Raw genomic sequence first — 44,486 nt, forward strand, 5'->3', positions numbered from 1 at the left:
ATCTCCAGCGGCACGGTCAGGTCGCAGGCGCCGCCGCGTACCTGTAAGGTATAGAACCCTCCTTCGGTCAGGCCCGTCGCCGTGATCGTGCCCCCGGCGACGGCGCCCGGATCGTCGCCCCCCACCACGCCTTCGCTGCAGTAGACGCGGGCGCCGGCTTCGGCCCCGGTGTAGGGTAGGCTGAGCCGCAGCAGGTCGGGCCCGTCGGTAAATTCGCTGCAGTGCAGGACGGGTTTGCCGAGGCGGATGCCGCACACGGGCCGGCAGTTGCCATCGTCGCCGGTGGCCAGCAACTGCACGTCGTCGACGCCCGCTACGTCATCGCCGTTCTGCTCGAAGAAGAGCGAGAGCCGGGCCGTCTCGGCGGTACCGGGGATGGCCACGGTATCGTACACCCACCCCGACGTGGAGACCCCGCCTCCGTTCTTGCCATCTATAAGGATAACCTCTTCCGTGGGGAAACCGTCGAGGTACAATACGTACCCGAAGTCGTCTCCGCCATCGTAGCCCTGCACGTTGTAGGCAAAGACAAAACGGGCGCTGGTCAGGTGGCAGATCGTATCGGCGCTGAAGTCGAGCGTACTGCGCGACGTACCGGACATCGCGTTCTCCACGTCGCGGGCCACCCAAAAGTGGGTGCCGTGGGCCGCCGTATCGATACCGCCGCAGCGTTCTACGACGTTCCAGGTGGGCAGACCGCCGCCGCCGTAGGGCGCGGTCGTCGATGCATAGGGCAGCGAGGCGTCGGTCGTGGATTCAAAGCTCTGACGGGGCGGCGTGCCCTGGGCGCGGGCGCAGGTGCCGTGCAAAAGGGTGAGGAGCAGGGCCAAGAGGCTGGCGTAAATGGAAGTTTGCATTACTTTTTTCCGCATAGGTAGCGGGTGCCAGTCCACGTGGGGTGGACTGGTGTTAAATCTTATCTTTGCGCGTTGATATGATATTTCAGATCCGGGAAGACGAGCGTAAGATTTTCGAAGTGATCGGCCGGTCGGCCGCCGATCTGGGCTACCCCACCTATGTGGTCGGGGGCTACGTCCGCGACCGGCTGCTGGCGCGCCCCAGTAAGGACCTCGACATTGTCTGCGTGGGCAGCGGCATCGACCTGGCCCGCCGCGTGGGCGAGAACCTACACCCCCGCAGCCGGGTCACCGTCTACAAGCGCTTCGGCACCGCCGCCCTGAAGCACCGCGACCTGGAAATAGAGTTCGTGGGGGCCCGCAAGGAGAGCTACCGCTCCGATAGCCGCAAGCCCACCGTCGAGTCCGGCTCCCTGGCCGACGACCAGAACCGCCGCGACTTTACCATCAACGCCCTGGCGATCAGCCTCAACGAGCACGACTACGGCTCCATCATCGATCCCTTCAACGGGCTGGAGGACTTGGAGGCCAAGCGGATCGTGACCCCGCTCGAGCCCGGCAAGACCTTCAGTGACGATCCCCTGCGAATGCTGCGGGCCATCCGCTTCGCTACCCAACTGGGCTTCCGGATCGACCCCATCACCTTCCGCGCCATCAAGGAGCACCGCGAGCGCATCAAGATCATCAGCTGGGAACGCATCGCGACGGAGCTCAACAAGATCCTCCTAGCGTCCCAGCCAAGCGTCGGCCTCCGGTTGCTGGACGAAAGCGGATTGTTGCAGTACATCCTGCCCGAGCTGGCGGCCCTGCGGGGCGTGGAGAGCCGCAACGGCCGCAAGCACAAGGACAACTTTATCCATACCACCAAAGTGGTAGATAACCTGGCCGACCGCAGCCCGGATTTGTGGCTGCGCTGGGCCGCCCTGCTGCACGATATCGGTAAGGCGAAAACCAAGCGTTGGGAAGAGGGGGTCGGCTGGACCTTCCACGCCCACGACGCCGTCGGGGAACGCATGGTACCGAAGATCTTCCGCCGCCTCCGTCTGCCCAACGACCGGCTGAAGTACGTGCAGAAACTCGTAGCCCTGCACCAGCGCCCCATCTCCCTCACCCAGGAAGAGATCAGCGACTCGGCCGTACGCCGTATTCTTTACGATGCGGGCGACGACATCGACGACCTGATGACCCTTTGCGAAAGCGACATCACCAGCAAGAACCCCCAAAAGGTGCGTCGTTACCTGACCAACTACGAAGGGCTGCGCGAGCGCATGAAGGAGATCGAGGAAAAGGACCACCTCCGCAACTGGCAGCCTCCCATTTCCGGCGAACTGATCATGGAAACGTTCGGCATTCCGCCGAGCCGCGAGGTGGGTACTATAAAGGATGCGGTCCGCGAAGCGATCCTCGACGGAGACATTCCGAACGAGTACGAAGCCGCCTACCGCAAGATGGTAGAGGCCGCCGCAAAACTGTCCCTGCAACCCGTCGCCGGATAGCGCTCATTAAGCCGATTTTAACTAAAATTATGCCCCCCACCCCACGATCGTGGGGTGCTGCCCCCTCCCCCCTCCCCCTATCTTTGACTTATCGAAAGGGACGGTGCAACGTCCTATCGAGTTTTTCCAAAAAGCGTGTTCACTTTTCTGGCGCCCGGGATTGTTGGTTTTCCCACCGCCACGTTTTGAAGGTTTGTATTATAATCCCTGCGGCTCGGCCGCACTAAATTCCAGTTATTTCGGTAGTCTGAAAGCTACACTTGAGGTCCGTACGAAAGTACGGACCTTTCTTTTTTTATCCACCCCCGCTCCAGCAAAAAATACACGCCTACCAGCGCGTATTCCGCGCCGACCAGCCAGAGGTTCTCAGTATAGGGCACCACAGTATAGCTGGTGTAGGTCAGCATGATCAGGTACGACCACAGCAGGGGGAACCGCCAGGGGGTGAAGCAACACAGCACCACCGGCACCGTCAGGTACCAGGGATGGACGGTGGTGGCGCAGAGCAAATACAGCACAAAGGCCGCCAGCCAGCCCCCCGGCAGCGAACGCCAGTCGGTACGGCGGTCCGCCAGGGCGACGATAAAGATCACGCCCGCCGCCAGACGGGCGAGCAGCGGGCCGAAACGGGCGATCTGGTTCCACCCCAGCTCGTGGTAGCCGTAGCTTCGCAGCAGGTAGTAGAGGCTGGCGTTAAATTCAAATTTCCGGAAGTACAGGTCCAGGCTGTTGCCGAAGCCGCTCAGAAAGCCGCTCCCGATCAGCAGCGGTACGAACAGTAGCCCCAACCCCGCCCCCAGATATAGGAAAAAGGTCCAGAAGGGCCTCCCCCACAATCGCCGTAACAGAAACGGCAGCAACATGAGTGGCAACAACTTGCTCCCGACCGAGAGAGCCATCGCACCCGCGGCCCCGCCGTACCGGCTGCGCGTGAGCAGGTACAGGGACAGGAGCAGAAAGGCCACCATCGCCCCCTCGAAGTGCAGGTTGCCCACGATCTCCACCAGGATGAGGGGATTGAGATAGTACAGCAACAGTCGCCCGCGCGGCAGGCCGAAGCCCGCCAGTAATCGCAGCAATAGCCACAGGGTAGCCAGTTCGGTCAGCAGCAGGAACAGCTTCATGACCACCGCCGCCCCGTACCAGCTGTGGGGGCTCACCATTACCGCCACCGCGAATACCGCCTGGGCGACCGGGGGATACACGGAATGGTACGCCTGCGAATTCAGCCGCTCGAATAACCGGGCGTCGTTGCCCCCGGGGCCCGTGCCGGTGGCGGAGTAATAAGCAGGCGGATGCACAAATGGGTTTTCTCCGGCCGCCACCAGGTGGCCGTCCCAGACAAAGCGGTATACGTCGTCGCTGAGGCGCGGAAACGCAAAGACCAGTACGATCCGCAACAGGACGCCCAGGCCGATCCAGTACCGGAGCCCGCGAAGCGTCGGGCGGTAGACGCACAGCAGGTAGCCGGCGAAGGCGGTGGTGAAGGCGGCAAACAGCGGCCAGAAGCCGGTACGATCTACCGCAAAGCCCAGGTAGAGCACGCCGGCCGAGAGCAGGAGCCCGCCGGCTGCACCGCGGGCCAGGCTCACTTTTGGAGCACCTTGGCGGCTACGGCCCGCGCCACGTTCTGCCCGTCCATGGCGGCGCTGAGGATGCCACCCGCGAAGCCGGCCCCCTCCCCGCAGGGAAAGAGCGAAGCCGCCTGGGGGTGCTGGAGGGACTTGCGGTCGCGGGGAATGCGCACGGGCGAGGAGGTACGGCTTTCGGTACCGATCACGTTGGCCTCCTCCGTATAGTATCCCTTCATCTTGCGGCCGAACACCCGGACCCCCTCCTGCAGCCGGCTGTAGATACCTGCGGGCAGCAGCTCGTGCAGAGGGGCGGCGTGCAGCCCCGGAATGTAGCTCGTGGCGGGAAGGTCACGCGATACCTTGCCACTGGCAAAATCGGGCAGGCGCTGGGCCGGTGCCCGTTGGCTGCCGTCGCCGCTGGCAAACATGGCCCGCTCGACTGCCTGCTGGAAGGCAAGGCCGGCAAATACCCCGTGCTCGGCGTAGGGGGCCAGGTCCTCGGTCTCCACGGCGACTACGGTACCGGAATTGGCGTACGGGCTGTCGCGGCGTGAGAGGCTCATTCCGTTGACTACAATCTCGCCCGGAGCGGTAGCGGCGGGCACTACGAGCCCCCCCGGACACATGCAAAAACTGAAGACCCCCCGCTCGGCCACCTGGGCTACCAGCTTGTAGCTGCTGGCGGGCAGGTTCTCTTCCCGCTCCGCCCGTCCGTACTGGATACGGTCGATCAGGGGCTGGGGGTGTTCGATGCGTACCCCGAGGGCGAAGGGTTTGGCCTCGATGCGCAGGCCCCGTTCGTGCAGCAGGTAGTAGATGTCCCGGGCGGAGTGTCCGGTGGCCAGTACGTAGGCTGCGGCGGGCAATCGGTACGTACTTCCCTCGGGATCCGTGATGATGAGCGCCTCCAGGTCCTCACCGTATTCCAGGTCGGTTACGCGATGGCCGAAGCGGATCTCCCCACCGTGGTCGAGGATCGTCTGTCGCAGGTTGGCCACTACACCCGGTAGTTTGTTGGAGCCGATGTGCGGGTGGGCGTCGATGAGGATGTCCGGCTGCGCCCCGTGGGCCACCAGTGCCTGGAGCGCCTTGAGGTAGTTGCCGCGCTTGAGGCTGCGGGTGTAGAGCTTGCCGTCGCTGTAGGTGCCGGCCCCGCCCTCGCCGAAGCAGTAGTTGCTGTCGGGGTCCACTTCACCGAACTGCTGGATTGCCCGTAGGCTCCGGCGCCGGGCCCGGACGTCACGGCCTCGCTCGATAATGATGGGTCGCAGGCCGAGCTCGATCAGCTCCAGGGCGGCGAACATGCCCGCCGGCCCACATCCCACAACGACAACGGCGGGAGCGTCGGCCACGTCGCGCAATTGGAAGGAAGGGGGAGACTCCGGCGTCGGGTCTTCCCCGGGGCCGGTTACGTCGACCCGCAGGCGGTAGACGGGTCGGGCGCCGCGGGCGTCGATGCTCCGGCGGTTGACCACGATATCGGCAACGGCGGCATCGGTGAGGTTACCCTGTCGCAGCACGGCCCGTCGCAGGGCGTTCGCGTCGTTCAGGTCGGCGGGGGCAAGCTTGATCTCCAGGGTGGTCGGCATCGGGGCAAAGGTACGCCGCCCCGCCGGTCCGGATTATTTGTGGGCGCGCGTATACTGTCGGTCGCCCGCGGGGCTGAAGTCCTCGGGCAGGTACACCACGATGGTGACCTCTTCGAAGGCACTGCCCTCGGTACCCTTGACCACCCGCCGGTTCTTGTCGAAACTGACGAGCTGCATCTGGTCACCGCTTACGGTGGGCTTGAGCACGTACCGCTTTTGCCGCAGGTAGAAGTCGAGGATGTCTTGCTTGACGTTCTTGATCTGTACGCTGGTCTCGATGAGCAGGTCGTCGCCGGGCCAGGAGCGGAACTCCAGCTGGTCCTTCGCATATACGTCGAAGGTGATCTCGTTGACGTCGTCAACGTCAACCGTCTTGTGGAAGATGTCCGCGGGATCCTGTGCAAAGGATACCGTGGTGCAGCCCAATAGGGCTAGCAGGAGAAGGTATTGCATAAGGTAGTATTCCAGTACAGTAACTAAAGCAAAAACGGCCGCAGGAGCTGGTTTGGTCTATCCCGAAAGGCCGATATAAAAGAAAATTCTATACGCGTTCCCGTAAAGATAGGGGATCATACGCTCTGTTTGCTCTCAGGAATTTGTCGGTGCGACTTCACATCCGGCAGTTTGACGCCCAGGTACACCAGCTGGTACCCCCCGTCGTCCACGTCGAGGCTTTCGGCATCGTAGGGTACGACCTGCAGGCTGCCATCCGGAGATTTGATGAACAGGGGGATGGAATATTTTTCCTCTCCGGCCATCAGCAGCAGATCGAGCAACTCCCGCTGGCTGTACAGTTCGCGCTCGTGGATCACCGATGCCTCCCGGTGCGCCTCGCTGAAGTTGATGAAGTCGTCGTTGTGGCTGAAAATGTGTTCCTCGTCCTGCGTTTTCCCGGCGCTCTTCATTTCCTCGGCACTGATAAGCCGGTACGCCCCGCGCTCTCCGAAGATGTCCTCGTAGCGGTTGATGGCGTAGGTGTTCACGTCGTTGCTGCCGGTGAGGGCCAGCATGTAACCCACGTCCAGTAGGTCGTATTCCTCGCTGAGGTCGGAGTTGTAGATGTTGGCCACGATGCCCCGCAGCCCTTTCTCCCGCGCCCGGCGAATATTGCTGCTGTTGCTGTCTACCAGAAATACCTCCCGTCCCTGCTCCTTCAGGTACTGGCCGATGCTGATCGTAAAATCGTTGGCCCCCAGCACCAGGACGCCACTGGACGTATCCTGTATCACGCCGAGGAGGCGGGCGACCAGGCGGGCGGTAGTAGCGTTGATGAGCACCGTGCCGAGTACGATCATGAAGACCAGCGGGGTGATGTACTGGGCGCCGGGTACGCCTTCGGCGGCCAGATTGAGGCCGAACAGCGAGGCGATGCCCGCCGCTACGATCCCCCGGGGGCCCACCCAGCTGATGAAGAGTTTCTCCCGAAAGTTCAGGCTACCCCGTGCCGTGCTGATGAATACACTGAGGGGTCGGAGCACCAGGATAACGAAGCCGAACAGGGCAAGTGGCCGCCAGTCCTCGGTCAGGAGCCGCAGCTCCGACATGTTCATGTTGGCGGCGAGCAAAATGAAGAGGATCGAGATCAGCAAAACGCTGAGCGATTCCTTGAAACTCAGGATCTCCTTGATGCGCGGCACGTCCTTGTTGGCCAGAACAAGTCCCATGACCACCACCGCCAGCAGGCCGGATTCGTGGGCTAATTGGTCGCTGATCACGAAAATGAACAGGACGTAAGCCAGGATGAACACGTTGAGCAGGTAGTGCGGGACCAGCTCCCGCTTGATAATGTGGAACAGGGCGTACCCCATCAGGAAACCGAGGGTACCCCCGTAAATGATGATCTGCACGAAGGTGCGCAGGGCCTCCCCCGTAAAGCCGAACCCGTGGTCGGTCGAGCGGACAAACTCGAATACCAGTACCGCTACCAGCGCCCCCAGCGGGTCGATCAGAATACCCTCCCACTTAAGTACCGTACTCACGTTGCGGTTAAGCGGGATATTCTGCAGGATGGGAGCGATGACCGTCGGACCAGTCACGATGATGAGCGCTGCAAAGAGAAAGCTGATGCTCCAGCTCAGCTCCATAATGTAGTGGGCGGCCAGGCCGGCACCGATAAAGGTGATCGCGCTGCCGATGGAGATAAGCCGCAGGATAGAGCGCTGGGTTTCCCGTACTTCCCGGAATTGGAGGGTAAGCCCACCCTCAAAGAGAATGACGCCGATGGCCAGGCTGACGAAGAAAAAAAGCGATTCTCCCGGGAAAAGACCGGTTCCGCGGTCCGTGTCTCCGATGAGGTGATAGATGGGGTCAATGAGCTTCTCACCGTCAGCGGTAAGCAGGGTAGATACCGGTCCGACGAGCAGGCCGATCACGATAAGCGGCAGGATCGCGGGAATCTTTACGCGCCAGGCCAGCCACTGGGCGAAAATTCCGAGAATGATAATACCCGCGAGTTCTTCCATGAATCCAAGGCTGGCCGGTAGGCCGTAAGGTTAAGATTTATCCGCCAAGCAGGCTTCCGAGTCCGCCGGGAAGCATATTGTCCATCATACCGCCGGCCTGTTTGGCCTCGTACTCTGCGGCCTGCTCCAGGGCCCGGTTGGTGGCCACGACGATCAGGTCCTCGAGTTCCTCGGTGTCGGACAGGTCGATCTGCTCCGCGTCAATGCTCACGTTATGAATCTTGCGGGTACCGTCACAGGTCACGCGGACACCGCCGGTTTCTGCCTCGAAGGTCTGCTGGGCCAGCTGCTCCTGCATTTTGGCCTGCATCTCTTCCATCTGCTTCATCATATCTCCGAACATGGCTGAGTCTTTAGTGAGTTAGTAAAAGGCCCCGGCAGGAGGTTAAGTTTACCCTACCTTTGGCGGTCACCAAAAAAAAGATCCCCCCCTATGAGCTTACTTGACGGAAAAGTAGCCCTCATTACCGGCGGTTCCCGCGGCATCGGCGCCTCCCTAGTCCGGGCCCTCCACGCCGCCGGTGCCAAAGTCGCCTTCACGTACCGCAGCTCGGCCGGACCCGCCGACGCCCTGGTAGCGGAACTGGGCGACGACGTGAAGGCCTTCCAGAGTGACGCCAGCGACTACGCCCAGGCCGAGGAACTCGTCAAGGCCGTCGTCAGCGAGCTGGGCGGCCTCCACATCCTGATCAATAATGCCGGTGTCACCCGCGACACCCTCATGCTCCGGATGAACGAGGAGCAGTGGGACACCGTCATGGACAACAACCTGAAGTCGGTCTTCAACCTGACCAAGCACGCCATGCGGACCATGATGCGCGGCGGCGGCAGCATCATCAATATGTCGAGCATCGTCGGCATCCAGGGCAACGCCGGACAGGCCAACTACGCCGCCAGTAAGGCCGGCATCATCGGCTTCAGCAAGTCCATCGCCAAGGAAATGGGCAGCCGTAACCTGCGCTGCAACGTCGTGGCCCCGGGCTTCATCGAGACCGACATGACCGACGAGCTGCCCGAGAAGGTCCGCGACAGCTACCTCGCCAACATCCCCCTGAAGCGCTTCGGCAAGCCGGAGGAGATCGCGAACGTCTGCATCTGGCTCGGCTCCGATATGAGCAGCTACGTTACCGGACAGGTGATCAGCGTCGACGGAGGCCTGAGCTAGGGCCCGCCGCCGACAAACCGGGCCGGGGCCGACGGCGTATCTTTGTGTAAAGAACCGAGTTGCCGACCGCCCGTCCCGTTATTGATGTCATCATTCCCGCCTTTAACGAAGAGGCAAGCATTGGCAAAGTGGTGGCGGAGCTTCCCCGGGCACGGTTGCGCGAAGTCATCGTCTGCGACAACAACAGCTCCGACCGTACCGCCGAGGCAGGCGCGGCCGCGGGTGCAACGGTGGTGAGGGAAACGCGGTCCGGCTATGGCTCCGCCTGCCTGCGCGGCATGGCCCACATCGCGGCCCGCCCCCCCGCCGAGTGGCCCGATATCGTGGTATTCGTCGATGGCGACTACAGCGACTACCCGGCCGAACTGCCGTCGCTGGTGGCTCCCATTATCACGGAAGGCTACGACCTCGTCATCGGTTCCCGGGCGCTCGGGAGAGCGGAGGCCGGTAGCATGACCTTTCCGCAACGCTTCGGCAACTGGCTCGCTACTAATCTGATCCGTTTGTTTTACGCTGTCCCCTTTACCGACCTGGGGCCCTTCCGGGCCATTCGCTATCCCGCCCTCCGCGCGCTGGGGATGCGGGATCCGGATTTTGGCTGGACGGTAGAGATGCAGGTCCGCGCCGCTAAGGCGGGGCTTCGCTGTACGGAGGTGCCCGTCCGCTACCGACGCCGGATCGGGCACTCCAAGATCTCGGGTACCGTACGCGGAACATTGCTGGCCGGCCACAAGATTCTCTGGACCATCTTCAAGCTGTTGTAGCATGACCGTACTCGCCTTCGTAGTACTGGCCATATATACTGTCAGTCTGCTCTACATCACTGCTTACTGCCTGCTGCAGTTCAACCTGCTGTACCACTATCAGCACAATCCGGCACCCGCGCCGCCGGCCGCCCCGCCGCAGGATGCCCCCGTGCGGGAAGATCAGCGCCAGTGCTACGCCAGTCCGGCCGGGGGCGGATCGGCCCGCGTCGCTTACCCCCCGGAAACCGACGTTGCACCCGCGGACGCGCCCGCCCTGCCCTTCGTGACCGTACAGCTGCCCATCTTTAACGAATACTACGTCATCGGCCGCCTGATCGACGCGGTGGCCGCCTTTGACTATCCGCGCGACCGTTTCGAGATTCACGTATTGGACGACAGCACCGACGAGACCGTAGCGTTGGTAGCCGCCAAGGTAGCCGCCTACCGCGCGCAGGGGGTACGGATCCGGCAGATCATCCGGCCCCACCGTGACGGGTACAAGGCGGGAGCCCTGCGGGACGGGATGGCCGAGGCAAGGGGGGAGTTCATGGCGATCTTTGACGCCGACTTCGTTCCCAATCCGCAGTTTCTGCGCCGGACGATCCCGTTCTTTGCCGATCCGGCTACCGGGGTGGTCCAGACCCGGTGGGAGCACCTTAATCAGGACTACAACCTCATCACGCGCCTGCAGGCCCTGCAGCTCAACGTGCACTTTACGGTCGAGCAGGTAGGCCGCATGAAGGGTGGACACCTGTTGCAGTTCAACGGCACCGCCGGGGTGTGGCGCCGCGCCGCAATCGAGGCCGGGGGCGGTTGGCAACCCGACACCCTCACCGAGGACCTCGATCTGAGCATTCGCAGCCAGTTGGCCGGGTACCATATCCGCTACCTGGAAGAGGTGGGCAGCCCCGCCGAGCTCCCCGTGGAGATGAACGGCTTCAAGAGCCAGCAGCACCGGTGGATGAAGGGCGGGGCCGAGACCGCCCGCAAGCTCCTGCCCACCGTATGGCGGAGCGGCCTGGCCACGGGCCATAAGGTCCACGCCACGGTGCACCTGTTGGCGTCGTCGATCTTCCTGTTCGTCTTTCTGTGCGCGGTGTTCAGCGTTCCCTTGCTGTTCCTGCTGGGTACGCTGGCGGAGTTCGGCGTCAGCAAGCACATTTTCGGGGTATTTCTGGCCGGGCTATTATCAGTCATCGCCGTGTACTACGTAGCCAACGTGCGGAGCGTAGCAAATACGGATCCGAGCTTTTTCCGGTCGGTCGTAAAGTTCCTGATCCTCTTTCCCCTGTTTCTGGCGCTGAGTATGGGACTGTCGCTGCACAATTCGGTGGCCGTATTGCAGGGATACCGGGGCCGGAAGAGCCCCTTCGTGCGTACCCCGAAGTTCAACATCAATTCCGTGGCGGACCGTCTGCGCAGCAAGCGGTATCTCTCCGGTTCCCTCAACTGGATTACGGTGGGGGAAGGGCTGTTGAGCCTGTACTTTCTGGGAGCCGTCGCGGCGGGTATTTACCTCCAGAATACCACCTTCATTGTCTTCCACGCCCTGCTGGCGGTTGGTTACGGGGCCATCTTCGTTTTTAGCGTGAAGGATTTGGGGCTGGTAAAGTGATACGCAACTTATGATAGTGCTGTAATCGCTAGCGACCATTCAATGGTGTACGTGTCAGTACCGCGGCTAGACCGCAGGTCTGGCCTATCCGTGTAATCCCACGTCAGTCCTGCGCGCCTCCGCGTCAGTCCTGTGCAAACCTGTGGCCATCTGTACCCGAGCGCAGCGCCTCTGTGTAAGCCGCAGGCGATCTGCGTGAAACCTTATCTCTGCGAGGACCCGCTTTCGTTCTTTTCCCTTGATGGAAAAGAACCAAAAGATCAAGCCTCTGCGCCCGCCTGATCGGTGTCCAAACCCCGAACCGGCTAAAACCTGCAAACTGGCGTGGGCATCAGATGCTTCGCTTGGCTCTGTAGCCGACTGCTACTTATTTGGAACCCTACTATTTGTACCGGCTCATACAGTGCATGTTTCTTCACGCCGCTTCGCGGCCCGGACCCCGGGCGTTCGCAAGGGCGGTCCTGCTACCCAGTTGACTACGTAGTCAGTTTGGTGCCTCCTGGCAGTGTGGTGGGTACCGATCCCCACGGAGTAGTGCGCGCCGGTACCGCGGACTGACCGCAGGTCGGGCCTAATCTGCGAAATCCCGCGTCAGTCCTGCGCGCCTCCGCATCAGTCCTGCGGGAATCTGTGGCCATCTGTGCTGAAGCGCAGCGCCTCTGTGTAGGCCGCAGGCGATCTGCGTGAAACTAACCCCATCGGTGCCACAGCCAGCCTGTAAGGCTACCCTTCATCAGCCCTGAAGAAACCCAACACATCGGTGCTGAGAAACCAAAACCTCCGTATCGCCGCAGGCTGCTTGCATTACCTACCTCCCAATGGTAAAAGCAAAAGCCCGCTGACACAGTATGTCAGCGGGCTTCGTCGCAGTCGGAGACTGCATTTTACTGCGCGGCCGGAAGCCGCATCGTGCTAGGAGCCGAAGTCGTCGAAAGCGATATTCTCCTCGGGCACGCCCAGCTCGTCCAGCATATTCTGAACCGCCTGCAGCATCAGCGGAGGACCACAGAGGTAGTACTCGATCTCTTCGGGCTCGGGGTGATCCTTGAGGTAGTTGTCGAGGACGGCCTGGTGGATAAAGCCGGTCATACCGTCCCAGTTATCCTCGGGGAGGGCATCGCTGAGGGCGATGTGGTACTTGAAGTTGGGAAAGTCCTCCTCGATGGCGCGGAATTCCTCGGTGTAGAAAAGCTCGGCTTTGGAGCGGCCACCGTACCAGTAGCTGACCTTGCGGTCGGTCTTCACGGTATGGAAAAGGTGAAAAATGTGGCTGCGGAGGGGGGCCATGCCGGCACCACCGCCGATGTAGACCATCTCTTTGTCGGTAGGTTTGATGAAGAACTCACCGTAGGGACCGGAGATCGTCACCTTGTCGCCAGGAGTCTGGTTGAAGACGTAGCTGGAGCAGACACCGGGATTGACGTCCATGTAGGCTCCTTTCTGCCGGTCGAAGGGCGGCGGAGCGATACGAATGTTCAACATGATGATGTCGCCCTCTCCCGGGTGGTTGGCCATGGAGTAGGCGCGGAACTGCTCTTCGTCGTTCTTCATGACGAAGTCCCACATACCGAACTTGTCCCAGTCGGGCTTGAACTTGTCCGCGGGGGCTCCCTTGTGGAAGACCGGGTGGGGGGTGATGTCGAAGTTCTTGAAGGCTACTTCACACTTCGGTACGTCGACCTGGATGTAGCCGCCGGACTCGAAGTCGAGGGTTTCTCCTTCGGGCAGGCGTACTACGAATTCCTTGATGAAGGTGGCTACATTGTAGTTACGGTCTACGGTGCATTCCCACTTCTTGATGCCGAAGATCTCTTCGGGGATCTGGATCTCCATATCCTGCCGCACCTTCACCTGACAGGCCAGGCGCTTGTTCTCCGCCACTTCGCGGCGGGTAAGGTGGTTAAGCTCGGTGGGCAATACGTCGCCGCCGCCCTTGGTGATTGCACACTCGCACATAGCGCAGGTTCCGCCGCCGCCGCAGGCGGAGGGCAGGAATACGCTCTTATCGGAAAGGGCGGAGAGCAGGGAGTTACCGGGCTGCACGCGGAGGGGGTTCTCCTTGTCGCCGTTAACGATGATACTTACCTCACCCTGGGGGACCAGCCGGCGGCGCGCCACCAGCAGGATCGTGATCAGGGCCAGTACGATGATAGTGAATACTACTACCGCTAATCCTATGGTTATCATGAGACCGTATTTTATACGTAAGCCGGCCGGGGGGCCGACGGTTCATCTAATCGGGGAAATCTATTCAGCCGGGACCTCGCTCCAGCCGGCGAATACGGCGGGGTCGATGCCCGTGAGGCTCAGGAAAGCAATGCCCATGAGGCCGGTAATCAGGAAGGCCATACCCAATCCGCGCAGGGCGGGGGGCACGTTGCTGTAGCGGATCCGCTCCCGGATGGCGGCCAGGGCGATGATTGCCAGGAACCAGCCAAACCCACCGCCGAGGCCGAAGGCGATCGACTCGGTGAGGTTGTACTCACGGCTCACCATGAAGAGGCTGCCGCCGAGGATGGCGCAGTTCACCGTAATAAGGGGAAGGAAGATGCCCAGCGCCGCGTACAGGCCGGGGCTGAACTTCTCAATGACCATCTCCACCAACTGAACGGTGGAGGCGATTACCGCGATGAACAGGATGAAGCGCAGGAACTCCAGCTCGGCCGGAATCAGTACGTACTCGTTGATGAGCCAGTTGATGGGCATCGTGATACCGAGTACAAAGATGACGGCCAGTCCGAGACCGGTAGCCGTAGAGAGCGTCTTCGACACCGCAAGGAACGAGCACATGCCGAGGAAGTAAGCCAGCACCATGTTTTCGATGAAGGCCGACTTGATGAAAATATTGAGAAATTCTCCCATGGTAGGGTGATTTTAGTAGATGATACGAAACGTTGCGGGTCGGTAAGCAGGCCGCTTAGGAAGCGTCGACCAGTTTCGTATTGTAGCTCCGCTGTACCCAGATGAATACCGCGATGACGAACATTGCCGCGGCCGGCAGAACCATCAGGTTGTTGTTGGCGTACCAGCTGAAATAGGTACCGAAACCACTGTCCGCTGCGGTGTTGATCCAGTACTGGGTGGTGTCGTTGCTGGGGCCGATGATGTTCATGGCGATCGGCGAGCCGGCGAAGAGGCTGCCCTTGCCGAACAGTTCGCGGACCACGCCCACGGCGACCAGGATCAATCCGTAACCGAGGCCGTTGCCGATACCGTCCAGTAGCGCGCGCCAGGGCTTGTTGGCCATGGCGAAGGCCTCGAGTCGGCCCATCACGATACAGTTGGTGATGATCAGGCCGATATAGACCGAAAGCTGCTTGTAGACCGGGAAAGCGAGCACCTTCAGCGCCTCGTTTACCAGGGTTACGAGCGTAGCGATGATCACGAGCTGTACGATCAGGCGGACGGCCTTCGGAATGATATTCCGCATCAGGGAGGTAGCAAAACTCGACATCCCGGTAACGAAGATTACGGCCACGGCCATTACCAGGGAGGGGTAGACCAGCGAGGTGACCGCGAGGGCCGAGCACACCCCGAGGACCTGGATGGTGATCGGGTTATTGTCCAGCAGCGGATCGGTAATGAGGATCTTCTCCTTCTTACCAAACAGCGGTTCCTTTTCCGCGGGCTTCTTGGGGTCGGCTACTACGCCGGTTTTGAGTTCGGTTGATTCTGCCATGGTGGGTTTACTTTAGGTTCATGCTGGTGGTTTCGCCACCGGCACGCTGCTCATCAATGTAGGGCTGATAGGCCTTAAGACCGTTGTACAGCATCTTGGTCACGCCGTCGCCGGTAACGGTGGCGCCGCTGAGGCCGTCTACTTCGTGCTCCATATCAACCGCGCCGCCCTTCCGGACGATGATGCTGACGAACTGGTCGCCGTCATAGATCTTCTTGCCCTCGAACTGGGACTTCCAGCCGGCATTGTCCTTGATCTCCGCGCCCAGGCCGGGAGTTTCACCGGCGTGGTCGAAGGAAGCTCCGGTCACGGTGTTGAGGTCGGACGCCAGGGCGATGTTGCCCCAGATGGCATCCCACAGGCCGTTGCCGCGTACGCTGAAGACGTAGTACTTGTCGCCGTCCAGGTCAAAGATGTTGACCGGGTAGATCCGCTGCGCTTCGGGCTTCTTGTATTCCTTGGCCAGGTCGATACTGGCGAAGTCTGCATCGGTAACGGGCTCACCCGCCGAGTTCACCACGAGCTGCTCCACCTGTTCGTCGAAGATGCGGAGTACGTCCGCGTCGGTGAGGTCACCGATCGGCATACCCGCCTCGGCCAGGGGCTCCGCTACGGTAGCGAGGATCTCGCGCTTGTTGAAGATGTCTTCGTTCCGGGCGGCGGCATCGGCGGTCAGGGTGCGGAAGCCGGCCAGGGCCAGGGCAACCACTACGGTCATGATGAGGCCGAAGGTGTATATATATTTCGTATTCATGCTTAGAGCTATTTGGGCGGGTTACATCTGGCCGGTGGATCCGACGGGGCGGTATCCTTCGGCGTTCTGCGGGGTAAATACCTCGACATCACCCTGGCGCTTGGTGATCAGCTCGTCGCGCGTTTTGGCCATGGAAGCCACACGCTTGGCGCGGCGGCGGATGTTGGCCTGGTAGACGTAGTGGTCGATCAGGGGAGCGAAGGTGTTGAGCAGCAGGATGGAAAGCATCCAGCCTTCGGGGTAGGCCGGGTTGAGGACCCGGATGATGAGGCCGATGAAGGCGATCAGGAAGCCGTAGATCCACTTACCGGTGGGGGTGTCGGCACTACTGACCGGGTCGGTGGCCATAAAGGTGATAGCGAACAGGAAGCTGCCCATGATCATCTGCCGCAGCGGGTGAATGGCCATGAACTTGAAGATGCCGGGGGTGTCCGCGGTAAGTTCGGCGGGGGCGATCGCATTGAGCATGAAGCCACCGACCATGAAGCCGATCAGGCCTCCCACGATCACGCGGTAGTCCGCGATACGGGTAAACATGATGAAGGCCATGCCGATGAGGATCAGCGGTACGCTGGATTCACCGATGGAGCCGGGGATCGTACCCCAGAAGATGCTGCTCTGGTCGTAAACGGCGGAGACGCCTTCCCAACCTTCCTTGGCGGCAATGCCGAGGGGGGTGGCGCCCGTCCAGCCATCGGCGACGAGCTGTCCGCCCGCTCCGAAAGTGTGCCAACCGAGGCCGGCGAAGATCCAGTCGAATCCGTGGTGTACGAAGTTATACGCCTCGCTGGCGTAGACGCCGACGTCTACCTTTTCGATGCCACTGACCCATACTTCGTCACCGGAGATGGTGGTGGGGTAGGCAAAGAAGATAAAGACCCGTGCGAGCAGGGCGATGTTCCAGATATTCATGCCGGTACCTCCGAAAGCTTCCTTACCGAGAACTACAGCAAAGGCAACGGAGATGGCCAGGATCCACAGGGGGATATCCGGCGGCATGATCAGCGGGATCAGGGCGCCGGAGACAAGAAAGCCTTCCTCTACGGCGTGGCCTTTCTTGGCGGCGTAGATGAATTCGATGCCGAGACCGACCACGTGGGTGACCACGAAGATCGGGATGATCTGAATCAGGCCGTAGACGATCTTCAGGTGGAACCCTTCGAGGGTACCGGTATAGAGACCGAGCGCCCGAAAGTGCTGGTTACCGATGTTCCAGGTACCGAATACGTAGAGCAACTGCAGGGCGAGGACCACCCACACCATTTGCCGTTTGAGGTCCATCCCGTCGCGTACGTGTACCCCGCCCTTGGTTACGGTGGGGGGCTGGAACAGGAAGGTGTAGAAAGCGTCGTAGGTCGTAGCCAGGAAGGGTGACTCCTTGTGGTCCGGCTCGAGCTTGGTGACAAAATCGTGAAGTGCTTTCATGGGAAGCTTTATGAGTGCGGACTAGCGTATGCTAACAATCCGGATTTTTCGATAGTTAACCTTGCTCAATCATCGTGTCGTGCCCCTGACGCAATATCTGCTGCAGCGGCTGCTTGGAAACGCAGGCGAATTCGGCGAGGGCTACGTCCTCGGGGACGAGCTCGTAAATGCCAAGTCCTTCCATGTTTTCCAGGTCGTTAACGAGGATCGACTTCATCAGTTGCGTAAGGTAGATGTCCATGGGCAGCACCTGCTCGTAGTCGTTGTTGACCACGAAGGCACGCTTCTCACCGTGGGTGTTGGTGGTAATGTCGAGGTGCTTGCTGAAGACGGGGATCGTCGGGGAAATGGACGCCCGCGGCTTGACCGGTAGCAGCCAGCCGAACATTTCCGCTTCGTTGCCCTCGGGGATGGCCGTGATCTGGTTGTCGAAGAAGTTGAGGAACCCGTCCGTGGTTTTTTTCGCTCCGGAAAGCACGTCCCCACTGATGATGCGAGAGTTCTCTTCTACTTTCTCTCCCGCGATAAGCTCGCCGATGTTGGCGCCGGCGCGGGTACGTACGTAGCAGGGCTCACTGAAGGAGCCGCCGGTGAGGGCTACCAGGCGGGTCGTATCGTAGCGCCCGTTCTTGAAGAGCTCACCGATGAGGAGCACCGCGTCGACGTCCAGCGTCCAGACGGTATTGTCTCCGGGGCCGCAGGGGTGAATGTGGTGGATCTGCGTACCTACGTTACCGGCGGGGTGCGGGCCGCGGAAGTAACGGTTCTGGGTACCCGTGACATCGGCGAAGGGGCTGGGATCGTCTCCGCGGCCGTCGAGGCCCAGGTAAACGAGTCCGTCGGTAAGGCGGCGTACCACGTCGATACCGGCCTGGAACACGTCCATACGGCCCCGTACGGAAAACCGCAGGTCCGGACCGACGGGCGAAGTGTCGAAGGTCGAGATGAAGATGTCGCGGGGCACCACGTCGGGATCCGCCAGCCGGTTGTAGGGCCGCTGCCGGATACAGGGCCAGACGCCGCTTTCCAGCAGGAAATCCACCAGCTCCTCGCGGGAAGTATTTCCGGCGGGAAGGGTGTAGTTGCGGGTGACCTGCTCGTTGTCGGCCAGGATGACCACCTCGGCGATCGAGCGCTTGAGGCCCCGCTTGATGGCGATCACCTCCCCGCTGACGGGGGCGCAGAACTTGATGCGGTCCAGCTTCTTGTCGTAAAAAACCGGGTCGCCGGCCTTCACGGTGTCTCCCTCTTCCACGATCACCTTGGGGATGGGCATAAGTCCGAAGAAATCGGGCGGGGTAATGGCGAAACGCGTCACCTTGGGCTCCCGGATCACTTCGGCCGGTTCTCCCTCCATCGGGATGTCGTAGCCCTTGGTGAGGGTGTATACGTGGGCTTTCTCCAGGTAATCCGGCTTCTTGCCCCGAAAGATCTCGCGGAAGGACGGAAACAAGCCCATCGTCTTACTGTCCTCGATGCCGATCGACTTGGATTCGATCACCATGAAGTTGTCAGCGACGCTGACCACGATGTAGAAAAAGAGGATCATGGCCAGGGCAGCTACGCCGTAGAAGACGAGATTGCTGCCGCCGAGCCCGGCCTGTGACTGGAATGTAAGCGCAGCCAACAGGAGAAGAGTCGGGCCGGCCGGTCTGGTAGGAATTTTCATACGCGGGAGCGTGCGTTTGGACAAATAGCGCGGTCACCGGGGCGACCGATGCGGAAAAAAGCCGGCGATTACCGCCTGCCTCAGGAATGGCCGCAAAGTTACGACATGGGTACGATGTAGGCCACTCAGTCGTCAGACACGTGGAATATGGAGCCTATTTAGATTTAATCTAGTTAGTTGTCGTCCATGTTTTTGTGCTCCCGGCCCCGGTGGTTGCCGCTTCCCCACTACCCCCGCACCTGCGCGCCGCCGGCAATGGCGTAACTTTGTATCCGTCAGCGACGTTAGTAACTCCCCAAACCTTCTTGCTATGTTCCCCACCTACGACGTAATTGTTGTCGGAGCCGGCCACGCCGGTTGCGAGGCCGCCGTTGCCGCCGCCAACCTGGGCGCAAAGGTGATGCTGGCCACCATGAACATGCAGACCATCGCCCAGATGAGCTGCAACCCCGCCATGGGCGGCGTAGGCAAGGGGCAGATCGTGCGCGAGATCGACGCCCTCGGCGGCTACTCGGGCATCGTGACGGACGAGACCATGGTCCAGTTCCGCCTCCTCAACCGCAGCAAGGGACCCGCCATGTGGAGCCCGCGCGCCCAGAGCGACCGCATGGCCTTCGCCCTCAAGTGGCGCGAGATGCTGGAAGCTCACCCTAATATCGACTTCTGGCAGGAGATGGTTACCGGCATCATGGTTAAGGACGGCCGCGCCAAGGGCGTGACCACCGGCCTCGGCATGGAGATCCCGGCCAAGTCCGTGGTCCTCACCAACGGCACCTTCCTCAACGGCACTATCCATATCGGCGAGAAGCAACTCGGCGGCGGCCGCGCCGGCGAGCGGGCCTCCACGGGCATCACCGCCCAGCTGCAGGCGCTCGGCTTCGAGGCCGGCCGCATGAAGACCGGCACCCCCGCCCGCCTCGACGGCCGTACCCTCGACTACAGCGTCATGACCGTCCAGGACGGCGACGAAGATCCCGGCCGCTTCAGCTATACCGACACCACCCCGCTCACCGAGCAACTGCCCTGCCACGTCACCTACACGAGCCCGGAGGTACACGAAACCCTACGCGAGGGATTCGACCGCAGCCCCATGTTCAACGGGCGCATCCGTGGCCTCGGCCCCCGGTACTGCCCCAGCATCGAGGACAAAATCGACCGCTTTGCCGGCCGCGACCAGCACCAGCTCTTTGTGGAACCGGAGGGCCGCCACACCTGCGAGATCTACGTGAACGGCTTCAGCTCCAGCCTGCCCGAGGACGTACAGTTTAAGGCCCTGCGTAAAGTGCGGGGCTTCGAGAACATGAAGATGTTCCGCCCCGGCTACGCCATCGAGTACGACTTCTTCCCGCCCACCCAGCTCGGCCCGACGCTGGAGACGCGTTTGGTGCCCGGACTGTTCTTCGCCGGACAGATCAACGGCACCACCGGCTACGAGGAGGCCGGCTGCCAGGGCCTCATCGCCGGCATGAACGCCGCCCTCGGCGTGCAGGAGCGCGCCCCCTTCATCCTCAAGCGCAGCGACGCCTACATCGGCGTGCTCATCGACGACCTGATCAACAAGGGCACCGAAGAGCCCTACCGCATGTTCACCAGCCGCGCCGAGTACCGCATCCTCCTCCGGCAGGACGACGCCGACCTACGCCTCACCCCCATGGCCCACGCCCTCGGCGTACGCGGAATGGAGGGGCGGCAAGCGCGGGTGCAGGAGAAGCGGGACGCCGTGCAGGCCATCTCGGCCGAGCTCCGCGGCCACAGCATCACCCCCGAGCAGATCAACGGCTACCTGGAGTCCGTGGGTACCGCCGCCCTGAAGCAGGGCGTCAAACTCGACAGCATCCTCGCCCGCCCGGGCGTGAGCCTGGAGGGATTGGCAGACGCCGTACCGGCCCTCCGCGATTTCCTGGGTGCCTACGACGCCGAAACCGTCAATCTTGCCGAGGTCACCCTCAAGTACGAAGGTTACATCGAGCGGGAAAAGCAAGCCGTGGAGAAGATGAACCGCCTGGAGGGCATCAAGCTCGGCAAGAGCTTTGACTACGAGCAACTCACCGCCCTTAGCAAGGAGGCCCGGCAGAAGCTGAATAAGCTCAAGCCCGTCACCATCGGACAGGCCAGCCGCATCAGCGGGGTAAGCCCGGCCGACGTCAGTGTGCTGCTGGTGCACCTTGGGCGGTAGGTGCCTTGGTGGAAACCGAGTGTAACGAGTTACCGGATTCCCAGGTTTCCGCGTTTTTGCGCTTTAGCGTACGTACCACGTCGTCAATCACGAACATCGCGATGAGGGAAGTAGTGATCATCTCACCCCAATCTTCCACAATGCCGACGAAGCTCTCCAAATACTGCGAGGAACCGTCCCGCTGGAGAAAGGCATGACCGAAATCGACTACTACGCCAAATCCACCGAGTATAAGGATCAGAACGGTGATGATCAGCGCGCGTTGCCGGAGCTCGAGGTCATGGGTACGTACGATAGTGATCGCCAGCAAGCCGATCAATCCACCGCCTACTACAAGCCCGTAGATCAGTTCGTAGGTCTGCGCTTTGGAGAGGTTGCCGATGTTATCAATGGTCATGATGCGCTCCCCAACCAGGTAAATGTCCTCGTGGATGCTGAAGGCGTCCTCCAGCAAAAGGAATCCGATAAGCAGCCCCATCACCAACCGGAGCGCACTGCGGGTCTTTACGGCAAGGACCAAGAAGAGAAAACTGCAGGTAAAAAACTTCAGGTACTGGAACTGTTCGGCAAAGCCGGAATCCACTTCAATGTGGAACCGCCTGTCTGAGAGGTAGCCAAAGTTCAGCGCGAGGTGAAGCAGCAGGAAAAGAGCGTCGACCGCCAGCAGGACAAGCCCGCATAGTAAGGCGAATTGGTTGAATTCTTTCCACCAACTCTTGTTGGGGAAAAGCGTAGTAAAATGCGTGTTCATAGGGGGTGTGTGTGTAGCAATGGACTGAAGCCGGCTCAGCGGGCGTCAGCCAAAAAATTTGTGTGTGTCCTCAAAAATCACCTAAAGATAATATGGAGTTAACACAATGGCCCACAAAATTCACGATTTGCTGTTTTCAGCGGCCAATTTGGGTCAGATTAACCCATACAATAACACCGCTTCCGGGTTTACATAGCCGGTAGTCTGTTCCAGAAAACCAGGGGCGAAGCTCAGCTACTATTTCTGCCGCCCCGTAATGAACCCCCCTTTCCCGACTATCCGAAGTATCCGTACATCTGGTAGAAAAACAACCCCACTCCCGCAATGCACAGGTAGAAATTCACCGCGCGGTAGAAGGCAGCGTAACCACGGTGGCCCCGCCAGCGGGTGATGACCAGCACGATCGGGATGAGTGCCAGCACCTGTCCCAGTTCCACCCCTACGTTGAAGGAGACGATCTTGGCCAGGAACTGGCTGCTTCCGATATCGAAGGACTGCAGGCGGGTGGCCAGCCCGAAGCCGTGGATGAGCCCGAACAGGCCGACCATCAGGAGGAGGTTAGGTGACTTCACCCCAAACCACTTTTGGAAGCCGCCAAGGTTCTCAAACCCCTTGTACAGTACGCTCAGGGCGACGACCGCGTCTACCAGATGCTCGTCGGCCCGAATGCCCAGGTAGGTAGCGCCGATGAGCGTGATGCTGTGGCCAATGGTAAACACGGTCACGAAGCGTACGATGTCCCGGAACCCCGTGAGGTAGAAGATCACCCCTACCAGGAACAGCAGGTGATCGTAGCCGGTAATCATGTGCTTGGCGCCGACGTAGACGTAGGCCAGCAGCCCGCCCTCACTCAGGATGACCTGGTCGCCGGCGCTGACGCCGTGAGCGGCTAGAACCAGCGGGAGCAGCACTATGCCGGAAATATTGCAGACACGCAAAAAGGAAGTCGCCATCTACGCGCGCTTCTGAAAGTAGAAAAACAGGCCGCCTACGAGCACGATACTGCCGATCCACCACGCGTAAGTTGGAATACCGGCTTCGTGGTCATGCGCCTGGTCGGCACCGGCGGCGTGGCTGTGACCGTGATCCACGGCGAAGGTGAGCGTGGCCCAATTGGACTCGTGGGTGAGTCCCTCTTCCTCCGAATCCTGCATATATATGGTCCGCAGGAACCAGCTGCCGTCATGGGTAACCTCGACATCGATGATCCCCTCCGCGTCGGTGCGCAACTGGCTCATTCCTTCGTGGGTGTGTCCTTCGTTCTCCGGACCGTGTTCGTGGTCGGTCGCCGCATCGTGCTCGTGGCCGTGCTCGCCCGCCTCGGCGTCGACGATGACCAGTTGATCGGCCAGGGGCTGCCCCTCCCAGAGCAGCCGGACCTGCAGGCGGTCTCCGGTGTGCAGATCGTAGGGATTGCTCAGGGGTACGAATTCAATCGGATAGCCGAGCGTGGTCTGCCAGTCGTCGGTGCGGGTATCTCCTACCTGGACGATGGTCTTTACGTGCTTGCTGTATTTTTCTACGGCATCGCTCTCCAGGTTGTCGTCGGCGCGCCGCCTTTCGAGCTCGTCCACTACCCCATCGTGTTCGAGGTAGCTGTTGAAAGCTTCGGCGTCCATCGCCAGGCTACGGGCCCGGGTACTGACTCCGGCAACGTAGGTTCCAGATGATTCCGTGGTGAAGTCAAGTACGGTGACGTCCCCGTCCTCCCGCCACTGGGTGCTGTCCATGCGTAGGCGTTCGCCATTGGCGAGGACGCTTACGTCGACCATGCGGTCACGGTCGATGGTGTTCTCACTTTTGGCGAAGGTGCCGTTGAAGAGCTGAATAGAGACCTTACTGTTGGGCTGGAGGAAGTAGCTGTCAAGCTTGAGATACATATCGTGGCTACAAAGCACGATCAGGGCAAAGGCGGCAAAGACCAATTTTTTCATCGGTGAGGTAAGGTTCTGGCTGGTGCTGGTCAATACGAAAGTTACGGTACGCCGCTGACTTACCCGCCCCGACGTAGACCGGGGCGCAGCCGGCGGAGAAAGGTCCCCCGGCAGCCGAATGACGACCGGCGGGGTAAATTTGCCGCATGGTAGCCGTAATCAATTACAACGCCGGTAACATCCGGTCCGTCCTCTACGCCCTCGAGCGCATCGGCGTCGCGCACGAGCTGACGGCGGACCCCGAGAGGATCCGCGCGGCCGACAAGGTCATCTTTCCGGGCGTGGGGCACGCGGCCTCCACCATGGCGCACCTTAACGAAACGGGCCTGGCGGACGTCATCCGTTCCCTAACCCAGCCTGTCTTCGGCGTCTGCGTGGGTATGCAGTTACTCTGCAGCCATAGCGAGGAGGGCGACGTGGACTGCCTGGGAGTTTTCCCGGAACGGGTACGGAAGTTTCGGCCGGCAGCGGGGGAAAAAGTACCGCATATGGGGTGGAACGACGTCCGGGTGCGGGAAAACAACGGCTGGCTCAGTCCTAAGGTAGACGGAGAGTACTGCTACTACGTCCACAGCTACTTCGTGGAGCCGGGCCCCGATACCGTAGCCACCACGAACTACTGTGGGACCGACTTCGCGGCCATGATGCAAAAGGACAACTTCTACGCCGCTCAGTTTCACCCGGAGAAGTCCGCTGCGGTAGGGGAACAGATCATCCGGGACTTCCTGGCGGTCTAGGGCACGGGGCACGCTCTACGGACGAGGCGCAGCGAGCATTCCCGCAACCTATTCTCCACCCCCAAAGAAGGTAGTAGTAAAGCTCAGGCGCACCCCGAAGTCATCGTAGGCGCCGTCGCGAAAGCTCGTGACCAGCTCCAGCCGCAGTACCCGCAGAATATTATCGAGGGAATAGCCGACCTCGGTGTAGTGATCGGAGGTGGGCGTATAGAGATAATTGACAAACAGGTCCTCTTTAAGGCCCATCAGGTGCAGCTGGAAGATCTGTGTGAGCAGTAGTTTGCGGAACTGGTAGTGGGCGTACACCTCCAGGTACTCTTCCGCGGTACTGTTGCGGTAGTAGGGCAACAGGCGGTAGCTGCCGATCGGGTCAAGACGGGTCAGGAAAATCTCGGAGGTGGCAAAGTGCTTGAAGTCCGGAAAGCCCACCTCTGCGTTGCTCAGGAAATAGCCGCCGCGGAGCAGCAGGCTGATGTCACCCTTGGGCCCCGCGCGGAAGGCATGGCGGTAGCTGCCCTCCAACCGGACGAATTCCGAAGTACTCTGCGCGATGTCCGGCAGGCCGGCGCGCAGGCCCAGCCCGAGCGTTGGGGCGGAACCGTCAACGATATTCCGGCGGCCGTTGCGGACGGTATACTTGAGGCCCGGCCGGAAGTAGGCGTTGACCTCCACCACGGCGGCGTTACCGAGGGTGGCGACGGTACCGATCTCCTCGTTGTAGGGGTTGTTGGGGACGTAGGCGAACTCCTCGTCGCCGCCCCAGCGGTGGTCGGTGGTATTCGAAACCATTCGACGATCCTCGTAACTGACGGCCCCGTCGAAACTGAAGGCGTCACTGAAGCGCCGGCGGTAGGTCACCTCGCCGTAGGCCCGTTCGTACAACCGGACGTAATTATCGCCGAAGAGAAGGGCCGAGAAGCTGTTGATGATCGGGTCGATCGCGGGCGTACCGTTGAACTGCCGCAGGTAGCGGCCGCCGCGTACCTCCACAGCTCCCTGCCGGTCGTTGCGGGTCCAGTTACCGTAGCCCAGTTCCCAACTCAGCCGTTTCCAGGAGAAGCCGTAGCGGGTACGCAGGTGCAGGTCGCCGATCCGTTGCCGGTGGCTGCTGGTGTCCTCCTGTACCGTCTTGAATATTCCCTTGCCAAGCCGTCCGCCCAGGGCGTAGCCTTCAACGGGGTTGAAGACGGCTTCGGGCGACACGCTGAAGCGCAGGAAGCGCGGAAGCCGTTTACGCCCCGGCTTCGTCTCGCTCGGCGCGGTCTCCCCGCGCGATTCGGCGATGGAGTCCATCCGCTCCACCCGCGCCACGCTGTCGCGGTAGCGGTAGCCGGCGATCTCGTCCTCCGTGAGGGGGATCGGCCGGATAGCCTCCCAGGCCGCGGCATCCTTTATCGTCGTTACGCTGTCGCTCTCGAAGGTGTAGTTTCCCACTACCTCAGGTTCCTCCTGTGCTTCCTGCTCCTCCTCCTCGTAGCTGCGCATGAGGCGGCGGAGTTCCTTACGGGTGAGTTCTCCGCCCTCCTCCAGGGTGTTTTCATAACCTTCCGCCCGGTTTCCGCGGCGGGTTGCGGCGGCTACTTCCGGCTGCGTCTTTTCGTCGATTACCTCCACGTAGCCGCCCAGGTCGGGATTGAGGGTTACCTCGTACCCGCTGGTGGAGGCTACGTAGCTGATGGCCAGTTTGATGCCCAGCAATCCCCCTTCGGCTTCGATCTGGGTCGTCGTAGGCAGCCAGACGTGGTCCTCCACCTCATTGTAGTTAACCTTCACGTTAATGGTGAATCCGGTTTCGTAGGTCCGGAGATCCAGGCTGTGCAGGGACCAGTCGTCCTGTACGATATAGATGTACCCCTCGAGCACTTTCTCTCCCCGGCTGCGGGGGATCACCCGGATCTTGTTGATCAGTTCCCCCTGGTCGGCGAAGACGCCCTCGTGCTCGTACTTGTAGTAGGCGAAGGCCTTCGGCGACAGCGGGCTCACGATCCCGGCAACTTCCGGTTGGTAGAAGGAGGTGAAGATGTAGTTGTCCACCTGGAAGCTCTCGTCTCCGGTTACGTACCGCGACAGGACGGTCTGCTTAAAGTTATTCGGCCGGGTATATTCGATCCGGCTCGTGGTCTCGCTGGTAAAGTTTTTACCGACAACGTCGTTGATCTCCTGGCGTTCCTCCGAAGGGACAAGCTTCGTCAACAGGCCGGGAATCTTCACCACCTTGCCATTTCCCTTAACGTACACCTCCGCGGAGTACGCGTCGAGTTGATTGCGGTGGTAGTCGGCCTTGGCGATCGCGCGCCGGATAACGCTGTAGCTGAGGTCCTCTCCGCCGCTCAGCACCTGTACTTCTTCCAGGTCCAGGGCTTCGGTACGGAGCTGTACGTCCAGTGAGCCGCGGCCGCTCTGCACCTTCTCTACCTGGGTCTGGTAGCCCAGGTACTGGAAGACGATGGTATTGGTACCGGGCCGCAGGCGTACCTCGTAACGTCCCTCCACGTTCGTCGTGGCCCCCGTGCCCGTTTCCTGTACGTAGATCGAGGCGTACGGCAGCGCCTCTCCCGTAGCCTCGTCGATGATGCGGCCGGTCAGCGACTGGGCGGAGACAAGCACCGGGGCAAACAGGCAGCAGATCAGGGCTAGGGTTCGGTTCATGGCTGGGGTCGGTTGTGGTATGGGTCGAAAAATACGGCCGTCGCCGTCACCGGCCGGCCCGCCGGCCCCCTTTATCGAGGATCGTACTTACTTACTCGACCAACTAACAGGCCCGCCACCGACGAGCGGTGACGGGCCTGGAATCTCAGTGATGATCAGAAATGGTTAGCGGGTCTGCTGCCGGCTGTACTTCTCCTCAAACTTGCGGTAGAGTTCCGCCTGCTTGTTGTCGAGGTTGATGTCGCGTCCGTTGATGAAGGCATGCTCCACGTTGCTGGTCCGCATATCGAGCAGGTCGCCCGAGGAGATGACGAAGGTGGCCGATTTGCCGGCGGCCAGGCTACCGTAGTTCTCGTCCACGCCGGCGATCCGGGCGGCGGCCAGGGTGATGGCCTCCACGGCTTTCTCGTACGGAAGTCCGAACCCAACGGCCTGTCCGGCTACGAAAGGCAGATTGCGCTGTTGCCAGTAGCCTTCGTGGCTGATGGCGAAGTCCACCCCGGCCTTGGCCAGCAGGGCGGGGTTGCGGTAGGGCTGGTCGATGGGCTCGTCCTGGCCGCCGGGCAGCGCCTGGGTGCTGCTCAGGATGACGGGCACGTCCTCGTTCTTCAGGAAGTCGGCCACCAGGTACGCCTGGTACCCGCCGACGATGACGGGTCGGGCGCCCATCTTCTTCATCAGCAGGACGCCAGCCTGAATATCGCGGGCCTCGTCGGCGTGCAGATAAACGTTGCTATTGCCCGCCACGGCCTCGCAGAGGGCCTCGAACTTGAGCAGGCGGCTGACGTCGCCGTCGGGCCGGTCGCAGTAGCCGATGGCCTGCTGCAGGAAGGTTTCCAGTTCGCGGACCTGTCCGTCGTAGCGGGGGTTCGGAATCAGGTCGCCGGTCTGCCAATTGTAGCTGACCCGGTTGGGCCAGTTGACGTGCACGCCGTCGTCGGCGAGTACGGCGGCATCCTCGAAGTTCCAGCCGTCGAGTTGCATGATGCTGCTGCGGCCGCTGACGAGGCTGCCCTCGGGGGTCGACTGCACGAGCAGTACGCCGCGGCTGCGTACGGTGGGGATCACCTGCGAGTCGGTATTGAAGGCGATCAGGGCGCGGGCGTTGGGGTTGAAGGTACCCACCTCCCGCTGATCGTTGGTGGCCCGTACGGCATCGATCTCCACCAGGCCGAGTTGGCTGTTTAGGGCGATCAGGCCGGGGTACACGTCCTTGCCGGTGGCGTCCACGGTCTCGTAACCGTCCGGTACGGTCACGTTAGCGCCGACTCGCTCGATCTTGCCATCACGGAACAGCAGGGTGCCGTTCTCGATCACGGTGCCGTCGCCGACGTGGATAGTGGCACCGGTCACCGCCATGGGACCCGCCTGCGAGGGGGCGGGCGTGGGGTTCTGGGCGCGGACGCAGGTGCAAATCAGAAGCCCCAGAAGCAGGGCCAGTTGGTTCTTGAATTGAAACATGGAATTATTTTTTAGTGGCTTACGCTGTCGCAGTGAAGGAGTTGGCGGCTGTTGCCGCGGGGTGCCTGCGTCCGGCTTCCGCCTTTCTTGGCGTCCAGGCTCGCCTGGATCAGGGCGTTGCGCTCGTCGAGGAGGTCCTGCCGCCGGCTTTCGTTCTCTTCGCGGTTGAAGTACTCCTTCCCGTCGATGTAGGTGCGCTCGGCGCGGGCGTAAATACTCATGGGGTGATCGTTCCAAAGCACGAGGTCGGCATCCTTACCGGCGCGAATGCTGCCGACGCGGTCGTCGATGTGGAGCATCTTGGCGGGATTGAGGGTAACGAATTTCCAGGCTTCCTCCTCCGGCACGCCGCCGAAGAGGACGGCCTTACCGGCCTCCTGGTTGAGGCGACGGGCCATCTCGGCGTCGTCGGAGTTGAAGGCGGTCACGACGCCCTGCTCGTGCATGATGGCCCCGTTGTAGGGAATGGCTTCGTTCACCTCGTACTTGTAGGCCCACCAGTCGGAGAAGGTGGAGCCCGCGGCGCCATGCTCGGCCATCTTGTCGGCCACCTTGTAGCCCTCCAGGATGTGGGTGAAGGTGTTGACGCGGAAGTCGTGGCGCTCGGCCACTTCCATCAGCATGTTGATCTCGCCCTGCTGGTAGCTGTGGCAGGTGATGAACCGCTCGTCGTTGAGTATTTCGAGCAGGGTTTCCAGTTCCAGGTCACGGCGTACATCTTCCCCGGCCTTTAGCGCGCGGCCGTACTCGGCGGCACGGCTGAAGTAGTTCTCAAAGATCTGCTCCACGCCCATGCGGGTCTGAGGATAGCGGACGCGGTTGGCGTCGCCCCAGTTGGACTGCTTGACGTTCTCGCCGAGCGCGAATTTGATGAAGGGATCGGCGTCCGCAAACATCATCTCCTGCGGGGTGGCGCCCCAACGGAGCTTGACCAGCGCGGACTGCCCCCCGATGGGGTTGGCGGATCCGTGCAGCAACTGACTGGTGGTCACGCCGCCGGCCAGCTGGCGGTAGATGTTCTCATCCACGGCGTCGACTACGTCGGCCATGCGTACTTCGGCGGTGCTCGACTGCGTGCCTTCGTTTACGGCACTAAGGGCAATGTGGCTGTGCTCGTCGATGATGCCGCTGGTCAGGTGCATGCCCGTGGCATCGATGACCTCGGCACCGCGGTCGGATAGCCCTTTCCCTACGCGGCTGATCTTGCCGTCCTCGATAAGCACGTCGGTTTCCTCCAGAATGCCGTCGTCCTCGTTGGTCCATACCGTCGCGTTGCGGAACAGCACCTTGCCGGTTTCCGGGTGGTCCGGTAGTCCGTACGCGATATTGGGGAAGGTCAGCCGGCTCTGGTAGGGCTTGCGTGCTTCCTCTTTTTTACCATCCTCGGATTTCTCATCGGTTTTGGCGGTAGCCGCGCGGGGCGTAGCGGTGAAGCTGACCATCTTACCGTCCGGGCCGCGGCCGGTACCGGCGTAGCCCTCGCCGCGGGGGGTGGCGTTGATGCGGTAGTAGCCGCCCTCCTTACCGGGGCGGAAGCGCAGGGTAAGTACGCCGCCGCTTTCGGTGAAGTCGACCTCCGTGCTCGTGCTGTCGCCGGGCGTGGATAGTTTCATTTTCCGGCTGCCGGGGTCGCCGGACACCTCGCCGACGAAGCGGGTGCCGTCGACGGTCACGTCGTAGGCGTCGGCCAGGTCCACGGTTTCCAGTTCCTTGAGTTCGAAGGGCTTGCCCTGTACCCAGTTCTGGTACACGGTCGCTTTTTCGGCGAAGGGATCCTTATCGGTCACGATGAAGTTGGCCCACTTGCCCTTCTCCAGGGTGCCTACCTGGTCGGTGATTCCGAGCAACTCGGCCGGGCCCGTCGTGAGGGCGGCCAGGACGTGCTCCGGATCGGCTCCGGCCTGGATCGCCTTGCGCATGGCCTCGTGCAGGTCGGCGGGTTTGTCCAGCCCGTCGGCGGTGAGTACGAAGGAAATGCCCGCGCTGTCGACGGCGGCTACGTTGCCCGGCGCGCGCTCCCAGTGGCGCAGCTGGGCCAGTGTGACCAGGTCGGCCGCGAAGGGATCGCTGACGTCGTAGGCATCGGGAAACTTGAGCGGGATGATGAAGGTGGCACCGGAGGCCTTCAGGGGCTCCAGACGCTGGTATTCGTCGCCGCCGCCCCGGATGACGTACTGCACGCCGAATTCATCGCCTACCTGGTCGGCCCGCAGGGCGTCCTGCCAGTTGTCAACGGCGAAGATCTGGGGGATATCCTGGAGGTTGCGCCAGGCTTCGAGGCTGAGGTTGGCCTCGTCGCGGTTCTTCTTGCCGTACCAGTCGGCGTCGATGTAGGTCTGTCGCAGCAGGGCCACGGTACCCATGCGGGAACTGGGGTAGTCCTGTCCGGACGAGCCCTTGTCAAAGGAGAGGTGGTGGGCTACGTTGCGCTTAAGCAGGACGGCGTTCTCGCTCGTGGCGCCTAGCGTCACGACGGCGGCCGATCCGCGGCTGATGCCGTCGGGGCTGTGGGTGCTGACGGTCCCGAAGCCGGCTTCACGCAGGGCGCCGGCCACCTTCTCGTCGATGGTGAACACGCGCGAGGCGTCGGTTTCCGGACGCAGGGCCTGATTCCAGGCGTAAGCCCCATCGGTATCCGACTCCATTTGGGGGCCATCGCGCCGGCTGCGGCGGTTGCGCTCTACGTCGGGCATCCCGTACGTACCGTAGGCTTCGATGAAACTGGGGTAGACGTGCTTGCCGGCGAGTGATACCTCGACGGCACCCCGTGGCACGGGACCGCCGGCGGCCACGCTCTCGATCCTGCCGTCGCGGATGGTCAGGGTAGCGTTGTCGAGGGTCTCGCCGGGTGCCACGTGAACGGTGGCTCCGGTAAAGGCGTAGAACCCGTCGGGTTCGTCGTATACGCCGTTGTAGGGGAATGTGGTCTGAGCAAAGGCCGTAATGCCGTATAAGAGGATGGCCAGACTAAGCAGTGGCCGAGTAGATTGTTTCATATCCTTCATTTGGTCAGGGGGAAAAGTACGCAGTTTCGTCTACCCATAAAATTTAGGGTGGCAGATATTGCGGAAAGCGAACAATTTAATCCTGAATATCGGACATATGTACGGTCCGTTAGTATTACCGTGGGGGTTACCCGCAATTTGTGCCCGCAATCCCGGTTTGATAGTAGTGCGCGTCGTCCGGTTTGTGCCGGTCGCCGCCGGATAAGCTCACTCGCTATTGCTGATGAATTGCCGCTTTTTTTTGTTACTCGCCGGCTTGCTGCTGGCCGCTGCGCCGCTCTCGTCCCAGTCACTGGTCGCCAACATTCACGCGGGAACCGGGGGCAGCGAACCTACCGGCCTGAAGACCGACAATGGTTTCGCGGCGTGGTTTGCCCGAACCGGTGACGTATGGCAACTCTACTACGTTGTCCCCGAAACGACCGAGCCGGAGCTTTTCCCGGAACTCCCGGAGCTGCCTTCCTCCGCCCCCGCCTTCGGGTTGATCGACGGGAATGTCTATTTCCACGTTCCCGGTGATACATCTACTGTCTTTTATCGCGCGGATCTGACTTCCACTACCCTACACGAGGTAACGGACCTTCCCGCGGCAAGCAGTAACCTTGGTGATCCGCGCTACACCCGACAGGGGGATCGCGTACTGTTTATTCACCAACCGCTTTATAGTCCCGGATACCTCTACGCCACGGACGGCACCCCCGAGGGGACTGAAATGCTCATCCAGCTATACCCCGGCTATACCACACGGAAATTAAACAGTATAGGCGACCGGGTCTGGATCGAATTCACTAGCTCCAGCAGCAACACCGACACTGCACCCTACGCCTTTACCGACGGTACGCCCGAGGGGTCGCAATTGAGGTGGCCCGCGGAGGAGATAGACCGGCTGGAAGATCCGGTGGCCCTACCCTTCGGCGTAGTTGCCAGGGGCACGTCCGCGAATGGGGAGGAAATGTACCTACTCAACCGTGATCTTACCGCCGCTTCTCCCCTGAGGCAGACAATCCCCAGCCTTCCGCCCGGGACGCTCATGGATTTCCAGCTGCGGGGAGAGAAGGCCTATTTCATGCGCCGGGGCAGTAGGTGGGAAAGCTCGATGTGGGAACTGGACATCGCCACCCGGGAGGCCAGGGAGGTGCTTGACCTCAACCCTGCGGAAGACAAAGTATTTACCTACGATTTGAGCCCCCTGGGCGAATTCTGGACGTACACCGTTTTTGACTGCATCGATGGTACCAGTTCGTTACACCGTACCGACGGAACCGCCGGGGGAACCTTCCGGCTTACCGAGAACCCGAATATGCGGTTCCACGGTTTGTACTCCCGGGGTAGCGGGGTGATCGGCCGTACGGGTATGCGCTTCTTCCCGGCGTACCTGCCGGAGACCGGCATAGAACTCTGGCGCACCGACGGCACCGTAGCGGGTACCTTCGCGGTCGATGACCTCTACCCGGGGACGGTAGAGTCTCGGCTGTCCAATCTAACCATCTGGAAAGACGGCATCCTGTTTACCGCTGAAAGTCCGCTCTACGGGAGCGAGGTGTTCTTTTCCAGTGGTAGTGCCGGGAGCGCGGAGATTGTTGTTGACATCAACACCGAGACGAGCGGTTCTAAACCCCGACCACGGGCCGTGGTCGGTCGACGACTTGTCGTGGAGGCCACAACGCCAGGCACGGGCACCGAATTATTTACCGTCGATACGGCGGGAAAGGTCGAACTACTCATAGATGCAGTATGGGGCAAGTGGGGCAGCTTTCCAGATGTCTTTGCGGATTCCCTATCCGATACCGGCCTGATCGTAACCAACAGCAACTGGGGAAACTACCTATACCGGACGGACGGCACGCCGGGAGGAACGGTACGCCTGGACGCCCGGGGACAACTCAATCCAACCGGCCCGATCAGTGGGCCCGGCCAGATCGGTGACGCGCTCTACTTCCTCAAGATCATCGGCCGGAGTGAAAATCTTCTTGCCTACGACGCCGCTACGGATAGCTTCAAAATCGTAAAAGTGATCAACCCGTATTCGGACGGCATCATTCCCGGCCCCGCCTTCGCTACGCTCAACGACAGCGTGCTACTGTTTCGGGCCGAAAACCGCGACGGGGAGGTCGAACTCTGGCGAACGGACGGAACGGAGGAGGGAACCTACACCATCAAGGGTACCGTGGAACAGCCTGCTTACGGTCCACTTGAGAATGTGAGCTTCCCCGTGGTAGCCGACGGCGTAGCCTACTTCCGGGCAATCAAATACAATCCGAGACTCTGGCGTACCGATGGTACCGAGGCGGGCAGTTGGGAACTGCGCGGCAGCGAACGACTGGCGTGGCCGGAAGACGTATTTCTTTTTGGGGACCGGGTTCACTTTCCGGCCGGCCCCGACGACAATCGGAAACTGTACACGACCGGCGGGGAACGTGATGATGTCCTTCCCTCCCCCATCACGGAAGGTAGCGTCTACGAGGCCCTGGAGCAGTTCACCTCCTTCGGTCGGCAACTGGTGTTTACGGCGACCACGGCGGACGCGGGCAACGAGCTCTGGGTGACTTCCGACCCGGAGAGCGCCGCCATACCGCTGGGCGACCTGAATGCGGGTCCCGCCGATGCCCGGCCCCTGGACCTCTACGCGTACAACGACTCGACGCTGCTGTTCTCGGCCTTCGTCCCGGAACTGGGCCGCGAACTCTGGACGTCGGACGGTACGGCGGAAGGCACGGTGGTGGTGGCGGACATGAATCCGGGAACGGCTTCCGCCGATCCGCGGGACTTCCTGCGCTACGGTGATTTCGTCTACTTCTCCGCCGACGACGGGCGCATCGGGCACGAGTTGTGGAAATATTCACCCGCGGACTTGGACAACGACGGCACCATCGACGGATCCTGCGCGCCGGGCGCGGGCTGTCCGGATCCGGACAAAAGCACGGCTACCACCGGGCCGGAACCCATGCACCTCTCCGTCTTCCCAAACCCCACGGCGGAAGTGCTGATCGTGGAGACCGCAGCCTACGGAAACCTGCGGTTGCAGCTCTTCCGGACCGACGGGCGGCAGGTCCTTTCCACCCGCAACAGCGGCCGAACGCACCTGCTGGATGTGCGCCACCTGCCCGCCGGGACGTATGTGCTGCGGGTAAGCGGTGATTCCCTCCGTGTCGGGGCGAGCCGTCTGGTCACGGTGCTGCGCTAGCCGCACCCGCCGGGCATCCCGCGAACGGCTTTGCTGCGATACCGTACAGCAGTGCAGCGCTTTGTCCGGGGCGCAGGCCGCACAGTCGCGTGGTCAGCCGGCAAACGAAAAGGGCGCGGCAACGTAACTGTTGAGTATCTTTTCAACTAATGGTAAGGAGTGTGCGTTAATCAAGACCCGGTAGAAAGGTGGTGAGCCTGCCACCATTGTACCTTGATTAGCTTATCTTTGCGTTGCACTCGGATAGCGTTCCGAAAGTTGTCTCCCAACGCAGCGCCAGGCATAGGGGGAAATCCGGCTTTTTAGGGTTGTTCTGAATGGCCCCGCGGTAGCACTCTGCGGTAAAATAATGACGTGCTTAAAAGATCGAATGAGTAAACGACTAATTAAAGTAGCGAAGGAATTGAACGTGGCCACCTCGACGATCGTCGAGTTCCTGACCGGTAAGGGCTTCGAGATCGAGAACAAACCGATCGCGCAAGTCAGTAACGAGATGGAATCCGCCGTGCGTCAGGAGTTTGCCAAGGCGATATCCGACAAGGAAAAAGCACGCAAGATGGAGTTCGGTACGCGCCCCACCGCGCCGCCTCCGCCGCCGCCGCCCGCCGTACGAGCTACTCCGCCGCCGCCGCCGCCCCAGCCCCGCCCGGTCAACACGCCGGCACCCCCACCCGTGCAGCAGGTAAAGCCCGCGGCCAAGGCTACTCCGCCCACTCCCCCCGCACCCGCGGACCCGCCCAAGAAGCAGGAGACGCCCCCTACCGAGCAAAAACGTGAGGTACCCGGCCTGAAGGTGATGGGCAAGATCGACCTGGACGCCAACAAGCGCCGGCCGGCTCCCAAGAAGGAGGCTCCCAAACCCGAGCGGAAGCCCGCGCCGAGCCCCCCCAAACCGGCCGCCAAGCGCGCTCCCGCCGAGGAGCCCGCCCCGCAGCCCGCTAAGCCGGCCCCCGCCAAACCTACCCCCGCAGAACCGGTCACGAAGGTGGAATCCACCACCGAGAAGCCCGACCTGCACAAGACAGCCGAGCCCAAGCTCCGCGGCCTCAAGGTGCTCGGTAAGATCGAGATCAAGAAGCCCGAGAAGCGGACCAGCTCCGACGACGGGCGGAAGAAGCGCAAGCGCAAGAAGATCACTACCGGCCCACCCCAGACCGGCGGTGGAAGATCCGGTGGCGGCCGCAACGATCGCCGCGGTGGCGGTCGCAACGACGAGCCCCGCGAAGTCTCGGCCAAGGACATCGAAGACAAGATCAAGGCCACCATGGCCCGCCTCCAGGGCGGCGGCGGCAAGAAGAAGCGTCAGCGCCAACGGCGGGACAACCGCGACCGCATCCGCGAGAAGCAGGAGGCAATGATGGACGAGCAAACCGAAAACCTGCTCCAGGTTACGGAATTCGTCACCGCACAGGAACTGGCCAACATGATGGACGTCGGTATCGGTGAGGTAATCACCGCCTGTATGAACGCCGGCGTGATCGTCTCCATCAACCAGCGTCTTGACGCCGAGATTATCGAACTCGTGGCCGAGGAATTCAACCACGAGGTGGAGTTTATCAACGTCGACGAATCCGAAGAGGAAGAGGAAGAATACGAGGACGAGCCCGAAGACCTGCAGTCCCGTCCGCCGATCGTGACCGTCATGGGCCACGTCGACCACGGTAAGACCTCGCTGCTCGACCGTATCCGCGACGCCAACGTGATCGCCGGTGAGGCCGGGGGTATCACCCAGCACATCGGTGCCTACGAGGTAACGCTGCCCGACGGCCGCGAGATCACCTTCCTCGATACCCCGGGTCACGAAGCCTTTACGGCCATGCGTGCCCGCGGTGCGAAGGTGACCGACATCGCGATCATCATCATCGCCGCTGACGACAACGTGATGCCCCAGACCAAGGAGGCCATCAGCCACGCGGAAGCGGCCGGCGTACCCATGATCTTCGCCATCAACAAGATCGACCGTCCCGGTGCCAACCCCGACAAGATCAAGACCGAGCTCGCCTCCATGGGCTACCAGGTCGAAGAATGGGGTGGCAAATACCAGTCACAGGACATCAGCGCCCTTAATGGCGTCGGTATCGAGGACCTCCTCGAGAAAGTGCTGCTGGAAGCCGAAATGATGGAACTGACCGCCAACCCCGACCGCCCCGCCGTCGCCACCGTACTGGAGGCCTCGCTGGAGAAGGGCCGGGGCTACGTGACCAAGATCCTGGTTCAGCACGGTACCCTGCGCGTGCAGGATATCCTGGTGGCCGGTGAGGCCAGCGGCCGGGTGCGTGCCATGTTCAACGAGCGCAACAAGCGCGTCAAGGAAGTCGGTCCCGGCTCCCCGGTGCTGCTGCTCGGTCTGGACGGTGCCCCGCAGGCCGGTGAGATCCTCAAGGTCATGCCCAGCGAGCAGGAAGCCCGGCAGCTTGCCAGCCGCCGTGCTCAGATCAGCCGCGAACAGGCCAACCGCGCCGCCAAGCGCGTCTCGCTCGACGAGATCGGCCGTCGTCTCGCCCTGGGTACCTTCAAGGAGCTTAACCTGATCGTGAAAGGTGACGTGGACGGTTCCGTAGAGGCCCTGTCCGATTCGCTCATTAAGCTTTCGCAGGAAACCGTACAGGTCAACGTGATCCACAAGGCTGTCGGCCAGATCATCGACTCGGATATCCTGCTCGCTACCGCCTCGGATGCCATCATCGTCGGCTTCCAGGTACGCCCCAGTTCTTCGGCCCGCAAGCTGGCCGAGCGCGAAGGCGTCGAGATCAAGACCTACTCGATCATCTACGAAGCGATCGACGAAATCAGCAGCGCCATCGAGGGAATGTTGGAGCCTACCCGCGAAGAGAAGACTACCTGTCAGGTGTCCGTCCGCGAGGTCTTCAAGATCTCCAAGGTCGGTACCATCGCCGGCTGTTACGTCGACGAAGGCAAGATCTCCCGCAATACCCTGATCCGCGTGATCCGCGACGGTATCGTCATCTTCCCCCTGAAGGAGGGACAGACCGGCGAACTCGCCAGCCTCAAGCGCTTCAAGGATGACGTGAAGGAAGTCCGCGCCGGCATGGAGTGTGGTCTTAACATCAAGAACTTCAACGACATCAAGGAAGGCGATATCATCGAAGGCTACGAGATCGTCGAGATCAAGCAGAAGATGCAGGCCAATTAGCCAAGGATTGATAGAGTGGAAGGATTAAGGGATTGATGTTTCCACCACCGAATTAGACACATAGGGTCGGAGCCACGGGCTTCGGCCCTTTTTTGTGCAGGAGTGCCCCCCGGCGAGGGAACTTCGCCCCTACCGCGCGTTAGAAACTGCGGTAGCCCCCTCAATCCATCCTCCCTTCCATCCACCAATCCATAACCAGATGTGCGGCAGATACTCAGTAGTAATCGACGAAGCCAAGCTGCGCAAGCAGTTTACCAAGGATTTGGTCACTCCGCCCGGTGGGCTACCTACGAATTACAATATGGCACCGACCCAGGACGGGCTGGTGATCACGGACGCCGCGCCGGACCGCCTGTCCGCGTTCCGGTGGGGACTGGTTCCCTTCTGGGCGAAGGACGTGAAGATCGGAGCCCGCATGATCAACGCGCGCCGGGAAGGAATCGAGGATAAGCCCAGCTTTCGCAAGCCCATCCGCGAGCGGCGCTGCCTGGTGATCGGCGACAGCTTCTACGAGTGGAAGCGGCACGACGGCGGCAAAACCCCGTACCGCATACGACCGGCCGACGGGCAGTTGCTGGTCATGGCCGGGATCTGGGAACAGTGGAACGGTGATGGTGAGGACGTGTACACCTACTCCATAATAACGGGCGCACCCAACCGGGAAATGCAGTCGATCCACGACCGCATGCCGATGCTGCTTACGCACGGAGAGGCCCAGAGCGCGTGGCTCGACCGGGACGCCCCCCTCCCGGATGTTCTCGAACTCCTGCGCACCCCGCCCGACGGTACGCTCGAAGCGTACACTGTAAGTCCGGAGGTCGGCAACGTACGGAATAACGGACCTTCCCTGCACGAACCCGCAGCCTGAGTCCACAGTACCTTAGGCGTACAGCAACACCCCGCCCCCCGTGCCTTCACCTACCCAACGCATCGTCCGTGCTACCGCCGCGGACATTCCGATCATCGAGCAGCTGGCCCGGCAAGTCTGGCCCGTTACCTTCGGCCCGATCCTCTCGCCGGCGCAGATCGACTACATGCTGGACCGCATGTACCGGCCGGAAGCCCTGAAGCAGCAACTGGCTGACGGGCACGTTTTCCACCTGCTGCTCGACGGGGAAGGGCCGGTAGCGGGTGCCTATACGACCGGAACGGTACGGTACCGTCCGGTCGGCTACGTAAGTCATCAGCTGAACTACCTGCGCGACACCACCAAGATCCATAAACTATATGTGCTGCCGGAAACGCAGGGGAAAGGCTACGGCCGCTTGTTGGTCCGCAAGGTCGAGGGGCTGGCGCGCCGGTCGGGCCAAAAGGCCCTGCGCCTTGACGTCAACTACCAGAATCCAGCGATTGCATTCTACGAGCGTTTGGGCTTTGAAAAGCTGGAACGCTACGACACCGATATCGGTGATGGTTTCCTCATGGAAGATTGGGTAATGATAAAACTGTTAACCTGACAATTCACCTTGCTGAATGTCCGTTGTATACACAACAGTGCTTATAAACACATTTACACTATCACCTCACCAAGGTGAATTTGGCTAGATTTTTTACGAGACGCTACATACAGACACTCTTTCAGTTTTGACCCGTTTTTTTTCTTTACAACACAGTTTTAGTAATTAGATCTTCGATGGCCGCTGCCGCTCCTTTTGGAGGGCAGCGGGCCACCGATTTTCTCTCCCCCCCCCCCCCCGCTATCCAAGGTTGTACATAACCTTTTACTACCCGCCCCGGACCTATCCGGCTGCGGCATTTTTTGTATTCCAGTTTTAGACACTTCCAAACACAATCCAATGAAATTTTCTTACGCCGCCCTGGCCCTCCTGCTATTGCTGGTTGGCCAAGAGGCCTCGGCGCGCAACGTCGCGACCGTTTCTTCCACCGAAGGGTGGAGCCTCACCGTAACCCTGAAGTATACCGGGATGCGGATGACTAACCCCCAGAACGACTGTAAATGGGGGTTCAATTATAAACTCGATATGGACTACAAAGTCTCCTACAGCGACGGCGGTGGAGCCCGTATGTGGTACATAGGTGCCGGCGGTGGTTGCTTTACCGATGACGGCACCGTGGGAATCCCCGAATACCAAAGCCGCTGGGGCAATATCTCCTCTCCGGAAAAATGGAGTGCCACCCGAACCAAATGCCATCGCGTAGACTACGCGGAATACGAGTGCCGTACGGTATTCCTGACCGTAAGTGGCCCGGGCATTCCCGAACAGACCGTAGCCATGCCCTACCTGGCGGCTCCCGCCCAGCAGCAGATTCTGCCGGTCTCCCTGCGGGACTTCACGGCCACCTCCGGACCTGCCGGCGTACTGTTAGCCTGGTGGACCGACGCGGAAAGCAATAACAGCCACTTCATCATCCAGCGGTCCGCTGACGGTATCGACTGGCACCGGATCGCGGAAGTCCCGGGACACGGCAATAGCGCTACTGTGAGCGACTACACCTTCGAAGATGCCTCTCCGGTAATAGATCGTGCCTTTTACCGGCTCGTACAGGTGGACCGTACCGGAACGCAATCCCTGTCTACCGTTGCTTCCGTTACGGACGGGGCGGGCTTAGGCGCGCTGGAGGTATATCCCAATCCCGCGGCAGACCGCCTTTTCGTATCCGCAACAGAACCCATTGCGCTGTTTGACCTAAGCGGCAGGGATATTACCCCCTACGTAAACGTAACCGCGACGGCCGGCCACGCCTACTCCGTAGACGTTTCCGGGCTGATGGCGGGGGTGTATCTAGTCCGCTCCGGGTCGCGTGCCCGCCGCTTCGTACATCTCTAGGGCTTATACCCGTTCGTAGCGGGCACGGATGAACATAAATAGACCGTAGGCGAGCAATCCTAGTCCCATGATGGCGAGCAGCACCTGTCCGTACGTCTGGTCCTCGATATAGGAGAGCGATTCGCCTACGCCCTTGAACTGGCTGGGATCATCCATGAGCGCCGCGCGAAAGAGGAAATAGGATATGATGCCATACACGACGAAACGGGCGGTGAGGCCGACCTCGCCGGTCTTTTCGAAGGTTTCCCGCTGTTCCTCGTTGAGTTGCAATCCCTTGATCCCCTCCATGTGCTTGTCGGTAATGGCGCGGTATAACTGGAAAATGGCGACCCCGGCCATGATGACGGCGATGAGGCCGACGACGTAGGGGCCCCAGCTGTTGGACAGGATACGGGCAATAATGTCCTGCTTGTTGGAGCCGCCACCGCCGCCACTGCCGAGGGCCAGCTTGAAGGCGTAGACGCTCAGCACGCCATAGGCCGTACCACTGACGGCGTAGCCGATGCGTTTGGCAATTCCTTCCTTGTCGTCGCCCTCGTTTTCCTTGTCCTTCACGGCCGTGTACCATCGCCAGCTACAGTAGGCGAGCAGGCCGAGGCCGATGAGGAAGAGGAGTATGTTACCGAACGGATTGGTGCCGATCCACTCGATCATGGCCTTCGGGCCACCGGTTCCGCCTTCTCCGGCGCCGCCAATAACACCGATGAGCGCGAAAATTCCGATAAGCGAATAAACGACGCCCTTCGCGGTATAACCGGCGGTAAACAGCTTGTTTTGGGTAGATAAACTTAGTGCCATGCGTGTGTTTATTACTATAATGGCAAAATTCCGTCCGGATGTTCGGAATTTTGGTGGTCGGGCGGCGGCGCGCGGGTGCAAGGAATTTTGGTTTACCTTTGCCGTCTTTTAGGATAGGGCGGTGCGCAGCGTTGCGTTTCCCGCTTCCAAAGCCACCAACTAATGGCCGTAGACGTACTTCTGGGTCTCCAGTGGGGAGACGAAGGCAAAGGCAAGATCGTAGACGTTCTTGCCCCCCGCTATGACATCATCGCCCGCTTTCAGGGCGGACCCAATGCCGGGCACACCCTCATTTTCGACGGAAAAAAGTTCGTGCTCCACACCGTTCCCTCGGGCATCTTCCGCACCGAGCAGCACAACCTGATCGGTAACGGGGTGGTCATCGACCCCATCACGCTCAGCAAGGAACTCGACGAACTTGACAAGGCGGGGATCGACTACGCCGACCGCCTGTTCGTGGCCCGCAAGGCCCACCTGATCCTGCCTACCCACCGGCTACTGGACGCCGCCCGCGAGAACGCCAAGGGCGAACGCAAGATCGGATCCACCCTGAAGGGCATCGGGCCGACCTATATGGACAAGACGGGGCGCAATGGCATGCGCGTCGGTAACCTGGAGGCACCCGACTTCCGCGACCGCTACGAGCGCCTCAAGGAGAAGCACCTCCAGCTGGTGGGACTGTACCCCTATATGGAGTTCGATCTGGCCAAGGAAGAAGAATCCTGGTTCAGGGCCGTGGACCGCTTGCGCAAATTGCCCTTCGTCGACGGCGAATTCTATATCAATAACGCCCTGCGCGACGGCAAGAAGATCCTGGCGGAGGGTGCACAGGGCAGCATGCTCGATATCGACTTCGGCACCTACCCCTACGTCACCTCCTCCAACACCATCACGGCGGGCGTCTGTACCGGCCTGGGTATCGCCCCCCAGAAGATTGGCGAGGTAATCGGCATCACCAAGGCGTACTGCACCCGCGTCGGCGGCGGCCCCTTCCCCACCGAATTGCACAATGAGACCGGTGAATTCCTGCGCAAGGAAGGTGCTGAGTTCGGTGCCACCACCGGACGGCCCCGCCGCTGCGGCTGGATCGATCTGGTACAGCTACGGTACACCATTATGCTGAGCGGGGTTACCCAGCTCGTCGTGACCAAGGTGGACGTACTCAACAAGTTCGAAACCATCCGGGCCGCCGACGCTTACCGGATAGACGGCGAGGTCAGCCGGGAACTCCCCTTCGACCTCGTCCACGAAAACTACGAACCGGTCTATACCGACATCGCCGGCTGGAACAGCGACCTGTCCGGCGTCAAAGAAGAAAGCGAACTGCCCCAGGCGTGCCTCAACTACGTCAAGTACCTGGAAGACCATCTGGAGGTGCCCGTCACCATGGTTTCCACCGGCCCGGATCGGGAGGAGCTGGTAGTGCGTTAGCGTTGGTGCGTTGGTGAGTTGCTGCATTGCTGCGTTGGCCCGCACGGCCTGAGCTCCCGCTTCGCTCGTCAGTGAGCCGGAGCCCTGCGGGCAACGCAGTAATTCACCAACGCAGTAAATCACCAACTCAGAAGTGGTTCCACCCCTGGGCGGTGATAGGGTGAATATTCCCCCCCTTGGTGTGCAGTTTGACGCCGTCTTCCCGGGCCACGATCTCGCCGGCAATGTAGATGTCGGGTAGGAAGCGGATCTTTTCCGTGTCCTTGGGGTCGATGGTGAACAGCAATTCGTAGTCTTCTCCGCCGGACAGGGCCGTGGTGATTGGGTCCAGGTTGAACTCCAGCGCCTGCATTTGCGCGTCGTTGGAGATGGGCACGCCGCTCTCTTCGATGATGGCTCCGACATTAGAAGCTTTGCAAATGTGGAAGATCTCGCTGGCGAGGCCGTCGCTGATGTCGATCATGGCGGTGGGCACGATGCCTTCCTTGGCGAACGTGTCAATCATATCGGTACGGGCCTCGGGCCGGAGTTGACGGGCCAGCAACGTGGGCGCGTATTCGCCCATATCGGGTTGCATATCCGGATTTTCCAGGAAGACCTGCTTCTCCCGTTCCAGTAGCTGCAGTCCCAGGTAGGCGCCACCGAGACTGCCGGTGATGCAGACCAGATCGCCGGGCTTGGCCCCGCTGCGGCGGGTGATCCGGCCGGCGGGTGCGCGCCCGATGGCGGTGATGCTGATGACGAGGCCTTTATTGGAACTGGTGGTGTCACCGCCGATGAGGTCTACCCCGTATTGGTCGCAGGCGGCCTTGATGCCGGCGTAAAGCTCGTCCAGTGCCTCCACGGAGAAGCGGTTGCTCAGGGCAATACTCACCGTGATCTGTTGCGGGCGGGCATTCATGGCACAGATATCGGACAGGTTGACGATGACCGCCTTGTAGCCCAGGTGCTTGAGGGGGGTATAGGTAAAGTCGAAGTGGATGCCCTCCACCAGCATATCGGTGCTGACGACGATCTGCTCGTCGCCGCCGGCGATGATCGCGGCATCATCTCCAACCCCGAGGATGGTGGCGTCCTGCTTCTTCGTGAAGCCCTTCGTCAGGTGATCAATGAGGCCGAATTCGCCGAGGGTGTTTACGTCGGTACGTTCCATACAGTAGTTCTTGGGGAGAGAACCCGCGTAGCGGGTTGAGGTTGGGGGGGGGTGGTTGGTGCGCTAGTGAATTGGTGCATTGCTGCGTTGCCCGGCAGACGGGTGCCCCTCGCTTCGCTCGGGTGGGCCACGGGTTGAGGGCGTCCCGCCCGATCCACACCCGAGTGCAGCGAGGGGCGAACTATATGCACGAAAAGCCGCGCAGCAGCCTAGCGGGTGCGAGCAAACCAATT

The 44,486-nt window shown here is 61.1% G+C and carries 32 protein-coding genes (1 of these 32 only partly in view); 12 read left to right on the forward strand and 20 right to left on the reverse strand.

What is annotated here, in order from left to right:
- On the reverse strand, positions 1–857 hold the 5' end (the start) of the coding sequence (locus DQG19_RS19665; RefSeq protein ID WP_198661819.1) for a lamin tail domain-containing protein. Its footprint begins 994 nt before the window's first position; 857 of the gene's 1,851 nt are visible here — the first part of the coding sequence; its start codon is at positions 855–857; its stop codon lies beyond the left edge, outside the window.
- Between the two features lie 77 nt (positions 858–934).
- Here DQG19_RS19665 and DQG19_RS19670 point away from each other — a divergent pair, with 77 nt between their 5' ends.
- Positions 935–2,353, forward strand: a complete 1,419-nt coding sequence (locus tag DQG19_RS19670) for a CCA tRNA nucleotidyltransferase (RefSeq protein WP_116128099.1) — start codon at positions 935–937, stop codon at positions 2,351–2,353.
- 254 nt (positions 2,354–2,607) lie between these two features.
- On the opposite strand, the gene DQG19_RS19675 is transcribed toward DQG19_RS19670, so the two are convergent.
- The 5 genes from DQG19_RS19675 to DQG19_RS19695 all read right to left on the reverse strand — a co-directional run bounded on the left by DQG19_RS19675 (position 2,608) and on the right by DQG19_RS19695 (position 8,321).
- Positions 2,608–3,945, reverse strand: coding sequence for a hypothetical protein (locus DQG19_RS19675; RefSeq protein ID WP_116128101.1), 1,338 nt, complete (start codon positions 3,943–3,945; stop codon positions 2,608–2,610).
- A complete protein-coding gene (locus DQG19_RS19680; RefSeq protein WP_116128104.1) occupies positions 3,942–5,516 on the reverse strand; it encodes an NAD(P)/FAD-dependent oxidoreductase in 1,575 nt (524 codons plus the stop codon). Before DQG19_RS19680 ends, DQG19_RS19675 begins: the two co-directional genes overlap by 4 nt.
- A 33-nt stretch (positions 5,517–5,549) precedes the next feature.
- Positions 5,550–5,969, reverse strand: a complete 420-nt coding sequence (locus tag DQG19_RS19685; protein WP_116128106.1) for a hypothetical protein — start codon at positions 5,967–5,969, stop codon at positions 5,550–5,552.
- A 116-nt stretch (positions 5,970–6,085) separates the two neighbouring features.
- Entirely contained in the window at positions 6,086–7,978 is a 1,893-nt protein-coding gene (locus DQG19_RS19690) for a cation:proton antiporter (protein WP_116128108.1), read from the reverse strand.
- A 37-nt stretch (positions 7,979–8,015) separates the two neighbouring features.
- Positions 8,016–8,321: a YbaB/EbfC family nucleoid-associated protein gene (locus tag DQG19_RS19695; protein ID WP_116128110.1), complete on the reverse strand. Its 306-nt coding sequence runs from the start codon at positions 8,319–8,321 to the stop codon at positions 8,016–8,018.
- Between the two features lie 90 nt (positions 8,322–8,411).
- Between DQG19_RS19695 and fabG the strand changes: the two genes are divergently transcribed.
- The 3 genes from fabG to DQG19_RS19710 are packed head-to-tail and all read left to right on the forward strand — an operon-like array spanning position 8,412 to position 11,504.
- Positions 8,412–9,143: a 3-oxoacyl-[acyl-carrier-protein] reductase gene (fabG, locus tag DQG19_RS19700; RefSeq protein ID WP_116128112.1), complete on the forward strand. Its 732-nt coding sequence runs from the start codon at positions 8,412–8,414 to the stop codon at positions 9,141–9,143.
- Positions 9,144–9,202: 59 nt separating this feature from the next.
- Complete coding sequence (locus tag DQG19_RS19705; RefSeq protein WP_116128114.1) at positions 9,203–9,907, forward strand: glycosyltransferase family 2 protein; 705 nt, start codon at positions 9,203–9,205, stop codon at positions 9,905–9,907.
- Between the two features lies 1 nt (position 9,908).
- Positions 9,909–11,504, forward strand: coding sequence for a glycosyltransferase (locus DQG19_RS19710; protein ID WP_116128116.1), 1,596 nt, complete (start codon positions 9,909–9,911; stop codon positions 11,502–11,504).
- 912 nt (positions 11,505–12,416) lie between these two features.
- Here the strand turns inward: DQG19_RS19710 and nqrF are convergent.
- The 6 genes from nqrF to DQG19_RS19740 are packed head-to-tail and all read right to left on the reverse strand — an operon-like array spanning position 12,417 to position 19,031.
- A complete protein-coding gene (gene nqrF, locus DQG19_RS19715; protein ID WP_116128118.1) occupies positions 12,417–13,691 on the reverse strand; it encodes an NADH:ubiquinone reductase (Na(+)-transporting) subunit F in 1,275 nt (424 codons plus the stop codon).
- A 60-nt stretch (positions 13,692–13,751) separates the two neighbouring features.
- Entirely contained in the window at positions 13,752–14,366 is a 615-nt protein-coding gene (nqrE, locus tag DQG19_RS19720; protein WP_116128121.1) for an NADH:ubiquinone reductase (Na(+)-transporting) subunit E, read from the reverse strand.
- Positions 14,367–14,421: 55 nt separating this feature from the next.
- Positions 14,422–15,183: an NADH:ubiquinone reductase (Na(+)-transporting) subunit D gene (locus DQG19_RS19725; protein ID WP_116128123.1), complete on the reverse strand. Its 762-nt coding sequence runs from the start codon at positions 15,181–15,183 to the stop codon at positions 14,422–14,424.
- 7 nt (positions 15,184–15,190) lie between these two features.
- A complete protein-coding gene (locus DQG19_RS19730) occupies positions 15,191–15,937 on the reverse strand; it encodes an FMN-binding protein (protein ID WP_116128125.1) in 747 nt (248 codons plus the stop codon).
- A 21-nt stretch (positions 15,938–15,958) separates the two neighbouring features.
- Positions 15,959–17,362: an NADH:ubiquinone reductase (Na(+)-transporting) subunit B gene (nqrB, locus tag DQG19_RS19735; protein WP_116128127.1), complete on the reverse strand. Its 1,404-nt coding sequence runs from the start codon at positions 17,360–17,362 to the stop codon at positions 15,959–15,961.
- A 55-nt stretch (positions 17,363–17,417) separates the two neighbouring features.
- Complete coding sequence (locus DQG19_RS19740; protein WP_116128129.1) at positions 17,418–19,031, reverse strand: Na(+)-translocating NADH-quinone reductase subunit A; 1,614 nt, start codon at positions 19,029–19,031, stop codon at positions 17,418–17,420.
- 310 nt (positions 19,032–19,341) lie between these two features.
- On the opposite strand from DQG19_RS19740, the gene mnmG reads away from it, so the two are divergent.
- Positions 19,342–21,207: a tRNA uridine-5-carboxymethylaminomethyl(34) synthesis enzyme MnmG gene (mnmG, locus tag DQG19_RS19745; RefSeq protein ID WP_116128131.1), complete on the forward strand. Its 1,866-nt coding sequence runs from the start codon at positions 19,342–19,344 to the stop codon at positions 21,205–21,207.
- Here mnmG and DQG19_RS19750 read toward each other — a convergent pair.
- From DQG19_RS19750 to DQG19_RS19760, 3 genes are all read right to left on the reverse strand, one after another.
- A complete protein-coding gene (locus DQG19_RS19750) occupies positions 21,176–21,958 on the reverse strand; it encodes a hypothetical protein (RefSeq protein WP_116128133.1) in 783 nt (260 codons plus the stop codon). The genes mnmG and DQG19_RS19750 overlap by 32 nt on opposite strands.
- Positions 21,959–22,233: 275 nt before the next feature.
- Positions 22,234–22,869 carry a HupE/UreJ family protein gene (locus DQG19_RS19755; protein ID WP_232826558.1) on the reverse strand — a complete coding sequence of 212 codons (636 nt, stop codon included), beginning with the start codon at positions 22,867–22,869 and terminating at the stop codon, positions 22,234–22,236.
- A gap of 42 nt (positions 22,870–22,911) precedes the next feature.
- The gene (locus DQG19_RS19760; protein ID WP_116128164.1) at positions 22,912–23,892 is read right to left on the reverse strand and encodes a DUF4198 domain-containing protein; all 981 of its coding nucleotides are present in this window, start codon (positions 23,890–23,892) and stop codon (positions 22,912–22,914) included.
- A 146-nt stretch (positions 23,893–24,038) separates the two neighbouring features.
- On the opposite strand from DQG19_RS19760, the gene hisH reads away from it, so the two are divergent.
- A complete protein-coding gene (gene hisH, locus DQG19_RS19765; RefSeq protein ID WP_116128137.1) occupies positions 24,039–24,629 on the forward strand; it encodes an imidazole glycerol phosphate synthase subunit HisH in 591 nt (196 codons plus the stop codon).
- Between the two features lie 48 nt (positions 24,630–24,677).
- Here hisH and DQG19_RS19770 read toward each other — a convergent pair whose 3' ends face one another.
- The 3 genes from DQG19_RS19770 to DQG19_RS19780 form a co-directional block, all read right to left on the reverse strand.
- On the reverse strand, positions 24,678–27,278 hold the full coding sequence (locus DQG19_RS19770) for a DUF5686 and carboxypeptidase regulatory-like domain-containing protein (RefSeq protein ID WP_116128139.1): 2,601 nt from the start codon (positions 27,276–27,278) through the stop codon (positions 24,678–24,680).
- Positions 27,279–27,443: 165 nt separating this feature from the next.
- Positions 27,444–28,739, reverse strand: coding sequence for an amidohydrolase family protein (locus DQG19_RS19775; protein ID WP_116128141.1), 1,296 nt, complete (start codon positions 28,737–28,739; stop codon positions 27,444–27,446).
- Between the two features lie 11 nt (positions 28,740–28,750).
- Positions 28,751–31,735: an amidohydrolase family protein gene (locus DQG19_RS19780; RefSeq protein ID WP_116128166.1), complete on the reverse strand. Its 2,985-nt coding sequence runs from the start codon at positions 31,733–31,735 to the stop codon at positions 28,751–28,753.
- 232 nt (positions 31,736–31,967) lie between these two features.
- Here DQG19_RS19780 and DQG19_RS19785 point away from each other — a divergent pair, with 232 nt between their 5' ends.
- The 5 genes from DQG19_RS19785 to DQG19_RS19805 all read left to right on the forward strand — a co-directional run bounded on the left by DQG19_RS19785 (position 31,968) and on the right by DQG19_RS19805 (position 40,871).
- The gene (locus tag DQG19_RS19785; protein ID WP_116128143.1) at positions 31,968–34,928 is read left to right on the forward strand and encodes a T9SS type A sorting domain-containing protein; all 2,961 of its coding nucleotides are present in this window, start codon (positions 31,968–31,970) and stop codon (positions 34,926–34,928) included.
- A 370-nt stretch (positions 34,929–35,298) separates the two neighbouring features.
- Positions 35,299–38,082, forward strand: a complete 2,784-nt coding sequence (infB, locus tag DQG19_RS19790) for a translation initiation factor IF-2 (protein ID WP_116128145.1) — start codon at positions 35,299–35,301, stop codon at positions 38,080–38,082.
- Between the two features lie 199 nt (positions 38,083–38,281).
- Positions 38,282–38,950, forward strand: coding sequence for an SOS response-associated peptidase (locus DQG19_RS19795; protein WP_116128147.1), 669 nt, complete (start codon positions 38,282–38,284; stop codon positions 38,948–38,950).
- Between the two features lie 40 nt (positions 38,951–38,990).
- Positions 38,991–39,539, forward strand: a complete 549-nt coding sequence (locus DQG19_RS19800; RefSeq protein ID WP_116128149.1) for a GNAT family N-acetyltransferase — start codon at positions 38,991–38,993, stop codon at positions 39,537–39,539.
- A 339-nt stretch (positions 39,540–39,878) separates the two neighbouring features.
- Positions 39,879–40,871 carry a T9SS type A sorting domain-containing protein gene (locus DQG19_RS19805; protein WP_116128151.1) on the forward strand — a complete coding sequence of 331 codons (993 nt, stop codon included), beginning with the start codon at positions 39,879–39,881 and terminating at the stop codon, positions 40,869–40,871.
- Between the two features lie 3 nt (positions 40,872–40,874).
- On the opposite strand, the gene DQG19_RS19810 is transcribed toward DQG19_RS19805, so the two are convergent.
- On the reverse strand, positions 40,875–41,669 hold the full coding sequence (locus DQG19_RS19810; RefSeq protein ID WP_116128153.1) for a DUF1206 domain-containing protein: 795 nt from the start codon (positions 41,667–41,669) through the stop codon (positions 40,875–40,877).
- A gap of 162 nt (positions 41,670–41,831) precedes the next feature.
- Between DQG19_RS19810 and DQG19_RS19815 the strand changes: the two genes are divergently transcribed.
- Positions 41,832–43,100 (forward strand): adenylosuccinate synthase, encoded by a 1,269-nt coding sequence (locus tag DQG19_RS19815; protein WP_116128155.1) that lies wholly within the window; start codon positions 41,832–41,834, stop codon positions 43,098–43,100.
- Between the two features lie 127 nt (positions 43,101–43,227).
- On the opposite strand, the gene thiL is transcribed toward DQG19_RS19815, so the two are convergent.
- Positions 43,228–44,253 carry a thiamine-phosphate kinase gene (thiL, locus tag DQG19_RS19820; RefSeq protein WP_116128157.1) on the reverse strand — a complete coding sequence of 342 codons (1,026 nt, stop codon included), beginning with the start codon at positions 44,251–44,253 and terminating at the stop codon, positions 43,228–43,230.
- Between the last annotated feature and the right edge of the window lie 233 nt (positions 44,254–44,486).

Source organism: Lewinella sp. IMCC34183, from assembly GCF_003390915.1.
Taxonomy (GTDB): Bacteria; Bacteroidota; Bacteroidia; order Chitinophagales; family Saprospiraceae; genus Neolewinella.

Coding starts and splice junctions, on each gene's coding strand:
- infB (WP_116128145.1), top strand. CDS start 35,299: ATGAGTAAACGACTAATTAAAGTAGCGAAGGAATTGAACGTGGCCACC.
- thiL (WP_116128157.1), bottom strand. CDS start 44,253: ATGGAACGTACCGACGTAAACACCCTCGGCGAATTCGGCCTCATTGAT.
- DQG19_RS19740 (WP_116128129.1), bottom strand. CDS start 19,031: ATGAAAATTCCTACCAGACCGGCCGGCCCGACTCTTCTCCTGTTGGCT.
- DQG19_RS19795 (WP_116128147.1), top strand. CDS start 38,282: ATGTGCGGCAGATACTCAGTAGTAATCGACGAAGCCAAGCTGCGCAAG.
- DQG19_RS19785 (WP_116128143.1), top strand. CDS start 31,968: ATGAATTGCCGCTTTTTTTTGTTACTCGCCGGCTTGCTGCTGGCCGCT.
- DQG19_RS19815 (WP_116128155.1), top strand. CDS start 41,832: ATGGCCGTAGACGTACTTCTGGGTCTCCAGTGGGGAGACGAAGGCAAA.
- DQG19_RS19695 (WP_116128110.1), bottom strand. CDS start 8,321: ATGTTCGGAGATATGATGAAGCAGATGGAAGAGATGCAGGCCAAAATG.
- fabG (WP_116128112.1), top strand. CDS start 8,412: ATGAGCTTACTTGACGGAAAAGTAGCCCTCATTACCGGCGGTTCCCGC.
- nqrB (WP_116128127.1), bottom strand. CDS start 17,362: ATGAAAGCACTTCACGATTTTGTCACCAAGCTCGAGCCGGACCACAAG.
- DQG19_RS19780 (WP_116128166.1), bottom strand. CDS start 31,735: ATGAAACAATCTACTCGGCCACTGCTTAGTCTGGCCATCCTCTTATAC.
- DQG19_RS19770 (WP_116128139.1), bottom strand. CDS start 27,278: ATGAACCGAACCCTAGCCCTGATCTGCTGCCTGTTTGCCCCGGTGCTT.
- DQG19_RS19805 (WP_116128151.1), top strand. CDS start 39,879: ATGAAATTTTCTTACGCCGCCCTGGCCCTCCTGCTATTGCTGGTTGGC.
- DQG19_RS19760 (WP_116128164.1), bottom strand. CDS start 23,892: ATGAAAAAATTGGTCTTTGCCGCCTTTGCCCTGATCGTGCTTTGTAGC.
- nqrF (WP_116128118.1), bottom strand. CDS start 13,691: ATGATAACCATAGGATTAGCGGTAGTAGTATTCACTATCATCGTACTG.
- DQG19_RS19725 (WP_116128123.1), bottom strand. CDS start 15,183: ATGGCAGAATCAACCGAACTCAAAACCGGCGTAGTAGCCGACCCCAAG.
- DQG19_RS19810 (WP_116128153.1), bottom strand. CDS start 41,669: ATGGCACTAAGTTTATCTACCCAAAACAAGCTGTTTACCGCCGGTTAT.
- DQG19_RS19710 (WP_116128116.1), top strand. CDS start 9,909: ATGACCGTACTCGCCTTCGTAGTACTGGCCATATATACTGTCAGTCTG.
- DQG19_RS19750 (WP_116128133.1), bottom strand. CDS start 21,958: ATGAACACGCATTTTACTACGCTTTTCCCCAACAAGAGTTGGTGGAAA.
- DQG19_RS19775 (WP_116128141.1), bottom strand. CDS start 28,739: ATGTTTCAATTCAAGAACCAACTGGCCCTGCTTCTGGGGCTTCTGATT.
- DQG19_RS19680 (WP_116128104.1), bottom strand. CDS start 5,516: ATGCCGACCACCCTGGAGATCAAGCTTGCCCCCGCCGACCTGAACGAC.
- DQG19_RS19685 (WP_116128106.1), bottom strand. CDS start 5,969: ATGCAATACCTTCTCCTGCTAGCCCTATTGGGCTGCACCACGGTATCC.
- DQG19_RS19730 (WP_116128125.1), bottom strand. CDS start 15,937: ATGAATACGAAATATATATACACCTTCGGCCTCATCATGACCGTAGTG.
- nqrE (WP_116128121.1), bottom strand. CDS start 14,366: ATGGGAGAATTTCTCAATATTTTCATCAAGTCGGCCTTCATCGAAAAC.
- mnmG (WP_116128131.1), top strand. CDS start 19,342: ATGTTCCCCACCTACGACGTAATTGTTGTCGGAGCCGGCCACGCCGGT.
- DQG19_RS19690 (WP_116128108.1), bottom strand. CDS start 7,978: ATGGAAGAACTCGCGGGTATTATCATTCTCGGAATTTTCGCCCAGTGG.
- DQG19_RS19670 (WP_116128099.1), top strand. CDS start 935: ATGATATTTCAGATCCGGGAAGACGAGCGTAAGATTTTCGAAGTGATC.
- hisH (WP_116128137.1), top strand. CDS start 24,039: ATGGTAGCCGTAATCAATTACAACGCCGGTAACATCCGGTCCGTCCTC.